Source organism: Pseudomonas sp. fls2-241-R2A-110 (assembly GCF_030209165.1).
Lineage (GTDB): Bacteria > Pseudomonadota > Gammaproteobacteria > Pseudomonadales > Pseudomonadaceae > Aquipseudomonas.
On sequence record NZ_JARVSN010000039.1, the window covers coordinates 112,734 to 168,759 of the forward strand.

Here is a 56,026-nt window from a genome sequence, read left to right on the forward strand (position 1 = left end):
CTTCGTGCTTTACCAGCGGCAACGATCTGGCAGATTTTCTCCAGCATCCACCGACTGATCTGGACAGCCCGGCGTTTCGCCTGATGCGCGTGGTCATCCACCTGCAAAAACCGTTGATCGCCGCCGTTTGCGGAGCGGCCATCGGGATTGGCACCACGTTGCTGCTGCATTGCGATCAAGTGCTGGTCACGCGAAACGCCAAGCTGCGCATGCCATTCGTCAACCTGGGTCTGTGCCCGGAGTTCGGCGCCAGCCTGCTGCTGCCACGCCTGCTCGGCCACGCCCGGGCGGCGCGCTTGCTGTTGTGGGGCGACAGCCTCGACGGTGCCGGCGCCGTTGCCTGTGGCTTGGCCAATGAACTGTTCGACGATGGGCAACAGTGCCTGGAGGCCGCGGAACACATGGCCCGGCGCCTGCTGGCGCTGCCCCGGGAATCCCTGCGCCAGACCCGGCAATTGCTCAAACAGACGTCGATGCCGGAACTGCAAGCGACCATTCGCCAAGAAAACCTGCTGTTCATCAAGCGGCTCAAGAGCCCTGAAGCGCAGGCAGCATTGAACGCCATACTTAATCGAAGTACAGATAAGAAATCACTCACAGGACAGCCGTCATGAACACCCCGGAAGTATTTGTTGTCAGCGCCGCACGCACCGCCATCGGCTCCTTTGGTGGCGCACTCAAGGATGTGCCCCTGGCCGATCTGGCGACCACGGCCGTCAAGGCCGCCTTGCAACGCTCCGGCGTCGACCCGGCGCAGGTTGGCCATCTGGTGATGGGCAACGTGATCCCGACCGAAACCCGCGATGCCTACATCTCCCGAGTGGCGGCGATGAACGCCGGCCTGCCCAAGGAGACCCCCGCTTACAACGTCAACCGCCTCTGCGGTTCCGGCCTGCAAGCGATCATCAGCGCAGCCCAGACCTTGTTGCTGGGCGATGCCGAAATCGCCATCGGCGCCGGTGCCGAATCCATGAGTCGCGGCCCGTACCTGATGCCGTCGGCCCGTTGGGGCGCGCGCATGGGCAACGTCCAGGCCATCGATTACATGCTGGGCATCCTGCATGACCCGTTCCAGGCCATCCACATGGGCATCACCGCCGAGAACGTCGCCGAGCGCAACGGCATCACCCGCGAGATGCAGGACGCCCTGGCCCTGGAAGATCAAAAACGTGCCGCGTTCGCGATTGCCAATGGCTATTTCAGCGAGCAAATCGCGGCGGTCGAAATCCGCGGTCGCAAGGAAACCACCCTGTTCAACGTCGACGAGCATCCGCGTGCCACCTCCCTGGAACAGCTGGCGCAAATGAAGCCGGCGTTCAAGAAAGACGGTTCGGTCACGGCGGGTAACGCCTCAGGCCTGAACGACGGCGCCGCTGCGCTGGTCATGGCCACCGGCACGGCGGTTCAGGTCAATAACCTGCGTCCACTGGCTCGTTTGGTCAGCTATGCCCACGCCGGTGTCGAGCCGGAATTGATGGGCCTCGGCCCGATTCCCGCCACGCGCCTGGCGCTCAAACGCGCTGGCCTGACGGTGGCTGATCTGGACGTGATCGAAGCCAACATCGCCTTCGCCGCCCAGGCCTGTGCGGTCAGCCAGGAACTGGATCTGGACCCGGCCAAGGTCAACCCGAACGGTTCGGGCATTGCCCTGGGCCACCCGGTCGGCGCGACAGGCGCTATCATCGCCACCAAAGCCATCCACGAACTGCATCGCATCAACGGCCGTTATGCGCTGGTGACCATGTGCATCGGCGGTGGCCAGGGGATCGCGGCGATTTTCGAACGGGTTTAAGCGTCATCGCGATGTCCGGCGCAACGCCGGGCATCGCCCTCGCTTGATGATTTTCTAGGTTTGCCGCAGGCGTGCTGTTCCCGCCAACAACAGAGCAGACGCGCCGCAGAGCATCAAGGTTTCGCCTAACGCCTGCCCCCAGGCGACAAACATCAGCCCACCCCCGATCAACAGGTAATACAGCAAACCCAACAACGCACCGGCCGTTCCCAATCGGTCACCATAGTTGGCCAGTGCCGAGCCCAGAATGTTCGGGATCGCCATGCCGAACGCCAACACCACCAGCATCATCGGCAACACGAACAAAGCGCTTTCTTCCAGTAGCCACACACCACTGGCGCCCGACAACATCACCGCTCCTGCCAGCTGAACAAGCTGTGAGCCGCTCAAGCCGCGACGCAGCAATCGCTTGTTGAGCCAGGCGCCGAGTCCTGAACCCAGGGCCAGGATCACGCCGCTGTAGCCGAACCCTTGCGCACTCAAGTCCAGTCGCTGGAACATGAACGGGCCGAGACTGTAGTAGCTGAACAGCGCGATATTGAACACCGCCACCAGCAGCGTCGAGCGCCAGATATCGAGGTCTTGCAGCATGCGCCACAGCGTCTCGTACAGGGGCGGTGTCTTCACCTTTTGTGGGCGGGTTTCCGGCAAGGTCCGCAGGCACCACAGCCACAGCGCCGAGGACATCAGCAACAGGCATCCCAACACGCCTCGATAGCCGAACGCGTGCACCAGGCTCGCCCCGGCGAACAAGCCGATTGCCGGGCTGGCCGCCAGCGCGATGCCCATTATTGAAAACACTTGCGCCAGTTCTGCGCCCTCGAAGCGGTCGCGCAACAGGGTTTGCGTCACCACCGAACCTACCGCTGCACCAAACGCAGCCAATGCCTGGGCCATCAGCAAGGCATCGAAACTGCAAGCAGTTAACGCCAGCACTGAGGCCCCTGCGTACAGCGCAAGACCTGCGAGCATCGAGGGTCGACGCCCGATCCGGTCACACAACCGGCCCCAAACCACCACGCCGAACGCAAAGGCCAGGAAATACACCGACAGGGTTTGCGCAGCTTGTGGCGCACCCACGGCAAAGACTTCGCCGATATCCGCCAGTGCCGGGCTGTAAAGGGTTTGGGCGATCTGCGGGAACATCAGCAAGGCGATTGCCAATATCAACAGGCTTTTGGAATTCATCACGACTTCACTCATCAAGAAAAACTGTCGAGCAGCTTAAGGAGTCGTGACTGACGTACTATCCAAGTCCTGCCAATTAATCGCGGAAATCGGACAATCCATGGCCTGGCTCGATGCCCACGCGCAATTCAATCCCGACCACTCTCCGGCACCGGTTATCGGCATTGCGGCCACCCTGGGCGATCACGATTCCGGACGGCATCGGCATGCACGCGGACAGTTGCTGTTCACCCGCCAAGGCTGCACACGCATCACCCTTGCGCAGCAGCTTTGCCTGTTGCCGCCCTCCCGCGCCGCTTGGATTCCCCCGGGAATCGAACACCGCGCCGTGATGCAGCAAAGCGTCGACTACCGCTCCATTTACCTGACACCGTTGTTGTGCGCCGGGTTGCCGCAGCAAATCTGCGTGATTGAAGTCAGCCCGTTGCTGCGGGCGGTGTTGGAGCCGATAGCACTCGCCGATTTCGACACGGATTGGCAGCAGGGAAAATGGGTCCATCTGTTAGGGCTTTGCCTGAGCGAGATTCGCGAGGCGCCCCAGCAACCGATGCTCTTGCCCCTGCCTTGGGACAAGCGCTTGGCGCCGCTGCTGGCCAGCCCCGGGCAACTGCCGCCAGAACTTCAGCTGCTGGAAAAGCAAATCGGTGCCAGCGGACGCACCATCGGGCGAATCTTCCAGCGCGAAACCGGCATGAGTTATCAGCAATGGCGCCAACAGTGGCGGCTGTTGCGGGCCATGGAATTGCTCGCCACCGGACGCAGCATCAGCTACTGCGCATTCGAAGCAGGATTTGCCAGTGACAGCGCGTTTATCGCGTTCTTCAAGGACCTCACCGGCCTCACGCCTGGCCACTGGCTCAAATAAGCACCTGACGACCGGCAGCAAAAACCAATTGCCACAAAATATTACCTGCGTCATATTACATACGTAATAAACACCCGATCTCCACAGGTAATCCCCCATGACCAGCATGCCCAGCCTCGAATCCGACCTTGCTGTCCCGGTGAGCCCAGCCAAGCCTCCCCTGCTCAAGCGCCTGATCCTGTTGACTGCCGCCCTCGCTGCTTTGGTGTTTGCCGGGCTGTATGCGACTCACTGGTGGACTGCCGGGCGTTTTATCGAGGAGACCGACGATGCCTATATCGGTGGCGACGTGACGGTGATCGGGACGAAAGTCGCCGGGTATATCGAGGAAGTGCTGGTCACTGACAACCAGAAGGTCAAGGCCGGCGATGTGCTGATCCGCCTCGATTCGCGCGACTACCGCGCCAATCTGGCCAAGGCCGAAGGCGCGGTGGCTGCCGAAGAAGCGCTGCTGGCCAACCTCGACGCCACTGAACAACTGCAACAGGCCGTGATCGGTCAGGCTCGCGCCGGTATAGATGCCGCCGGAGCCGAAACCGCCCGTTCCCGGGATGACGATGCGCGCTACAAAAAACTGGTCGGCAGCAATGCGGTTTCGGTGGAAAGCGCTCAACGCGCCAGCGCCACCTTCAAAACCGCGCAGGCGCTCAGTGCCCGGGCTCAGGCGGAGCTGTTGGCCGCGCAGCGTCAGCTCAATGTGATTGAAACCCAGAAACAGCAAGCGCGCGCCGCGCTGGTGCAGGCCCGGGCCGAACGTGATCTGGCGCAGTTGAACGTCGGATACACCGAACTCAAGGCCCCAGTGGACGGCGTGATCGGCAATCGCCGGGCGCGGGTCGGCGCGTATGCGCAGGCCGGTTCACAGTTGCTGTCGGTGGTGCCGTCCAGCGGCCTGTGGGTCGATGCCAACTTCAAGGAAGATCAACTGGCGCGCATGACCCCGGGCCAACGGGTAATCATTCATGCCGACGTGCTTTCAGGGCAGCAATTCCACGGTCATCTGGACAGCCTCGCGCCGGCCAGTGGCTCTCAATTCAGCGTGCTACCGCCTGAAAATGCCACGGGCAACTTCACTAAAATCGTGCAGCGAGTGCCGGTCAGAATCATCCTCGATCCAGCGGATGGCGTGCTGGGCCACCTGCGTCCGGGGCTGTCGGTGACCGCCGAGGTGGACACCCGCGAAGAGCCGAAAACTTCTGCCGTGGCCAGCGCACCATGAGCCGCGCCCTCGCCGCCCCCGCGCAACCGTTCAATGCCGCCAGCATGGCGACAGCGACCAAGGTCTTTGCCTTCGCCACGATGTGCATCGGCATGTTCATTGCGCTGCTGGACATCCAGATCGTCTCCGCCTCGTTGCGCGACATCGGCGGTGGTCTCTCGGCCGGCACCGACGAAACGGCGTGGGTGCAGACCAGCTACCTGATCGCTGAAATCATCGTGATTCCATTGTCGGGCTGGCTGTCGCGAGTGTTCTCCACACGCTGGCTGTTCTGCGCTTCGGCAGTGGGTTTCACCTTGGCCAGCCTGCTTTGCGGCGCGGCCTGGAACATCCAGAGCATGATCGCCTTCCGCGCCCTGCAAGGCTTTCTCGGTGGCTCGATGATCCCGCTGGTGTTCACCACCGCGTTCTTTTTCTTCACCGGCAAACAACGGGTGATTGCCGCCGCGACCATCGGCGCGGTGGCCTCATTGGCTCCGACCCTGGGGCCGGTGATCGGTGGCTGGATCACCGACATTTCGTCCTGGCACTGGCTGTTCTACATCAATTTGGTGCCGGGAATTTTTGTCGCGGTGGCGGTGCCGATGCTGGTGAAAATCGACCAGCCGGAACTCTCGCTGCTCAAGGGCGCTGACTACCTGAGCATGCTGTTCATGGCGCTGTTTCTCGGTTGCCTGGAATACACCCTCGAAGAAGGCCCGCGCTGGAACTGGTTCAGCGACAGCACGATTCTGACCACTGCATGGATCAGCGGCATCGCGGGACTGGCGTTCATTGGCCGGACCTTGCAGGTGGCCAATCCAATCGTCGATTTGCGCGCCCTGAAGGACCGCAACTTCGCGCTCGGCTGTTTCTTCTCGTTCGTCACCGGGATTGGCCTGTTCGCCACCATTTACCTCACCCCATTGTTTCTCGGCCGGGTGCGTGGCTACAGCGCGCTGGACATTGGCCTGGCGGTTTTCTCCACCGGGGTGTTCCAGATCATGGCGATTCCGTTGTACGCCTTTCTGGCCAACCGCATCGATCTGCGCTGGATCATGATGACCGGCCTTGGCCTGTTCGCGTTGTCGATGTGGGATTTCAGCCCGATCACCCATGACTGGGGGGCCAGAGAATTGATGCTGCCGCAAGCCTTTCGCGGGATTGCCCAGCAACTGGCGGTGCCACCCGCTGTGACGCTGACCCTGGGTGGGCTGGCGCCGTCGCGGCTCAAACATGCTTCGGGGTTGTTCAACCTAATGCGCAACCTGGGGGGAGCGATTGGCATTGCAGCCTGCGCGACCATCCTCAACGACCGCACCAACCTGCACTTCACTCGGTTGGCGGAGCACCTGAACAGCACCAACGAAGCGCTGAATCAGTGGCTGTCCCAGGTCGGCAACAACTTCGCCAACCTGGGCCAGAGCGGTGATACCGCCGTCACCGCCAGCCTGCATCAGCTATGGTTGCTGACCTACCGCGAAGCACAGACGCAAACCTATGGCGATGCGTTTTTGATGATCATGGTCTGCTTCATCATCGCCACGGCGATGGTGCCCTTGATGCGCAAGGTGCAACCACCGGCCGCGCCGTCAGCAGACGCTCATTGATCAGGCTTGAGGCATTTTGCGGAAACCAACGGCCAGACGGTTCCAGGCGTTGATGGTGGTGATGGCCACGGTCAGGTCGACCATTTCCTTTGGGCTGAACTCCGATACGGCCAGTTCATAGTCCTCATCCGGCGCATGGGTCTGGCTCAGCAGGGTCAGGGACTCAGTCCAGGCCAGGGCCGCACGTTCACGCGGGGTGAAAAAAGGCGTTTCACGCCAGGCCGACAGTGTGTACAGACGGCGTTCTTCTTCACCGCCCTTGCGGGCATCGGCGCTGTGCATATCGAGGCAGAACGCGCAGCCGTTGATTTGCGAGGTACGCAGCTTGACCAGTTCGATCAGGGTCTTTTCCAGCGGCAGTTTCGATACCGCGGTTTCCAGTGCGATCATTGCTTTGAGCGCGTCTGGGGAAGCGGTGTAGAAATCGATACGAGGTTTCATGGTGGACTCCAATGACAAGTGGGGGTGGAGCTACGTTAATCCCGCAGGCGCCACTCACAAATAGCCAATATTCCAGAAGACGAGGAGGCCATTGTCGGAGCGAACCGCGCGAGGGCCATTCACCACCGAACCCTAGGCCCTATTGCGTAACCACTGCAAAAACCCCTTCTTCTGCACCACCGCAGGCGTTTCCTGCGTCAAGCTTTGCGCCTTGTTCAAACGGAATTCCAGCAACGCCTTCATTGCTTCGTTGATGTCATGCCGCGCGTCCAGGCACGGCTTGAGGTAATCCTTCTCGATCCGGTACAGGCTGCAAGCTGTCTTGGCGCTGAAATCTGCTGGCATCGCCGTGTCCGACAAAATCCCGCCCTCGCCGATCACCTCGCCCGGCCCCATCCGCCCGGATTCGAACTTGACCCCGTTACGGCTCAGCTGCACCGAGACCACGCCGGATTCGATGATGAACAGGTGATCGCTGACCTCCCCCGCCGGCAGGATCATTTCACCGGCGCGGAAGGTTTGCCGTGTCATGTTCTGACTGAACGTTTCTTTCTCTTCCAGGCGCAGGGTCGAGAAAATGCTCGAGCTGTCCAGCAACGCACGTGGCCGCGAAAGGTCGGAAGGCACGTTGGTTTCGACGGTCGACAACAGGCTGACACCGGACGCCTGCAAGTGTCGGTAGGCCAGATCGAACAACAGATTGCGGACCATGCGTTTCTGATCCATGGAGACCACGAAGCCGCTGATTTCATATTCCACGCCGCTGGCACTCGAGCTTTTCAATGCGACACAGGGTGCCGGTTTGTTCAGCAGATAACGGCACCCTTGCATCGCACGCTCCAGCGCGTCGATCACCGTATGCGGGCGCGCATGCGGGCTCAGTTGCAGGCTGATCGAGACGCCGAAGATATCGCTGGGCCGGCTGAAATTGATGATCTTGGCCTTGGCCGCCAACGAGTTGGGAATCACCGCCATGCTGCCCTGTGAGGTTTGCAGGCGCGTGGCGCGCCAGTCGATATCGATGACCCGGCCCTCGGTGCCGTCGATGGAGATCCAGTCATCGAGTTGATAGGGTTTGGTGGTGTTGAGGACGATCCCGGAGAACACGTCGCTGAGGGTGCTTTGCAACGCCAGGCCGACGACGATCGCCAAGGCGCCGGAGGTGGCGAGCACGCCCTTGACCGGCAGTTCGAGCACGTAGGCCAGGGCGGCAATGACGGCAATCAGGAAGATCACCGCACCGAGCAAGTCTTGCAGCAAGCGTCCGGTGTGCCCGACCCGTTGCATCATCAAGGCGCCGATCAGCACCGTCAGCGTGCGCGCGCCGAACAGCCACCAACCGATCTGCAAACCGGTGGCTGCCAGGTGCAGCGGCACGTTGTCGGCCCACGGTGCCGGCTCCAGCGGGTTCAAGCCTTCGTTGAACAGCAGGAGACTGAACAACGAGAAAATCACCAGCCGTACGACCAGCTTCCAATTACTGCCACTGGCTGTGATCAAGCGCCACAACCCCAGATCGATCACGATCAGGACCAGGGCGCAAATCAACGGGTGGTCGGTAAGCAATGACAGCATCGAACAACTCCAGCCATGTACGGATGGGCACAGTGTAGGAGCAATTGCGGATCTGATAACACCACAAAAAACTGTGGGAGCGAGCCTGCTCGCGATGGCGGCAGGACAGCCACCGATTAAGTGACTGTCAGACCGCTATCGCGAGCAGGCTCGCTCCCACAGGGGATACCTGTCGTCGGCAGTTATTGGCTATTGGTCAGGGTCTTGTAGCGGGTCATCAGATTGCGGTACTCCTGGACCAAATCAACCGCTCATCCGACCGAACCGCCCCGACTGAAAGTCGGCAAACGCCTGGTGGATTTCCTGCTCGCTGTTCATCACAAACGGGCCGTGACCAACGATGGGTTCGTCAATCGGCTCGCCGCTGAGCAGCAACACCACAGCATCGTCGTTGGCTTCCAGACTCAGCTGATGGCCGTCACGTTCGAACAACGCCAGTTGCCCTTCGCGCGCCAGCTCCTGGCCGTTGACCTGAACCGTGCCACGCAACACTACAAGTGCCGTGTTACGACCTTCATGCAGATCGAGGGTCAACAACTTGCCGCCGTTGAGGCGCAGGTCCCAGAGATCGACCGGGGTAAAGGTGCGCGCCGGGCCGGTATGACCGTCGAACTCGCCAGCGATCAAGCGCAGGCTGCCGGCGTTGTCCTTGAGAGGAAGGCTCGGAATGTCGCCATCGAGAATCGTCTGGTAACCGGCATCGGCCATCTTGTCCTTGGCCGGCAAGTTGACCCACAGCTGGACCATTTCCAGCGTTCCGCCGCGCCTGGCGAATTCTTGGGAGTGGAATTCCTCGTGAATAATCCCCGACGCGGCGGTCATCCATTGCACATCGCCCGGACCAATCTTGCCGCCGCTGCCGGTTGAATCGCGGTGTTCCAGCTCGCCTTTGTAGACGATGGTCACGGTTTCAAAACCTCGGTGCGGGTGCTGGCCGACGCCACGGCGCTCGGTGGTCGGGGTGAATTCAGCGGGAGCTGCATGATCGAGCAGCAAGAACGGGCTGATGTGTTGGCCCAGGTTGTCGTAGGAAAACAGCGTGCGAACCGGGAAGCCGTCGCCGACCCAATGGGTCCGTGGGCTGGTGTAGATACCGATGATGTTTTTCATCCTGCCTCCAAATTCGTTGTTTGACGCAATGGACACAGCTTAAAACCGAACCCTTTAACGCACTAGACAGCAAAAATCGGCTTAAGCGTTCTATCTGGAGAACGATGGCGCTAGACCAGACACCTCCTATCACCCGAGACACCCAGCGATTCATGACTTGCGGTCAACAGTGCTTTGCCCATTCAGCGGTTTTTCCCGGGGCGGCAGCCGGGGATACTCCTGCCCATTCCCACTGCAACCCCTGGAGTCATTGATGTCTATTCCCGCATTCGGTCTTGGTACCTTTCGCTTGCAAGGCCAGGTGGTCATCGATTCGGTGAGCACCGGCCTGGCGCTGGGCTACCGGGTCATCGACACCGCGCAAATCTACGAGAACGAAGCTGAAGTCGGCGAGGCCATCACCGCCAGTGGCATCCCTCGGGAAGAGTTGTTTATCACCAGCAAGATCTGGGTCGCCAACTTTGCCAAGGATCGACTGATCGACAGCCTCAAGGAAAGCCTGCGCAAACTGCAAACCGACTACCTGGACCTGACGCTGATCCACTGGCCGTCCCCGGAAGATCAAGTGCCGGTCGAAGAATTCATGGGCGCCTTGCTCGAAGCCAAACGACTGGGTCTGACCCGTCAGATTGGCGTGTCCAACTTCACCGTTGACCTGATGAAACAGGCCATCGCCGCTGTCGGTGCCGACAACATCGCCACCAACCAGATCGAATTGCACCCGTACCTGCAAAACCGCAAGGTCGTCGAATTTGCGCAGAGCCAGGGCATTCAGATCACCTCGTACATGACCCTGGCCTATGGCGAAGTGCTCAAAGACCCGGTCATTCAGCAGATTGCCGAGCGTCTTCAGGCCACCCCGGCCCAAGTCACGCTGGCCTGGGCCATGCAACTGGGTTATGCGGTGATTCCGTCTTCGACCCAGCGCGCCAACCTGCAAAGCAATCTGCAAGCCTGCAGCCTGACGTTGAGCGAGGCCGACATGGCGTTGATCGCAGGTCTTGATCGCGGCCAGCGATTGACCAGCCCCAAAGGCATCGCGCCGCACTGGGATTAAGCGTCAGCCCTGCTCAAGGCTCTGATCGAGACGTTGCATGGCGTGCTGCAATTGATCGACGGCTTCGTCGATCAGCGCTGCGCTGGCCAAGGCGCAGGCATGCTCCAGTTGCTCGCAACTTTCGATCAGATGCCGGGCGCCGACGATGCGCGCACCACCTTTGATACGGTGCGCGAGGTCTTTCAACGCCGGTAGATTATCGTTTGCTTGCGCCTGTAGCAGGTTCTCGCGGTCCTCGCGGTTGGACTCCGCCAGTTTGCGTAACAATCGATCAATCTGCGTGCGATCACCACCGACGTAGGGTTCCAGCCCGCTCAAGTCGATCTGCGACGCTGGGGGGCATGCGCTCGTGGTCTCGACAAACCGCTCAGCCAGCCACCTGTCCAAGTCCGCCAGCCGGATCGGCTTGAACAGGCAGTCGTCCATCCCCGCTTCAAGGCAACGGACTTTTTCTTCAGGTTGCGCATTGGCGGTGAAGCCCAGAATCAGTGTGCGCGGCACGCCTTGAGCACGTTCTTCATCACGGATCGCGCCGGTCAATTCATAACCGCTCAAATACGGCATATTGCAGTCTGTGATGACCACATCAAAGGCGTGGGTTAGCCACAGCCCGAGTGCCTGTTCCCCGTCCTTGGCCTCCATCACGCGATGCCCGAGATAAACGAGCTGGCTGGAAAGCAATTGCCGATTGGCCGGGTAATCGTCCACCACCAGCATCGTCAGCAGACGTGTGTATTTTAGTGTTGCGCGATCCTCCGATTCGCCGGCCGGCAACGGTTTCAAGTCGACCGGCGACAAACTGATCTCGACCTCCGACCCCCGACCCACGACGCTACGCAGCGTCAGTCGCCCGCCCATCATTTCGCACAGCGTGCGACTGATGACCAGCCCCAGCCCCGAACCTTTGCAACCCGACGGTTGATGGCTGCCAACCTGAACGAAGGGACTGAACAAGCGCTGTTGATCAGCGTTGCTGATGCCAATGCCGCTGTCTCTAATGCGCATGTCGACCGTCAGATGGCCGGACAAACCAGGCACCACCCGCAGCGTCAGACTCACCTCGCCTTCACGGGTAAACTTGATCGCGTTGCTCAACAGGTTGGACAGCACCTGTTTGAAGCGCGTTGGATCGATCAGCACATCACGGTCACTGGCAGGGTCCAGATCGACCCGCCATAGCAGATTTTTCTCCCTGGCCAGCCCTTCGAACACCCGGCACAACGACGTCACCAATGCGTGAAGATTGACCCGCTCGGGCGTCAGGGACAAATGCCCGGATTCGATGCGTGCGATGTCGAGGATATCGCCGATCAACGCCAGCAGCTGCTGTGCTGCGGTCGACGCGACATCAATGGAAAAACGGTCGACTACGCCCTCTTGCGCGTGCTTATCGGCCATTTCAAGCATGCCGAGCAGGGCATTCATCGGCGTGCGGATTTCATGGCTCATGGTCGCCAGGAAAGTGGTTTTCGCCCGATTGGCATCGTCTGCCGCGTCCTTGGCTTCCTGCAATTGCTGCAACCACTGTTGTCGCTGACGGATCTGCCGACGCTGCCAGGCGATCCATCCCAGCGCCAGCAGCAACGCAGCCCCTGCCGCAGCAAACGCCTGCAAAATACGTTGGCGATGACGCAGCCAATAACTGTCCTCGACCACCACATCATTGCTCCAGCGGGCCACCAGCGTGTCCATTTCCTCGGGAGAAATGCTCAGCAATGCCTTGTTCAGAATCGACTGCAACTCCCGTGCATCCGGGCCGGTGGCCAGGCTGATGCGCGCCGGTTCGTCGCCCACGGTACTGCCGATACGTAAACGTCCCTGGTAATACCGGGAAATCAGGTAACGGGTGATGAACAACGAACTGAGCGCGGCGTCGGCCTGGCCTTTATTGACCAGATCCAGGCCCTCGGCCGGGCTTTGCACATCCACCATCCGCACGCCGGGCACACGGGCCTGAATGAAGGCACGCATCGGATGACTGTGATAAATCGCCAGGCGCTTGCCGCTCAGATCGTCAGGCGTTCTGGGGCTACCCGGTGTGACAGCACTCACCAGCGTGTACGGATTGGTTAAATAAGACCGGGTGAAGTGCAGTTCGGCGACGCCTTCGGTCGTGGGGATGATGGCGGGCAAGACGTCGATCTCGCCGGTCCTGAGTCGCCGGACCTGCTGGTCCAGGGATTGGCCGCGCAGCACGTTGAAATTCAAACCGCTGCGCTGGCTGATCAGTGTCAGCAATTGCGCGGTCAATCCGCTGAATCGCCCCTCGGTATCGTAGAACGTCAACGGCGCAAAGTTTTCGGCCACGCCCACGTTCACGGTCGGGTGCCGATCCAGCCAACGCTGCTCACTCTCACTCAGACTCACTCGTTGCTGACCCAAGACCTTCGCCTGGCCGGCACTCCAGCGTTGTTCGATGAGCGAGCGCTGATCCATCGGGATCGCCGCCAGTGCCTTGTCGATGATGCCCTTGAGCGCCAGGTTGTCCCGCGCCAGTGCGAAGCCGAACGGATTGGCGTCAAGGCCGGACGGTGCCACCAGGTGTATGTAATTGAGGTAGTTGTTGTTGATCAGGTAATTGGCGCTGATAAGGTCGCCGAGATAGACGTCATCCTGCCCATACGCCACCGCCCCGAGCGCATCGAGCGCCGACGAATACCGGTGCAGGCCCGCCTCGGGGTAGAACGATTCAACGGTTTGCGCCTGCAGATAGTCATCGGCCATGGCAATGCGTTTACCCGCCAGGTCCTCGGGCAGGTGCTCGTCGAGCCGGGTGACCAGCATCGGCTGATCTTCTGCGTAGGCGCTGGACAGGATCAGGTCGGGGTCGGCCGCTTCGAAGTTGTTCGAGGTACCGAGCAGATCCAGCTCGCCGTCTTTGAGCGCCTCCATGGCCGCTTCACGCGTGACATAGCGCAGCACCTCGATTTGCACGTTCAGCAATTGTGCTACCAGCACGGCGTAATCAGCGGTGATGCCTTCGAGCTCATCGTGATTGCGTGTCACCTCGAACGGCGGGTAGTCCGGCCCGGTTACCCCGAGGCGCAAGACTCGCTTGTCACGCAGCCATTGCCGGTCATTTTCATCCAGCTTGACCTGGTAGCCCTCTGCGCTCGAACGCCCCAGCAAGTGCAATTGCTTGGGCTCCTCGGCGATGGTGGCCGACGCTGGGGGCACGAGGCAAAACATCAGAAACAGCAGCAGGAAACGCACGGTCAGCGCACTCAGATCAAGTGATTGCGTATGGCGAAGTCGCGCAGATGCACCGCCGAGTTCAGCCGCAGTTTTTCGATCAGACGGGTCTTGTAGGTGCTGACGGTCTTGTGGCTCAAGTGCATGAGTTCAGCAATTTCCTTGTTTTTAACCCCCCGGGCCAGGTATTGCAGGATGGTCAACTCTCGGTTGGAAAGATTGTCGATCATCTGTCTTTCGCTGTGTTGCACCGTATCCAGCGACCCGGCGGACAGCTGCGTGAAATAGGTATACCCAGAAATAACTGCTTGCACGGCTTTGTGCAATTGACCCAAGTTGTTGGTCTTGGAGACATACGCCAAGGCCCCGGCGCGCATGCAGCGTTCTTGAAAGAACAACGGATCCAGGGAGGTGAATACCAGCACCACACACTTCCATTGGTTGCCTTTGATTCGCTCCAACACATCCAGCCCGTTCCCGCCGGGCATGACCAGATCCAGAATGACCAGATCGACCGTATGCTCACGCAATATCGACAACGCCTCGCCAACGCTGGCCGCTTCATGAATCCGCTTGAAACCTTCCTGCTCGAGTACAAGCATCACTGCAGCGCGAACCACAGGATGATCGTCGGCAATCAGCACTGACTTCATGGCAACTCCCTGTGCAAAGACTCGACGAATGCCCGCCGGACAAAGACGTGGCAGACGCTACGGCTGCGCCAAGACTCTTGCATGGGCGAAAGCAGGAATCTACCTGTAAGAAATGACAGTGGCGACGAACGGTAATAGCGAATCAACCGGCAGTCTGCGCAGATCGCACGCTCAGCCAAGGGTATTGGTCTTCGCTCAGCGGTGGATCGATCATCGTCATCAGCCGCTGGATGCACGTCAAATCAGGCAGAGGTGCGTGGCTGACCTGAACCCTTTGCGTTCCAACCGCCGGGGTCGGCGGCAACTGCGCCCGCTGACCGTCGAAAATCAGTGCGTTGCGCACTTGCCGGTTATCGAGGAAGTAGCCGAGCACATCCAGTTCGCCGCAGACCAGCGAGGCATTGACGACCACCAGATCGAACGGTTCGCAACCGTACTCGACCAGGCACAACATGGGCGCAAGGCCCTGCACGGGCGCCACCCGGTAATAGCCGAGTAGGTTGAACAGCCGCTCGATTTTCATCCGGTGGAAATGCTGCTCGTCGGCGATCAGGATACGCAGCGCTTTGTTCGGCATCGTAGCCTCCCTGGATATGGCGGATGTTGGAGGCGCAGGAGGCTACGGGAGATGCACGAAGGTTTCTGTAGGACTTTTCCTAAAAGTCCGTGGCCACCGCCGTTACTGCCAACCGAACCGACGAATGTAGAACCCCTTCACGGCCTGGGTCAGCCCCATGTAAGCCAGCAGAATCACCGGCAGGAACACAAAGTACAGCGACGGCAGTGCCTGCAGTTTGAAGTAATGCGCCAGCGGTCCCATCGGCAGGAAAATGCCCACAGCCATAATGACCCCGGTCATCACCAGCAGCGGCGTGGCTGCGCGGCTTTGCAGGAACGGGATTTTCGGCGTGCGGATCATGTGCACGATCAACGTCTGGGTCAGCAACCCGACCACGAACCAGCCGGACTGGAACAGGGTCTGGTGATCCGGGGTGTTGGCGTCGAACACGTACCACATCAAGGCAAACGTGGTGATGTCGAAGATCGAACTGATCGGGCCGAAAAACAGCATGAAGCGCCCAACGTCCGCCGGCTGCCAGCGTTGTGGTTGTTTGAGCATTTCGTCGTCGACGTTATCGAACGGGATGGCGATTTGCGAAATATCGTAGAGCAGGTTTTGCACCAGCAGGTGCATCGGCAGCATTGGCAGGAACGGAATGAACGCGCTGGCCACCAGCACCGAGAACACGTTGCCGAAGTTGGAACTGGCGGTCATCTTGATGTACTTGAGCATGTTGGCGAACGTGCGGCGCCCTTCCAGCACGCCCTCCTCCAGCACCATCAGGCTCTTTTCCAGCAGGATGATGTCCGCCGCTTCCTTGGCGATGTCCACGGCACTGTCCACCGAAATACCGATATCGGCGGTGCGCAGGGCCGGGGCGTCATTGATGCCGTCGCCCATGAAACCGACCACATGACCGTTGCCTTTGAGCAGGCGCACGATGCGCTCCTTGTGTGAAGGCGTGAGTTTGGCGAAGACGTTGGTGGTCTCGACCGCCACCGCCAACTGCGCGTCGCTCATGCGCTCGATGTCATTGCCCATCAGCAGGCCTTGTTGCTCCAGGCCGACTTCGCGGCAGATCTTGGCGGTCACCAGTTCGTTGTCGCCGGTCAGCACTTTGACCGCCACGCCGTGAGCCGCCAGGGCCTTGAGCGCAGGCGCGGTGCTTTCTTTGGGCGGATCAAGGAACGCCACGTAACCAATCAGCGTCAGTGCCTGTTCATCCGCCAGACTGTAGGTATCCCCGCCTTCGATCATCGACCGCGCGGCCACGGCCACCACCCGCAAGCCTTCGGCGTTGAACGCCGCAGTAACCTGACGAATGCGCGCCAGCAGTTCATCGGTCAGTGCTTCGTCGGCTTCGCCATGGCGCACCCGGGTGCACACCGCCAACACTTCTTCCACCGCTCCTTTGCAAATCAGCAGGTGCGGTTGATCACGCTCGGCAACCACCACTGACATGCGCCGGCGGGTGAAGTCGAACGGAATTTCATCGACCTTGCGAAAGGCGGTGCCGACTTTCAGCTCACGGTGGATTTCCACGTGTTCGAGCACCGCCACGTCCAGCAGGTTTTTCAGGCCGGTCTGGTAGTAGCTGTTGAGGTAAGCCATTTCCAGCACGTCATCGGAGTCGTTGCCCCAGACGTCGACGTTGCGCGCCAGAAAGATCTTGTCCTGGGTCAGGGTACCGGTCTTGTCGGTGCACAGCACGTCCATGGCACCGAAGTTCTGGATCGCGTCGAGGCGTTTGACGATGACCTTTTTGCGCGACAGGAACACCGCGCCCTTGGCCAGGGTCGAGGTCACGATCATCGGCAGCATTTCCGGGGTCAGGCCCACGGCAATCGACAGCGCGAACAGCAGCGCCTGGGTCCAGTCACCCTTGGTGAAACCGTTGATGAACAGCACCAGCGGCGCCATGACGAACATGAAGCGAATCAGCAGCCAGCTGACTTTGTTGACCCCGGTCTGGAATGAAGTCGGTGCGCGATCCGTGGCGCCGACCCGTTGGGCCAGGGCGCCGAAATAGGTGTTGTTACCGGTGGTCAGAATCACCGCGATGGCCGTGCCGGACACCACGTTGGTGCCCATGAACAGAATGTTGTCCAGGTCCAGAGGATTGTGCGTATCGCCGTTCTGCTGGTGGCGGAATTTTTCCACCGGCATCGATTCACCGGTCATCGCCGCCTGGCTGACGAACAGGTCCTTGGCGCTGAGCACCCGGCAATCGGCAGGAATCATGTCGCCGGCCGACAAGACGATCAGATCCCCCGGGACCAATTGCTTGATCGGCACTTCGCTGCGCAACGCATCCCCGCGCAGCACCGTGGCGGTGTTGCTGACCATCGCCTTGAGGGCGTCGGCGGCCTGGTTGGATTTGGTTTCCTGCCAGAAGCGCAGCAAGGTCGAGAGCACCACCATCGAGAAAATCACGACGGCGGCTTTCATGTCCTCGGTCAGCCAGGAGATGACCGCCAGCAAGGTCAGCAGCAGGTTGAACGGGTTTTTGTAGCAGTGCCAAAAATGGGTCCACCACGGCAGCGGTTGCTCGTGCTCGACCTCGTTGAGGCCAAACTGCTCGCGCAGGGTGTCGGCTTCGAGTTCGCTCAGGCCGTCGGTGTGGCTACCGAGGTTGTTCAGCAGTTGACCGGTGTCGCTGTTGGCGGCGCTGACCAGGGTTTGCGCGAGCGTCGGCGGCACTTCGCGGCTGACAGGGAGGTCGGTGAAGCTTTCCAGCAGCGCCAGGCGACGGAAGTGCCGGGCAATGTGGCGGGTGCGCAAGAATCCGGCGAAGAATTCTTTGAGCAGGGTCAGGTTCATGGCAGTTCCCCCAGGGTCGGCCAGGAAACCGTCGAGCAGGCGTGTCAAGTCGCTGCGATGTCGACGGCAAAGTCGAACACCACACACGGTTCAGCATCGAAGAGAGGGGCATCGGGACGCAGGTCAGGACTGACTGCGATCGGGAGGCCGCTGCTCGCTATCAGGCGAGACAACGGCACACAGGTGGCGCGTTATCTTGCCGGGAAGGTGCCGGTTATCAAAACCGGCCGACTACTGTCACTCGAACAAGTACCCACTGTGGGTCTCCGTAATGGATGAAAACGCGCGAAGCTTACGCCCCGATTTCCACAGAGTAAACGATGCCAAGGCGCCGGATTGGGGAATTGAAGGGTTCTTCAGGAAGGGTTCAGGATAGAGGTCAGATCGCCCCCTTGAGCCGCTGCGTCGCCAGCGACTGTAGATCCTGTGCTGCGCAGAATAACCAACTGACGAAACTTTCATGGTTCGACGTGAACTCTCGACATCACCCGCCAGTCAGCTAAATAAGCCCTCACTTCAAGGCGCCAACGCTGATGCAGATTTCCCTCAAGCAACAAGTCGCCCTGGTGACCGGTGCCAGTTCCGGCATCGGCGCAGGGTGCGCCAAGGCCCTGGCCGATGCCGGTGCTGCGGTGGTGCTCAATTACAACTCCGAGGCTGAACCCGCCGAAGAACTGGCCCGGCAGATCATCGCTGAAGGCGGTCGGGCGATTGCCATTGGCGCTGATGTTTCAAAAGAACAAGAGGTCGAACGCTTGTTCGCACACACCCTCGAAGCCTTCGGTTCGCTGGACATTCTGGTGGCCAATTCGGGTATGCAAAAAGATGCACCTGCCGTGGAGATGAGCCTCGCCGACTGGAACCAGGTGATCGGCGTCAACCTCACCGGACAGTTCCTCTGCGCCCGCGCCGCCCTGCGCATTTTCAACCGCCAGGGTGTTCGTGAAGGCGTGTCCCGGGCCGCCGGTAAAATCATCCATATGAGCTCGGTGCACCAACGCATTCCCTGGGCTGGACATGTCAACTACGCAGCCTCCAAGGGCGGTGTCGACATGCTGATGCAAACGCTCGCCCAGGAAGTCAGCCACCAGCGCATCCGCATCAACGGCATCGCGCCGGGGGCGATTCGCACCGCAATCAATCGCGCCGCCACCGAAGGCGCGGCTGAGCAGGAGTTGCTCAAACTTATCCCTTATGGCCGGGTTGGTGATGTCGAGGATGTCGCCAATGCGGTGGTTTTCCTCGCTTCCGATGCCTCCGACTACATCGTCGGTACCACGCTGTTCATCGACGGCGGCATGAGCCTCTATCCGGAGTTTCGCGGCAATGGCTGATCATCATCCCGAACGACAAAGCGCCATCGACGCCCACGGCATCATCGGCGACATGCGCAGCGCAGCACTGGTCAATGACCGGGGCAGCGTGGATTTTTTCTGCTGGCCGGAGTTCGACAGTCCGTCGATTTTCTGCTCGTTGCTGGACACGCCTGAGGCCGGGATTTTTCAGTTGTCACCGGACTTGCCTGATGCGCGTCGCGAGCAGATTTACCTGCCCGATACCAACGTGTTGCAAACCCGCTGGCTCAGCGAGCGCGCCGTGGTCGAAATCACCGACCTGCTCCCCATCGGCGATAGCGAAGATGATCTGCCGCTGCTGATGCGCCGTGTTCGTGTGGTCAGCGGCCAGGCAACGTTTCGCATGCGCTGCGCGGTGCGTCATGACTACGCCCGCGCCAACACCCGCACCCGTCTTGATGAACAGGACGTGATCTTCGAGGCCGACGGCCAGCCGTCCATGCGGCTCGCCTCGGATCAGCTTGTGCAGATTGACGGCAACGCGGCGGTGGCCGAGTTCACCCTTAAACAAGACCAGTGCGCCGAGTTCCTGCTCGGCGGACTCGATGATCCGCGCTTCAAGGAAGGCTCCGCCGCGCTGTGCATGGAGCGCACAATGAAATTCTGGCGCGACTGGACCGGCAAATCCAGCTACCGCGGCCGCTGGCGAGAAATGGTCAACCGCTCGGCCTTGGCACTGAAGCTGCTGACCTCACGCAAACACGGCGCAATCCTCGCCGCCGCCACATTCGGCTTGCCGGAATCCCCAGGCGGCGAACGCAACTGGGACTACCGCTACACCTGGATCCGCGACGCCTCGTTCACCGTCTACGCCTTCATGCGCCTGGGTTATGTCGACGAGGCCAATGCCTACATGAGTTGGTTGCGCGGGCGGGTCAGTGATTGCCACGGCAATTCCATGAAACTCAACATCCTCTATGCCATCGACGGCCGCCAGGAACTGCCGGAAACCGAACTGTCGCACCTGTCCGGCCATGGCGGCGCGACGCCGGTGCGGATCGGCAACCAGGCTTACGATCAGGTCCAGCTCGATATCTTCGGCGAGCTGATGGACGCGGTGTACCTGGTCAACAAATACGGCGACGCCATCTCCCATGAGGGCTGGAAACACGCGGTGGAAGTTGTGGATCAGGTCTGCGAAACCTGGCAGCAACAGGACGTGGGCATCTGGGAAATGCGCGGCGAGCAGCATCATTTTCTGCATTCGCGACTGATGTGCTGGGTTGCTCTGGACCGGGCCATTCGCCTCGCTTCGAAGCGCTCGCTGCCCGCCCCGTTCGCCCGCTGGGACCAGACCCGCCAGGCCATCTACGCCGACATCTGGGAAAACTTCTGGAACGAAGAACGCGGGCATTTCGTCCAGCACATCGGCGGCACCGCGCTGGATGGCTCGATGTTGCTGATGCCGCTGGTGCGCTTCGTCAGCGCCAAGGATCCGCGCTGGCTCGCCACCCTCGATGCGATTGAAAAAACCCTGGTGCGTGACGGCATGGTCTATCGCTATCGCAACGATGACAGTCAGATCGATGGCCTGGACGGCACGGAAGGCGCCTTCGCCGCGTGTTCATTCTGGTACGTCGAATGCCTGGCCCGGGCGGGTCGCGTGGAAAAGGCGCATCTGGAGTTCGAACAGCTGCTGAGGTACGCCAACCCGCTGGGCTTGTATGCCGAAGAGTTCGACAGCCAGGCGCGTCATCTGGGAAATACGCCGCAAGCGTTGACGCATCTGGCATTGATCAGTGCGGCGTGTTTTCTTGATCGGAAATTGAGTGGGGAGAAAAATTACTGGCAGCCTTGAGAAGGCGTCGCCCCTATCGCGAGCAGGCTCGCTCCCACAGTGGATTTGTGTCACGCCATAGATCCAATGTGGGAGCGAGCCTGCTCGCGATAGGGCCATCAGCCTCAACACAAGACTGACTGAACGCCTCATCTGCAACCGACAGAGCCTGTCGGAAACTTCCCGTTTCAGAGTGCCGTTTGTAGGACCACTATTTGCTCGCCGCACGCTTAAACGCGGCCAGACTGAATAAACACGCCTCACCATGAGGCGTGCAGGCCATTTCCCTACATTGACTAAACAACCATTGCTGTTTACCTGTCCGACACTTGGTTCCTACACCCAAAAATACCTTGTTGCCAGCTGTAACAACCCCACCTACCATCGACGCTCAACGGGTACAGCGGAGCTGTCCAACAAAACCCGAATTCAAGGAACCAGAATGACTCAACGCATCCACCGCCCCATCGACTCTCCCCTGCGGTCAGGTCTGAACCGCGATGAATTGTGGGAAGACCACGACAAAGGCCTGATCAAATGCTGGGAAATCGGCCGCCAACGTGCCGCCCGATTCCCCGAACTCGCCCAACGCTGCCTTGTCGGCGAGCTGCCGGTACTGGGTTGGAAAGGTGGCGTCAGCCGCAGCCTGAAGAAACTTGAAAAATACGGATCCCTCAAATACCTCGCCCAGTGGCAGGGTTTGCGCGGAGAAGATCTGGATGTTGATCTGGATAAAGAGCGGGCGCTGACCTGTTCACGGACCAGGATGGTGGTGACGTTTACACCGGACCGGTCGAAATACTTCAATCAAGTGGCGGAAGTCTAAGTCCGTCGCTTTCGTAAGCTAATCAGCGAATAGCAACTTAACCCCCCATTATCAACTCAACACAACTACCGACTTCGAGTTATCAATGACCTCCATTTCAACAGACCTAGAATCCGTCACATCGCCTACACCCACGACAGCCAGACAGTACTTTAATACAACACTTCAATCATTTCTCTCAGAAGACACACGCAAGACTTATTACGCCATCAGCCTACTATCGGGACTGATGATTTTCTTCATCTATTTCTCCCACATCAATTACACCCCAAAAATATCAATTACAGACTCGGTCATGTTGATCTTTTCCGCTTTAGTCATTGGAGTGGGGTTTTCGCTGATATTAGCGGGGCTTTTTATTCTCCCAGCGTTGATATGGAAAGAGATGCTGGGTGACTCAATCACAGGGGAAAGAAAACAGCGCTTCAAATACCTCGCCATTCGGCAGGGCGTTCTACCGTTGGCGCTACTAATCCTGGCACTTTGCATGACGCTTTACCCGAAGCACTTTCAATGGTTTGCCATGGGCTTGGCTTTTTCAGTTCTATTATGGTTTTTTTCGCTTATTGGTGATGAGAAAATTGGGCGTCATATATTGGCATTTATCTGCAATGGATTTGTACTTAGCATCTGCACCTTCATGTTAATCAATATTGCGATGCATGGCGTAGAGGATATAAAGAACGCTGAAGAGCGTGAAATGATGACACGTTTTTATCTATTTTCGGCGCTGACAATGACAGTGCTATATAACTTATTTGTCGCCTCTTTCGAAGACTTCGGATTGAAAGAAGCCAGTGTCGGTGCCGGACTATTACTGGCCAGCATATTCCTGAGCACACAAAGCATTGCAACCATCCCCAAAGGCGTCATGCATATACTTGGACAAGGTAGCTTTCGTGCCAACGAGATCATATTGAATGGAGAGATTTGTGACTATTTCAAATCAAAAAACCCTTCAAAAACAGAACAGCTTTCCACGCAAACGTGTTCATTGAAAGAACCTTGGATACTTTGGAAAGGTGACGACGTCATCATGATAAAGATCCAAAGAACCAAATACCCCATTGATAGAAAGGATATAAAAATATTTTCCTATGATGTCTTTCCGAACGAATGATGTCCCGAAAGCAATGATGAGCTAATGTTTACGGCAGTCACTCTGTGGAGCCTGCCGTGAACGAACTGTTTAACTCTAAACATATTATTCAGACGTTAACGCTGCAAATTGCTTACGAAGCACATGGCTCTACGTCCGGCGAGCCCGTGATCCTTCTCCACGGCTTCCCCTACTCCCCACGAGCCTACGACGAAATCGCCCCCGCCCTCGCCGCCGAGGGTTACCGCGTAATCGTCCCGTATTTGCGCGGTTACGGCCCGACCCGTTTCAACAGCCCCGATACTCTGCGCTCCGGTCAGCAAGCCGCGCTCGCCCAGGATTTGCTCGACCTGATGGACGCGCTCACCATCCCTCAGGCCGCCCTGTGCGGTTACGACTGGGGCGGTCGGGTGGCGTGCATTGTGGCCGCGTTGTGGCCGCAGCGAGTTCGTTGCCTGGTGACCGGCGACGGTTACAACCTCTAGGACATCCCGAATTCGGTGCGGCCGCTGGACCCGGCATCCGAGCATCGCCCCTGGTATCAGTACTATTTCCACACCCCGCGCGGGGTCGAAGGCCTGACGAACAATCGTCGTGACTTGTGTGAACTGCTCTGGAAGTTGTGGTCACCCACTTGGGCCAAAGGCCCCGGGTTATATCCGCTGAGCGCCCCGGCCTTCGACAATCCGGACTTTGTCGACGTGGTGATTCACTCCTATCGCCATCGATTCATGTACGTGCCCGGCGACCCGGCGCTGGAATGGATGGAAGAGGCATTGACCCGACAACCGGCCATCAGCGTACCAACGATCTCACTGTGTGGCGCCGACGATGGCGTTGGCCCAGCGCCGGAAATAGACGAAGACGCCGAGCATTTCACCGGGCGCTACGAGCGAAGAGTGCTGGCAGGCGTGGGACATAACATCCCCGAAGAAGCACCTGAAGCGATGCTCAAGGCATTACTGGATCTGCTGAAGGGCTGACGGAAAACCGTTCGCGATAGGCTTGTGGCGTTACGCCCATCCCCCGCAGAAAGCTACGGCGCAACGTTTCTTCGCTGCCGAATCCGCACTGTACGGCAATGCGTTTGATCGGCACGCCGGTGTCGCTGAGTAACCGGCGCGCCGTCTCGACCCGGATCAGTTCAATGGCCCGGGCCGGGGTCTGGCCTGTGTCAGCGCGATAGTGACGCACGAAACTGCGTTCGCTCATGCCCGCCTGCAGCGCCAGGGTCGGAATGCCGAGGTCTTTGGTCAGGTTTTCGCTGATCCAGGCGTGCAGCTCGTCGAACCGGCTGCCTTCCTTTTGCAGGGACAAGGTCACGCTGAACTGCGACTGGCCACCCGGCCGCTTGAGAAAAACCACCAATTGTCGCGCGACTTCCAAGGCCATCGTGCGGCCCAGGTCTGCTTCGACCATCGCCAACGCCAGGTCGATGCCCGCGGTGACCCCGGCCGAGGTCCACACCGGACCGTCGTTGATAAAGATGGGATTGGGTTCGACCCGCAGTTGCGGATGCTTCTGCGCCAACTGCTCGCAGCGGGTCCAGTGGGTGACGACACGCCGACCGTCGAGCCAGCCACTCGCCGCCAGCAAAAAGGCCCCGGTGCAGACTGACGAAACCCGCCGACAAGCCTTCGCGTGTTCTCGCACCCACGCTACCAACGGTGCGTCTTCCGCTGCGGCATACACGCCCCAGCCGCCCGCGATGATCAAAGTATCGCTGCCTTGCTCGGGCAACGGTTCGGCCAGCAGCGCCAATCCCGCCGACGACATCACCGCCCCGCCGCCACTGGCAATCACTGTCGGTGCATAGGGCGGCGGCACACCGTGCTGGCGGGCGATGTCGTTGGCCGAGGCGAACACCTGCAACGGCCCGGTGACATCCAGCAATTGCACATTGGCGAACGCGAGCACATGAATGGTTTTCGGCATGATTGGCGTAATTCGTGGGGTGATTGGCGTATGCGCCAGATCCTACGAGCCTAAAGTGAAGTCGTCCACCCCACTTCATGAGAAAAACGCCATGACGTTGCAGATCGGTTTTCTGTTGTTTCCACAGGTTCAACAACTGGACCTCACAGGCCCTTACGACGTGCTGGCCTCACTGCCGGACGTGAAGGTGCATCTGATCTGGAAGGACCTGGTGCCGGTCACCGCGAGCACGGGGCTGGTGCTGAAACCGACCACGACCTTCGACGATTGCCCGGCGCTGGATGTGATCTGCATCCCCGGTGGCAGCGGCGTCGGACCGTTGATGGAAGATCAGCAGACGCTGGCCTTTATCAAGGCCCAGGCCGCGAATGCACGGTACGTCACGTCGGTTTGCACCGGGGCGCTGGTGCTCGGTGCGGCAGGTCTGCTCAAGGGTAAACGCGCGACCACTCACTGGGCTTATCACGAACTGTTGGCACCGTTGGGGGCGATCCCGGTGATGGATCGGGTGGTGCGCGATGGCAACCTGCTGACCGGCGGCGGGATTACCGCTGGGATCGACTTTGCCCTGACCCTGGCAGCCGAATTGTTCGATAAAGACACGGCCGAACTGGTGCAGTTGCAACTGGAATACGCGCCGGCACCACCGTTCCAGTCAGGCAGCCCTGACACAGCGCCGCCGGGTGTCCTGGCGGAAGCGCAACGGCGTGCGGCACCGTCGCTCCAGCAACGGACGCAGATTACCGAACGAGCAGCGGCCAGGCTGTAGGTCGTACTTTTTCACAGGCGAAAAAAAACCCGCCTAGGCGGGTTTCTCAAGACCATTTTCGACATCCTGTCGGCAGCCATCCTGGCCAATGGTCGATCATCCGTGATCCTGAGCACTCCCTGTGCTTCAGTTGATGGATCCAGATTAACGGCATCGATGAAGTATAAAAAGACGACATACCCGTTAGCGGGTGTAAGCGTTTGACCACTGACGTCAAAAACCTGCGTGCCTTTGCCTGTCGAAGGAGGCAGTTCCAGGAGACCGCAGTTTTCAGCAGACGAAAAAAAACCCGCCGAAGCGGGTTTTCCCAAGACCATATCGACTCCCTGTCGGCAGCGAATCCTTGCTAATGGTCGATCATCCATGATCCTGGAGCACTTCCTGTGCTTCAGTTGATGAGGCTAGATTACGCTTCGGATCCAATGTGCAATAGACGACATAGCTACCATCGCGTGTAAGACATTCGCTATAGCCACCCTTCCGTAAACCCTTAGACGGCTAAGGTATCCAGCCTTCAAACCCCGGTTTCTGCGGTTTGTAGCTGACTTTGCGCTGTCAGGCGAACATCAGGCCATTGCCACCGCCGTCACTCTTCCTGACGCTCGCGGGCCTTGGTGCTGGTCTTGAGAAATTCTTCGATATTGTTCATCTGCTCATCCCAACCACGGCTGTCCATGCGGAACGCCTTGAGCCTGCGTGATTGCGGGATGTGGTCGAAACCGGACTCGGTAACCTTCAGCAAGGTGCCGTCATCCATGTCTTCGAGCTCGAATTTCACCAAGGTCGTGGGTTCCTGGGAGTAATCGACCTCCGGCTCCACCGCATAGGGGTGCCAGCGAAAGGAAAACACCCGCTCGGGCTCGACCCGTTCCACTAACACATTCCACAGCAAGTGCTCATAGCCGGGGTACGTGATCTGCCCCTGGGTCCATTCACCGGCGACAAAACGCTTGCCCTCCAGCGAAACGCCAAACCACTGCCCAAAGGCTTCGGCATTGGCCACCACGCGCCACACCTTCGAACGCGGCACTTTGAGCAAAATCTTCCTTTCAATGCGATCTGATGCAGGGTTCATAAGCCACCTCCTGTACTGAACAGTAGGCCTGTAAGACCACAAGACCAACCTTAAAGTTGTATCAACGGGGAGTTGTTATCAAGTGTGCCTGTAATATTCGGCCGCATTTGCGCTGCTAAGTTCTGGCGTGGAACGTTGGTCAATCAATGAAACTGCTAACGTGCACAGCGCCGTCATTCATACAAACGAGATTCACTGGACAGGACCCACGCGATGAAAAGCCTGCATGGCAGCTGTTTATGCAAAGCCATCGAGTACGAACTCGACAACCTCGACATGCCCATCAGCCACTGCCACTGCCAAACCTGCCGTAAAGCACACGCAGCGGCATTTGCATCGACAGCCGGGGTGATGCGCGAACACTTTCGCTGGATCAAGGGCCAGCCTCTGCTGAACAGCTATGAATCCTCACCGGGCAAGCTGCGGCATTTCTGTTCGGTCTGCGGCTCACACTTGATGGCGGAGCGCCTGGCCCAGCCTCACGTCATCATTCGTGTGGCCACGCTGGATGATGATCCGGGCATGACGCCTCAAGCCCATATCTGGACCTCACATGACGTGCCGTGGCTTGAACATCAATCGATTCAAAAATACCCCGAATGGCAGGTGTAGATTCCCGGATATTCCAGGGCGCTACAATGCGCCGAACCTCCCATGTCACAGCGAGCCTACCCCATGCACCCACGCTTCCTTCTGGCGCTGACGCCATTGCTGCTGCTCAGCACCGTCACCCATGCCGCAGACTGCGACAACGCCACTGACCAGGCCACGATGAACCAGTGTGCGGCGCAGCAGAACAAGGCGGCTGACAAGGAGTTGAATGCGCTTTACCAGCAGATTACCAACCGTTTGAAGAGCACTCCGGACAGCAAGAAGCTGTTGGTCAGCGCGCAGCGTTCGTGGGTTGCGTTTCGGGATGCCGAGTGCACGTTCTCGAGCGCTGGGGTCGAGGGCGGGAGTGCTTATCCGCTGATCTACAGCAACTGCGTCACTGAGCTGACCAAGGCGCGGGTGCAGACTTTCAGGAATTACTTGAAATGTCAGGAGGGGGATTTGAGCTGCCCGGTGCCGGGGGCTTGATGCTCCAAAGACCTACGGGACCTATCGTCGGATCGCCGCCCGGACCAGGCTCGCGCCCACATTTAACCGGTAAACATCGGTCGATGTGGGAGCGAGCCAACTCGCGATGGCGTCAGTTCAAGCGTCGCAGTTACCGGACAAATATCTGCGCCGTGGTAATCGCCATATCCCCGCCCGGCATCTTGATGCTGCCGATCTGCTTCAGGCTGTCGGCATCAAAGATCGCCACGTCATTGAACGTCCCCGCCAGGTAGATCTTGCTGCCGTCCTTGTTGAAGGAAATGCAGTAGTAGGAATGATCCAGCGTCGCGGACTGCAGCATTTTCTTCTCCTTGATGTCGTACTTGGCCAGACGGTTGAGCACGCCGTACATCAGGTTCGGGTCCTTGGGTGAACGCATGCCGCTGAAATAGATTTCCGTCAGGGGACCGAAGTCGGTGGTTTCGGTCTTGCCGGTTTTCAGGTCAATGCTGAACAGCCCGTACAGGTACTCGGCGGTCAGTGGATCCTGCTTCTTGTCCTTGAATTTTGCGGTGGTGTAGAGCAGCGAGAAGTCATGGCGGTAAGTTTGCTGGTTCCACACATAGAGCACGTCCGGCGCGGCGTAGTTCGCACGTTTCCAGTGACGGCTGGGGATCAGCACGTCGAACTTGCCGGTTTTCACGTCAACCTTGTAGACATCCGCCCCGGCCACGTACAGCGTACCGTCGTCACCGCTTTGCATGATGGTCAGTTGCCGCGGCGCCGGGAAGCTGCGCACGGGTTTGGCGTCCATGCCGGCGTCGGTGGCGTACACGTCGAGCCGCGGCTGCTGCACCTCATAGCGGTCATTGAGCATCAACGTCGGGTTGGCAATGGTGAACAGTTCCTTGCCGTCATGGCTGAGGGTGAAGGCGAACATCGACCGCGCCTTCTCCCCCGGTTTCTGCGTGATGCTGGCGTGGAACACCTGCTTGCAACTGTCCAGTTCGACGCCGTAGACATCGGCGTAGTGGTTGTTCAACACGTAAGCGGTCTTGCGGTCCGGCGACAACTGGATGGTGCCGGGCCCGAAGGCGTCCGGCATCTTGCAGGTCTTGAACACGGTGTCGGTCGCCAGATCGATGACGTGCAGGTTGTTCGGGTAATTGGTGGTCAACATGTACTCGTGACCATCTTGTAGCGCAGTGTTTTCATCGGCCAGAACGTTGAACGAACAGACGCTCAGGACGGCAAATGCGGCCAGGCCGCAGGCTTTGATGCGATGCATGCTGGAATCCTTCTTCTCTGTCCGATCACTTGTCTTTTGGAAAGACAGTCCCGAGGTTGCGCCAGTTTTCGTTGGACGCCTGGGCATCCTTGTTCCAGTCCGGGTAGGTGCTCATCATGTCCGGCACCTGGGCCGGCCACCAGCACGGATCGGAGCAGCCATACAGGTCGGCTTCCATCGGCTGGCAGAGCGACGACACACCGCCAAAGGCATCGATCTCCCAACCCGGGTCGGTGGTCGAGGCGCAGCCGGCGACGGAACTCATCGCCACCACTTCTTCAATGCGGTTTTCGGCCGCGGCCTCATCGAGTTTCAGCGCTTTATTATTGATTGCCTTGAGATGTTTCATATCAGTGAGCCTTGCGCGGAGTGATGTAGCTGCTGATAAACGCAGGGTTGTGGGCCATGATCCGGGTGTAGACCTCGATGCCGAAGTCGACCCAGTCACGCATCAGTTCGCAGTAGTGATAGGTCGGATGGGTCGGATCGCCGTAACGGGCGTAGCTCTCGTGGTAGCAGCCGCCGGAGCAGAGATTGCGGATCTGGCAGTCTTCGCAGCCGGTGTTGGTGCGGTCCAGGCGTTGGGACAGGAAGTCGTTCAACTCCACTTGCTTCACGGCGGTGTGGACGTTGCCGAAGGTCGGCAGGCTCGATCCGGTGAAGCGGTGACAGAGGTTCAGTTCGCCCTTGTAATCCACCGCCAGCATCTTCAGGCCCGCGCCGCACGGCAGGGCTTTTTTATGGCCTTCGTGGATGTCGGTGATCAACTGGTGCAGGTTGGAGAAACCGATGTTGCGGTGCTCCAGCGCCGCCTCCAGATAACGCCGGCCGAGCTTCTTCATGTTGGCGAATACCTCGATCAGCTCGTCGCTGGACAGGTTGAAGGTGCTGATGTCGCCGGAGGTCACCGGGGCGAACCCGACTTCGGCAAAACCCAGTTCGTTGAACAGGTGATCCCAAATGGTTTCGACGTCAGTGACGCCAGTGGTCAGGGTCACCCGCGCGCCCACCGGGCGGCTGTTGTAGCGCGACAGCAACATCTCGGCCTTGCGCCGCACCACGTCATACGTGCCCTGCCCGCCCACGGTGATGCGGTTGCGGTCGTGCACGGTTTTTGGTCCGTCGATACTGACGGACAAACCGAAGCGGTGAGCGTTGAGGTAGTCCACGGTCTCTTCGGTGAGCAGCGTGGCGTTGGTGGTCATGACGAACTCGACGAACTTGCCCGCCTCACGGAAACGCTTCTCGCAATAGTCGACCATGTATTCGATCAGCTTGCGATTGCTCAGCGGTTCGCCACCGAAGAACACCACGGTGAAACGCTCTTCGTCCGGCGACTCGCGCAGCAGCATTTCCACCGAGGCGACCGCTGTTTCGATGTCCATTTTCTTGCCGGCCGACGGCTTGTCGAGGTCTTCCTTGTAGCAGTAGGTGCAGCTCAAATTGCAGCCGGTGTTGACGTTGAGCACCACGGTATTGATCGCGGTACGCTCGACCCGTTTGGTGCCGATGTCCGGCGTCAGCGGCGAGCCGTCGCTGACCAGCTCCAGGGACATCAATTCGCGCAGGGTCTCGGTGATTTCCTCACCGTTGAACCGTGAAGCCAAACGCTGGATCAGGTCCTCCGACGTACAGCCGGGACCGCGCAAGGTGTCGATGATGGTGCCCGTCAGCTCATCGCTGGCGAACAGCGAACTGCTGGGGATGTGAAACAGCATGCGGTCGGCGTCGACGTGCACTTCGTGCAGATTTCGCTCGACCAGATTCAAAATAGCGCCCATTGCAACCTCCTGTGCAAACCCCGTTTTGACGGGGCCTGCGGTCATTCCGAAAAGTGTCTGAAACCTTTTTTTGAATCAGCCAACTCATGGAATGGGTGGATTGTTCCAGCGTTGCACGGTGACGATCATGTGGCCTTCGCCGGTCAGGGATTTCCCTGCATCGTCGACGGCGGCAATCACCTTGAGGTTGCCGGCATTGTTGGTGGACATTTTGCGTTGTGGGTTCGGCCCGGCATCACCCGGAGTGAACACGCCGCTGTCAGCCTGCATGGTGCCGGCGAACTTGACGTCTTCGTCTTCCTTGGCACGATCGTCGAAGGCCTCGACCTTCCATTGCGCCGGGAACACCCCGATGCGATACGGTTTGCCATCAGCGCCCTTGCCCCAGGCTTCCGCATCAAAACGGCCCTGGACTTTCGGCGTCGAACCACCGCCCTCGCCGATTCGCGCGACCGAGAACGCAGGCACCACTTTGACTTCTGCGATTGAGTTGTAGACCGACAGGGTCGGGCCCTTCAGGGTGCCGACGGTGACCGCACGCAGACCCGGCTGGGCATTGGCCGCAGCCTTGAGTTTGACCCTGATCCGCTGCGGACTCTGCTCGACGACTTCGACCACTTCCACACCTTTGCCGAAGTTCGGTTTGCCGGTGAGACCGCTGCCGACTAGCGTGACTTCAGTTTCGGCACCCGCCTTGAGATAACCCGGTTGCACCGCCAGCAAACGACTGCTGCCCTGCTTGGCGGCGACGAAGTCCAGACCGCGCTCATCATGCTCGGCTTCGAACATCCGACCTTGCATGGCATTGCCCTGGGCGGCGAACACCTGGCGCATGGTTACGCCATCGATGGTCACGTTGCCGCGCCATTCGTAGCCGGTGTAGAGGATCGCGCTGCCCTCGCCATTGAACGGGCTGCCGTCGGCGTATTGGCCTTTGACGCTGACCTTGAACGTGTCACTGCCATCGGCCGTGACGCTCATCACGCCGGACAGTTCACCTTTGCCCGGCAAGTGGCCGCTGAAGCTCCAGTCACCCACCAGTGCGGCGCTTTTCGGCGCGCTGCTCAGCCATTTTTTCCAGGCCGGATTGTCCAGCGGATAACGCTTGGCCAGCAGCGGCACCATGTCCTTGCGGGCAATGTCGAACCAGTCACGGTCCCGGGCCAGTGCCTGGTATTCGAGGGACGGCCATTGACCGAGGTGGAAGTTCACCAGACGCTCCCATTCCTGGGCCGGACGCCGTTGCAGGGCTACCCGCGCACCGGAGTGGCAGCGGCCGCACATCTGGCTGGTCTGGTCGTCGAATTTCTCGACGGTATTGAGTCGACGTTCCAGCGCATAACGCACGCCGTCCGTCTCGCTGGGCGCCAGGCCTTGGGTGTCGGCCAGGTATTTGACCAGGGTTCGGCGGTCGTCATCGCTGATCTGCAAACCGTGCATGGTCTGCATCCGGGCGATGCTCATCAGCCAGCCTTCCGGGCTCTTGCGCTGGTGGCTGATGCGGCTCAGGGCGTTATCAGCTTCGGGGGTGTGACAGCCCTGACAGGTTTCCTTGAGGATGGTCTGGGCGTCACGGGCGGCCAGGCTGTAAGGCGAATGCAGCGCTACACAAGCGGCCACGGCCAGCAGACTGGCACTCAGGCCTGATCGGAGTCTTCTCTTCATCAACGTCGAACCTCGCACGGTGCTTTCTTATTTTTGTGGCTTATCGTTTTTTTTGGTTTCTACCGTCGGCGGCGCACCGCTGACGGAGGCAAGAGAAACGTCTGCGATGAGCAATACACGGAGCGTGCCAGCTTGCCGATACCCTTTTAAATCAAGCTGTTAGATAAAGATGAGGGTCATGATTGGCGTCCAGGCGAGATCGCTCGCGTCTAATATCGCGACACTTGTTTCAGTCTGAGACAAAGCATAGTTGCCCTGACCGGAACAGTTCATCGGTCGGCGATTGACGGCCATCCCCTGCGGGAGCGAAATGGGTATTCACCGATTGCCAATCAGGGGATAAAAAAATGGCAAGCATCACTGTCCTGGCGGGGGACTTTCTGCAGGGTGATGGAGAGTACAGAGAGGGCGTTTTCACCCTCAGGACATCGCTTCACCCGTGGCCCGGCATCACCCTCCCGCTCTCAGCGTTCAAGTGTGTAGAAGTGGCCAACGAGGATTCGATCAACAACATCAAGGATGCCATCGGTTTCGGCGTGGCGGGCGCGATGTTGCTCGGCCCTATCGGCGCAATTGCCGGTTTCATGTTGGCGGGCAAGGAGACCGAAGTGACGTTCCTGGCAACGCTCAAGGACGGCCGAAAACTCCTGGCCGCCGTAGATGGCAACACATTCGAAGAATTTTCTCGCAAGATCCCGGCCTGAACTGTCAGCACGCGCCGCACCACTTGAGTGGTGCGGCGTGACGGCGGTTCAGCTGAAGAACGTTGGCTGAATGCCTTTGTGGGCTTCTATTTCGTGCCGCATATCCGCCACCAGCGAGGCGATTGCGTGAGGACTGTCCAGTGTCCACAAGGGCACGTGGGTCGCCACCAGATCCACTTTTCCCGTTACGCAGTCGCAAACCCGTATGGTCAGGGACTGGTCTGCCTCCATGCTGCACGTGCAGACGGCGGGCAGCATTTTTTGTTCGATGATGCTTTGAATTTCCAGGGCTGAAAGGAACATCACTACCTCCCTCACACCAGATGTGTGGCCGGATGAACGGTCCGTCGCGTCATCCACCGAGCCAGAAAATTCTAGTCCCCAATAGTCAGTGTCTCAAGGTCGCGACAGGTTGCTCGTCGTCTCATCGTTGTCGCAATTTGCAACAACCCGCCAGCGGCCGCCTTTACCCTTGAATGCCCCCGAACCCCGCCGACCAAGGGCGGGGCTGCGTTTCCTGGCACTTGGCACAGCCATTGCGAAAGCCCGGTTCTCACGAATAACAAGAGGCCTCGCCATGACGCTCCCTTATCTGCTTCCCGCTACTTCGGCATTCATCCAGCGCGCCCCGCGCATGCTTATCGGCGGTGACTGGGTCGAAGCCGCCGACGGCCAGACCATGCCCCTGCACAACCCGGCCACCGGTGAAGTGCTGTGCGTGGTGCCACGGGCCACGCCGGAGGATGTCGACCGCGCGGTGCTTGCCGCTCGTCAGGCTTTTGATGATTCGGCCTGGACCCGCACTCGCCCCCGCGAGCGGCAAAACCTGTTGTGGAAACTCGCCGACCTGATGGAACGCGACGCCGAGCTGCTGGCGCAACTGGAATGCCTGAACAACGGCAAAAGCGCAGCGGTGGCCCAAGTGATGGATGTGCAACTGTCCATCGACTTCCTGCGCTACATGGCGGGTTGGGCGACCAAGATCGAAGGTTCCAGTGTTGAAGTGTCGTTGCCGCTAATGCCCAACGATCAGTTCCACAGCTTCATTCGCCGTGAAGCGGTGGGCGTGGTCGGCGCCATCGTCGCCTGGAACTTCCCACTGCTGCTGGCCTGCTGGAAACTCGGCCCGGCCCTGGCCACCGGTTGCACAGTGGTGCTCAAACCCGCCGACGAAACGCCGCTGACTGCCTTGAAACTCGCTGAGCTGGTGCTGGAAGCCGGCTACCCCGAAGGCGTGTTCAACGTGGTCACTGGCACCGGCATTACCGCAGGGTCCGCGCTGACCCACAATCCACTTGTGGACAAGCTGACCTTCACCGGCTCCACCGCCGTGGGCAAGCAGATCGGCAAGATCGCCATGGACTCCATGACCCGCGTCACCCTGGAGCTGGGCGGCAAATCGCCGACCATCGTCATGGCCGACGCCGACCTGAAATCCGCCGCAGCCGGTGCCGCCAGCGCGATTTTCTTCAATCAGGGCCAGGTGTGCTGCGCAGGGTCGCGTCTGTATGTACAGCGCAAGCATTTCGACAATGTGGTGGCGGACATCGCCGACATTGCCAACGCCATGAAGCTTGGCAATGGCCTGGACCCGAGCGTCGAGATGGGCCCGCTGATCTCCGCGCGCCAGCAGGAAAGGGTTTACGGCTATATCGAAAAGGGTCGGGAAAGTGGTGCGACCATCGCTTGCGGCGGCGAGCAATTCGGTCCGGGGTTTTTCGTCAAGCCGACAGTGATTGTCGACGTCGACCAGAAGCATTCGCTGGTGCAGGAAGAGATCTTCGGCCCAGTGCTGGTGGCGATTCCGTTTGATGACGAAGCCGATGCCTTGCGCATGGCCAATGACAGCCCTTATGGACTGGGGGCAAGCATTTGGTCCAATGACCTGGCGGCGGTGCACCGGATGATTCCACGGATCAAGTCGGGCTCGGTGTGGGTCAATTGCCACAGCGCCCTGGACCCGGCGCTGCCGTTTGGCGGCTACAAAATGTCTGGGGTCGGGCGCGAGATGGGGTATGCGGCGATTGAGCATTACACCGAGTTGAAGTCGGTGTTGATCAAACTGTAATACACAGATCGTTCCCACGCTCTGCGTGGGAATGCATCCCGTGACGCTCCGCGTCACATCTCGAAGCGGAACGCGGAGCGTCCCTGGCGGCATTCCCACGCAGAGCGTGGGAACGATCAGCCTGTGTCAGGGCTTGAACCCCTGAGACAACAACCAACTGCGCACCATCCTGCCCTGCTCCACCGTCAACCCGGCCAACGCCTGTTCGGCCGGCTCGGATTGTAAGCGCCGCACCACCGGCGCCAGTTCAACCCCTTGCACATGCCAGATGCCCAACGGTTGATCTGCCGTGATCACCACGTCGGTTTCATCGACATAACCGTCCTTCAACACCGGCGCCCGCTCGATTCTCAGCGCCTGAAAATCCGGCTCGGCGTGCGCCGGTTCAGCATCCGGCCACTGCCGACGGGCCTTCCAGAACGGTTGCTCCAGCCAGCGCTGCTCATCGGCATAAAAATCCCGCCCGATCCGCGCAAAACGCCAAAACAACTGTTCCACTCGCGCCTGATGAAACCGCTGCGCCAGTGCGGCTCGCTCAGGTTTACGCAACAATGTGTTGATCACGGTCGGCGCCTGCAATGCCGAGGACAGCGACTGGAAAATGCCGTTGCCCGACAGCGGGTCCACCGCCATCGCCGCATCGCCGACCCGAATCCAGTTATCGCCACACACCTGCGGGCACAGGATCGCCGTGCTGCTGCGCGCGTGCAGTTGGAGATCGACTTCGGGCGCCAGACCGAAAAACTCACGCGCCAGTGCCGAGCCATGACGCCGTTGGCGGCAGTAATCGAGCAATTGCGCCTTGCCCGGCAATCGGGCACTGGCGACGTCCACGGTCCACTGCCAATAACACTGACCGTCAGCCCGTCGCGCCATCCAGGCCCAGCCGTCCTCAAGGCTTTCCACGGCACTGGCGGTGCTGCCCGGCGTACCTTGCCAGCGATTGAGCAGGCTGACCGTCTCCGGTCCGCGCAGGCCTTTGCCAAGTGCAGGCGCCTGACGTCCACGGGCCTCCACCAGAAAATCCGCCAGCAACGCTTCGCGCCCTTCCATCTCGATGCGATGCCCCGTCGCCAAGGCCTGAACACTCAGCACCCGACCCTCAATGAGTTCAACGCCTGCCCGTCGCAGATCCTCGCGCAGGCCTTGGTCGAAGCGTGGGCGATCCACCAGAAATTCAACGTTCTGCGCATGCTGCTGGCCGTTCCACGCGACCTGCCGCTGGGACGGTAACGTCGCGTCCGCCAGCGCCTGATGCAGACCCGCGCCGCGCAAGGCCTCCAGCACCCGCACCGAAACGCCTTCGAGCGCCGCGAACCGGCGCCACTCGCTGACCAGCGTCACCGAATAACCCAGCGTTTGCAAACCCAGGGCAACTGCAGCCCCTGCCGGCCCCGCGCCAAGAATCACAATCATGGCCCGAAGCGCCGTTCGGGGCCGCGATACCGAGCGTGCTCGCGCAACCACTCGATGACATGCTGGTTATTCGCGTCGGGGTGCGCCGCCAGAAAACCCGCAATATGCCCGCTCAACGCCGCACACCCGAGGCTGGCACCCGACTGCCCCGGATACGTGCCGTGCACGCACGCGGCGAAATCGGCCTGAGCGCTATTGAGCCACGACCATTCATGCTCGGCGCAACGCGCATCGCCAGTGACCCGCAGCACTTGTGGATAATTTGCCGGAAACACGCCCTCGCCCTGCGCCGGGCTGGAAGCGCACAGCAAAATGCCTCGGGAAACGGCCGCCGCGCAGGCTTCACGGAGCAGGCTTCGATCCTGTCGCAACCCCAGGCTCAGATTGATCAGCCGCACCTCTTGAGCCACGAGCCAGTCGATGGCCGTGGCGATCTGCAAGGCACTGGTGACGCCACGCTGGTCGAACACCTGCCCCACACAAAAGACTGCCGAAGGCGCCCGTCGGCTGATGGCCTCGATCACCGCGCTGCCGTGGCCCAGCGGATCGTCGCGCAAGTCGCTTTCGGCCAATCCATCGTCAAGCAATGAGAACCGCCGTCCAGCGATGACCTGCACCCGTTGCGCCGCCGAATGGCCGCTGTCGACGATGCCAATCCTCAGCTCAGGCTTCATGCAGCACCGTTTTTGAAGTGAGCACGCCGTCGAGCAACTCAAAGCGCAAATCGGCATCGGCCAGAGTTGAAGGGCGATGGCTGATCAGGATCCGTGTACGCCCGGCAAACAAGCGGTCGATGGCCTCGATGACTTCGCGCTCGGTGGCTTCATCCACCGCTGAGGTCGCTTCGTCCAGCACCAGAATCAGCGGATCCTGCAGCAACGCCCGAGCAATGGCGATGCGCTGTTTCTGCCCGCCGGACAACTGCTGGCCGCGCTCGCCCAACGGGCTGTCGAGGCCTTCGGGCAAGGATTCGATCAGACTGTCTAGCTGCGCCAGTCGCGCGACTTCGGCAATGGCTTCACGACTGGCGTCTGGCACGGCATAAGCAAGGTTGTCGGCGAGGCTGCCGCGAAACAACACGATGTCCTGACTGACCACGGCAATCCGCCGACGCAACTGGAACAGGTCCAGTTCTCGTAGATCCACGTCACCGAGCAACACCCGGCCGGACTGCGGATCATGGTGGCGTTGCAGCAGATCGATCAGGGTTGATTTACCGACCCCGGAGCCGCCGCTCAGGGCGACTTTCAAGCCGTAGGGAATTCGCGCTTCGATGCCACGCAACGTCGTCGGGCGACCGGGATGGCTGAAGTGCACATCGTCGAAACGCAGTTCACCCGAGGCCGGCATCGGCTTGGGTTCGACGGGTGTGAGCACAGTCGGCTCTTCGCCACGCAACTCCATCACGCGACCGAGGCTGACGGTCATCCGCTGAATCGCGACGTACAGTCCAAGCAAGCTCTGAACCGGCCCGACCGCCATCCCCAAATACGTGGAAAACGCGATCAGGGCACCCAGTTGCCAAGTCCCCTGCACCACCCAATAACCGCCGATCAAAAACGCACAGGCCCGAGACAACGAGGTCAGCGTGCCCGGCACGGCCTGGGTGAAAAACTCGGTGACTTGCAGGCGCAACAACTGGCTCATGTAGCCTTGGCCGAGCGTCTCCAGCCGTCGCGATTCACGCTGTTGCTGGCCGGCGGACTGGATGAACTTCATCACCGGCAAGGTCTCGACCATGAACGAGGACATGTCCGCCGAGCGCTCGCGCAACTGCCGCACATCGCGCTCGACCTTGCGCCGCATCCAGCGCAGCCAGAGCACGTCGAGTGGAATCAGCACCAACGCCAGCAGCGAGAGTTTCCAGGACAGGGTCAACAGCATCGCCACCGCGCAAACCAGACCGATCACGCTCGACACCGCCGAGAACAGCGAATCGACGGCAAAGCGCTGGATCTCCGCGACGTCGCCATCCAGGCGCGACATCAAATCACCAATGCGCCGCTGCCCGTAGAAACTCGGCGAGAGGGTTTGCAGATGCCGGTAAAGGTCGTCGCGCAGGGCGAACAGTATCCGCCCGGACAACCGAGTGTGCAGGTAACGATTGATCCCCGACAGCGCCGTACCCAGCAGCCCGGCGACAATCATCAACCCGGCAATCAGCACCAGCATCGCAAAGTTACGCGCCAACAAACCATCGTCGATCAGCAGTTTGGTCAACCACGGTTGCACCAGCACCAGCAACGAAGCGCAGACCGACAACCCCAGCAGCCCGGCAATCGCCAGGCGATGCGGTCGCACAAAGCTGTAGAGCCAGCGCAATGCCGATTGCAGGGCTTCGGGGTTCTGGCTGTCGATCAGCCGCACGATCAGGCGCTGCATCACGAGCGCAACTGTTTGAGCTTGCGATACAGGGTCGCGCGACTGATGCCCAAGGCGTCGGCGGCGGCCGAGACGTTGCCCTGATGGCTGTCCAGGGACTGGCGAATCAACTCCAGTTCGTTTTCGCGAATGCTCCCCGACGATGACCGTTCGGTCGCGGACAATTCGTCGAGCATGCTGTCGGGCAGGTGGTCGAGGGTCAGCACCGTCTCCCCCGGCTCGCGCATGGCCAGCGCGGTGCGCAAGACCATTTCCAGTTGGCGGATGTTGCCTGGCCAGTGATAACCACCAAGCAAGCGGTTCAAGTCGTCATGCAGGACGACGTTCGGTGCGTCGAGTTTGGCCAGCAGTCGCGTGACCAGGCCACTGAAGTCCTCACGCTCACGCAAGGCCGGGAGCATCACGCTGATGCCGTTGACCCGGTAGAACAGGTCTTCGCGAAAGTGTTTTTCTTCCACCAGGCGCTTGAGGTCGCGGTGGGTGGCGCAGATCAGCGCGACGTCGATGTCTTGTTCTTCGCCAGCGCCTAGCGGTGCCACTTTGCGGTCCTGCAATACCCGCAACAGGCGTGCCTGCAAAGCCAGCGGCATGTCGCCGATTTCGTCGAGGAACAAGGTGCCGCCGTGGGCCTGTTGCAGCCGGCCGATCATCCCGCCCCGGCGCGATCCGGTGAACGCGCCTTCGCGGTAGCCGAACAGCTCCGACTCGATCAAGCCTTCGGGAATCGCCGCGCAGTTCACCGCGACGAAAGGTTTGTCGCAGCGGCTGCCGGCCATGTGCAAGGCTCGGGCAATTACTTCTTTACCGGTACCGGTTTCACCCAACAGCAACACCGGCAGCTCATTGGCCAGGCCTTGGCGGGCCATGCGCAAAGCGCGGGCATAGCGCACATTGCTGCCGGCCAGGGCTTCGAGATCCGGTGGCGGCTTGACGGTTTTGGCCGTGCTGCGCGGCGGTGTGCTGACGTTGATCGAGCGCTGCGGCGCACGCAGGGCTTTGTAGAAGAATTCACCTTTGGCAGTCTGCAAACTGCCGACGCCACCCTGATGCAGCCGCGACAGCAGTTGCAAGCCGTCGACGCCCAGAAACTCTTCGCAACGCCGCCCCACCAGCGCCGAACGCTCGGCATGCAGCAACTGACAGGCCTGGGCGCTGACCGCGAGGATCTGCCCGCCAAGGCTCACCGCCAACAGGCCCTGCCAAGGGGATTCGAGGTATTGCCGACGACTGTGGAAGGCCAGGACGATTTCGTTTGGATAGCTGGCGTTGAACACGCGGCTTTCGATCTGGCTGACGGCCATGGACAACAACGCGGTGCTGTCATGAACGCGGCCGAGCGGGCCTTCGCGGGTCAGGTCGAGCACGCCAAGGATGTCGCCTTGGGGGCAATAAATAGGCACCGAGGTGCAGGAAAAATCGGTCAGGCGATCAAGGTAGTGTTCGCCGCAATCAATCATCGTCGGCCGCGATTCGACCAGCGCGGTGCCCAGGGCGTTGGTGCCGCGAGCCGCTTCGCTCCAGCAGGCGCCAAGGGTGATGTCTTGCAGGCCGCTGCCCTTGAGGCGATCGGCGCGACCTTCGACGGCGAGAATGGTGGCGTCGGAATTGGCGAGGATGATCAGGCCTTCCTTGCCTTGACGTTCGGCCAGGTAATCAATTGCCGGCAATGCCGCATCGATCAGCAAGCGATTGCTCGCCAGCAGCACGTCGAGGCTGGCGCCCGATTCCAGCGCCAGCTCGTACTTGCCATTGAAATGCACGCCATGGCTGAGACTGCGCCGCCATGAGGCATCGATTTCCGCGCGCAACACGCCATCGGGGACTTCGCCCTCCAGATGGAGCTTTTCCCGGGCCAGCCGGGCTTCGCGGTGCAGCTTGGGTGGAGTTGTTTTTATTAGCGTCATCAAAGCGCTCCGGATCGGTCCGCCCTGCGCTTTTTTAAGTTCAGCGCCCTGCCGCAATCTTTACGTTAACGTAAGGGCGATGGCAAGTGCCTTACAGCGTTTGAGGTTCATCCGCGGGGACCGCGTTATCGTTCATCGCGAGCAGGCTCGCTCCCACAGGGGGCGGTGGTGAACACAAATCCTAGGTTCACTCGGTCCATTGTGGGAGTGAGCCTGCTCGCGATAGCGATCTAGCCGGCAACATCAGATTCAGATCTTCCAAGCCTCGGAGCTCACAAAAAACGCCCGCGCATTGTCTTCAAGACTCTCCAGGTGATACCCGCCTTCCTGCACAATCAAACACGGCAAGCCCAGGCCACGAATCCGCTCGCCCAGCAGCGCAAACCCTTCGCGCGTCACCGCCACTTTGCTTTGCGGGTCCAGTTCGAAAATGTCGAAGCCCAGGGACAGCACCAGCGCCTGGGCACCGAAATCTTTCACCGCCGCCAACGCGACTTCAAGTTGACCCAGAAAATCCGCTTCACTGGCGCCATGCGCCATCGGCAAGTTGAGATTAAAGCCCTCCCCTGCACCAGCGCCACGCTCATCGGCAAACCCGGCAACCCCCGGATAAAAATTGGTCGGATCGCCATGCACCGAGACATAAAGCACGTCATCCCGGTCGTAGAAAATCTCCTGAATCCCTTGTCCGTGGTGCATGTCCGTGTCGAGCACCGCGACCCGCTCAAACCCACCGCGCAAAACCTGCGCCGCCACCGCGGCGTTATTCACATAACAAAAACCACCGGCCGCCTCGGCTCGGGCGTGATGACCCGGCGGACGGCAAACGGCGTAAGCCGCCGGCTCGCCATCAAGCAATGCCTGAGCGCCAGCAATCGCGCTCTGCGCCGACCAATAGGCCGAGCGCCAGGTCTGCTCGCCCACCGGGCAACTGCCGTCGGCCAGATAACGGGCCGCTTGAGCGAGAATCCCGCGCAAGGCGTTGGGCTCGCGGACGAAGATGTTCGACATCACCTCATCGCCCCAGTCCTCGGGAACCTCTTTCCAGCGCTGATGCGCTTCTTGCAGGAATGTCAGGTACGGCGCGCCGTGGACTGCCAACAATGGATCGAGCCCGGCATCGGCGGGCTGCTCAACCTCGAAGCCCAATGAATGCGCCGCCTGCACCAATCGCTGAGCGCGTTCAGGCACTTCCTGCGGCGTGCGCATCTGCCCACGGGAGTAGTAGCTGCGAGGATGGTGAAGCAATTGTTCGGGGTGGAAAAAACTGCGCATGGGGTGAGTACCTGTCAGTTAGTCATAGATCTTCAATCAGGGCACATTCAACTGTGGGTGCGAGCTTGCTCGCGATGGCGTCAGCACATTGAACATTGATGGCGACTGATACACCGCTATCGCGAGCAAGCTCGCTCCCACAGGGGTCGTGTTTATTCAGCTTTACCGGCGCGGGACAGCACGGCGTTGAGCAACACATCAGTGCCCTGACGCACGTCTTCGGGCAGCACGTCTTCGGCTTCGTTATGGCTCAAGCCGCCGACGCACGGGATAAACACCATCGCCGTCGGGCAGTAGCGCGCCAGATGAATTGCATCATGCCCGGCGCCGCTGACAATCGATTGCTGAGCGTAGCCCAACGCATCCACCGCCTGCTGCACAGCCGCCACGCAATCGGCATCGAACGGTGTTGCCGGGCTGATCCAGTGAGGGGTGATGGTCAGGTTCAAACCGCGACCATCGGCAATCGCCTGCAGCCGCGCGCGCACTTGCTGCTCCATCGCCTCGATCGCTTCATCGCGGTGGTGACGCAGGTCGACGGTGAAGTCCACCCGTCCCGGAATGGTGTTGCGCGAGGACTTGTTGATGCTCAATTCGCCGACGGTGGTCAGGCCTTCGGGCGCAAAATCAGCGGCCAGGCCCTCGATGGCCTGGATCATTCGCGCCACGCCATAGAGGGCGTCCTTGCGCAGCGGCATCGGTGTGGTGCCCGCGTGGGCGGCCATGCCTTCGACGCGCACATCAAGCCAGCGAATCGCCTGGCCGCCCGTGACCACACCGATGCTTTTAGCGTTGTCTTCAAGGATCGGACCTTGTTCGATGTGCGCTTCAAAATACGCGTCCACCGCGCCGCCCAAAGGACGTTCGCCAGCGTAACCAGTGCGTTGAAGCGCCTCGGCGACGCTGATGCCGTCGATGTCACGCACCGCCAGCGCCGCGTCCAGTTGCATGATCCCGGTGAACACCGCCGAGCCGAACATCGCCGGGGTGAAGCGCGCACCTTCTTCGTTGGTCCACACCGCCACTTCCAGCGGTTTGCGGGTCTGGATGCCGAGGTCGTTGAGGCAGCGGACCACTTCCAGGCCGGCGAGCACGCCATAGACGCCATCGAAGCGGCCGCCCTCGGGTTGGGTGTCGAGGTGGCTGCCCATCATCACTGGCGCGGCGGCGGGATCGGTGCCTTCACGACGGGCGAACAGGTTGCCGATGGGGTCCACGCTCAGGGTCATGCCGGCTTCGCGGCACCAGTGGGAAAACAATTCGCGACCGGCCTTGTCCTCATCGCTCAAGGCCAGACGGCAACTGCCGCCACGGGCCGTGGCGCCGATTTCGGCCATGGCCATCAGGCTTGCCCACAGGCGCTCACCATTGATTTTCAACATACGTTACTCCTGGAAAACGGGGGATTAAGCGCTGGCCAATTCGATGCGTTCAGCGCTGGCATGACGACGGGCAAGGGACAAGACGCAGATCAGCGATGTGGCGGCGATCAAGCTGTAGAACACCGCCATCGGCCACCATTGGCCGGCGAATTTGTGCGCCAGCAATGTGCCGATCAGTGGCGTCAGGCCACCGGCCACTGCACCGCAAATCTGATAGGCCAACGAGATGGCGGTGTAGCGCACGCGGGTCTCAAACATGCCGCTGACGTAACCGGCGATCACCGCGTAGAACGACGCCATGCACACCACCGCCAATGCGATGCCAAGGATAATCAGCGGCGCCTGGGCCGAGCTGACCAGCACGAACATCGGGTATGGCGAGGCCATCGCGAGCAACGACATCAGGCACAGGAAACGCGTCGCGCCGATCTTCTCGGCAACCCACGCCGCCAGTGGCTGAATGCAGAACTGAATGATCGCCACCACAAACAGGCACTCGAGGATCAGCGAACGCGGCAACTCCAGTTGCTGGGTGGTGTACGCAATCATGAAGGTGTTGGTGAAATACACCCCGGCGATCCCCAGCGTGTTGGCGCCGATGCACAACAGCAGGGGGCGCCATGCGGTACGCAGCACTTCCATGACCGGCGCTTGTTCCTTACGTGTGCTTTTACTGGCGAGTTCGCGGCTGGCGAGGAATTCCGGGGATTCATTCACGCCCAGGCGAATTGCCAGGCCCACGATCAGCAACAGTGAGCTGGCGAGGAACGGCAGGCGCCAGCCCCAGCTCATCAAATCGGCTTCCGGCAAACGAGTGACGGCGCTGAAGGCCAGCAGCGACAGGATCAAACCCGCCGGACTGCCCAACTGTGCAAACGAGGCGAAGAAATTGCGTCGACCTTTCGGCGCATGCTCGCCGGCCATCAATACCGCCCCGCCCCACTCACCACCGACCGCGATGCCTTGGACGATGCGCAACAGAATCAGCAACACGGGGGCCGCAACACCGATTTGCGCGTAGGTCGGCAGCAAGCCGATGCACACGGTCACTACGCCCATCATCAACAAGGTGATGATCAGCGACTTCTTGCGCCCGATACGGTCGCCGATATGGCCGAAGATGATCCCGCCCAAAGGCCGTGCAAAGAAGCCCACGGCGAAGGTGCCGAACGCGGCCATGGTGCTGAACAGCTTGTCATCGGAGGGGAAAAACAACGCGCCGAATACCAACGCGGCGGCGGTGGCGTAAATGTAAAAGTCGTACCACTCGATCATGGTGCCGATGAAGGCAGCGGCGGCCGCACGGCGCGGCTGGGAAGAAGCTTGGGGCTTCATGGGTCGGGCTCCTTTGATTGTTTTTTTGGCAGGAGAGAAAGGGCAAATCCGAGGCACTCTGACGGCGCCTCTCTGGGGGTGATTTATCGTCCCGGGGCTATGATTAGTCAATTTTCTATTTATTATGCGCAGTATTACGCCAGCTTATAATCGAGAGCCGCCATGGCCGAACGTGAAATACAACGCCTGCTCAATGACCGCCTGGACTGGAACCTGCTGCGCACTTTTAGGGTGATCGGACAGGAGCTGAGCATCAGCCGCGCCGCCGCCCGCCTGCACCTGACGCAACCGGCAGTCAGCCAAGCGTTGAAGCGGCTGGAAGAACAACTGGGTCGGCAACTGATCGCCCGGCGCGGACCACGGTTTGCCCTCACCGAAGTCGGCGAGCAGATCTTCGAACTGGCCGGGGAAATCTACGGGCAGATGTCGCAAGTCAGCAGCGTGCTGGAGCAACCGGCAGACGAAGTGATCGGTAAGGTGCGACTGCTGATCATCAGTCGGATCTATTCCGAGCGTTTCGATGACTTCCTCGCCGACTTCCATCGCCAGCACCCACGGGTGGATCTGGAGGTCGATGTGATGCGCAGTTCCGACATCGTCAGCGCCTTGCAGGAGAAGACCGCGACCCTCGGTTTGAGCCTCAACCGCCGGCCACAACCGCGCCTCGAACAACGACTGTTCCTGCGTCAACGCTATGCGTTTTTCTGCGGCAAGCACCATGCACTGTTCGGCCAACAGAACGTCGCCGAAGGGGATTTGCAGCGGGAGAATTTCGTCAGTTTCACCAGCGATCAGATCGGCGGCATGCTCTCGCCGCTGACGATTTTCCGCGATCAGCAGGGTTTCAGCGGACGGATTGTGGCGTCATCGCCGAGCCTGGAAGAAGTCCGGCGACTGGTGATCGCCGGCTTCGGTATCGGCTGTTTGCCCGAGCACGTGGTGGCAGCGGACGTCGACGCCGGATTGCTCTGGCGCCTGCCGCCCCACGAAGGGATTGCCGATGTCGACATTCATCTGTTGTGGAACCGCGAGCAGCGCATGAGCCGCGCGGAGACGTTGTTTATCGAGAGCCTGCAAGCGTGCCTGACGGCCTAAATCGTTAAAACCTGTGCAACCGGCTCGCCGCCCTTCAGGCGTTCCAGCAAACGCGGTTCGGCACGATCCGACGCCAAGGCTCGATCGATGACGGTGGCCGCTGTTGGCCAATCGAGAAACAACACGCCGTTATCGTCCGCCAGCACCAGATCTCCGGGATTGACCGTAACGCCTGCGCAGTGGATCGGTTGATTGATCTGGCTGTCGCCGCGCCCATGCAGTTTGGTGGTCAACAGGCTGGTGCCGCGAGCGAACACCGGTAGCCCGGCTTCGCGCAGTTCCAGCAGGTCAGTGACCGCGCCGTCGACCACAATGCCCACGGCGCCGGCACAACTCGCGGCGCAACTGGTCACCGCGCCGACCGGGGCGTGTTGCCAGTCGCCATCGGTGTCGATCACCAGCACATCACCGGGTTTGATCAGCGCCAAGGCCTGGTTGACGGCGATGGCGTCAGCGCCGACCAGTTTGAGCGTGAGTGCGCGGCCGACCACTTTCACGTTGGGCACCATGGCCCGCAGTTGCAAATCGGCGAAACCTTGCTCCAGGAAATGCCCGAGGGTCGGAAAGCTCACGGCTTTGAGTTGCTCGATCAGCATCGACTCATCCATTGTGCGGCTCCTTTGTTATCAATTCGGCAACACAATCGATCTCCAGCGACACACCCCACAACGCCACGCACACCGTCGTGCGAGCCGGCGGCGCATGGCCGAGGAATTCGCGATACACCGCGTTGAACGGCTCCAGTTGCGCCGGATCGGTGAGGTAGGCGTTGACTTTGATCACGTGGCTGAAATCGGAGCCGGCTTCAATCAGGATCGCTTCCAGGTTGCGTAAGGTTTGGCGCACTTGCTCAGTGAACTCAGCGGGTTGCTCATCAAGATTGGCCTGAGCCGGAATCTGCCCGGCGGTGAATACCAGATGACCGCTGACTACCGCTTGGGAGTAAGGACCGACGGGGCCGATAAAGCCCGGGGCGGATTGAATTCTGCGCATGCTGTTTTGCTCCGTTCAGGCTGCAGCCGATTTGAAGGGTTTGTTTTGCGGATCAGCCGGGACGACCTGCGGAATTTCGCTGATGTCGCGCTTGAAGGTTTCGGTCAGCAGTAACAGCGCCAGTAAGGAAATCAACGCCGCGCCGATCATGTACCAGGCCACTGAAGAACCTTTGCCGGTCGCCGCCAGTAATGCGGTGGTGACAATCGGTGTCGCTGCGCTACCCAGCAAACCGGACAACATGTAGCTGATCGACAACCCCGAATAGCGCACCCGGGTGCCGAACAACTCCGCGAGGAAGGTCGCAATCGGTCCGTAGTTGGCGGCGAACGCGGTCATCAACAGCAAGTAACCGAAGATCACCAGGGGAAGCTCTTTGGTGTCCATCAACCAGAACATCGGAAACGCCACCAGTGCTTCGGCAATGATGCCGGCGACGATGATCGGCTTGCGCCCGAAGCGATCCGACAGCGCACCAAACACCGGCAACATGACGATGCACCATGCGCAGGACAACAACACCACACCGAGCATCGTGCTGCGGCTGAAACCGAGGTTTTGCGTGCCGTACGTCAGGCCGAACGCAACGATGATGTTGAACGAAGCCCCGGTCGACATCGTGGCGATACCGCCAAGCACCACTTGTTTCCAGTACTTGCGAAAGACTTCCGCCAGGGGCATTTTCACCTGTACCTCGGCTTCCTTGACCTTGTTGAACGCCGGGGTTTCGGCGATGTTCAGGCGGATGTACAAACCGACTGCGATCAGCAGCACGCTGGCCAGGAACGGAATCCGCCAGCCCCAGGCCAACAAGTCTTCCGGGGACAGGTAAGCGGCGATCAACAAGAAGGCCAGGTTGGCGATCATGGTGCCGGCCGGCACACCGATCTGCACCCAGGAACCGTACAGACCGCGCTTGTTGGCCGGTGCATGTTCCACCGCCATCAACACCGCCCCACCCCACTCGCCGCCGAGCGCCAAGCCTTGAATCACCCTGAGCAATAACAACAGGATCGGCGCCCAGATGCCGATAGCCGCGTAGTTGGGCAACAGGCCGATGGCGAACGTCGCGGCGCCCATGGTGAGCAGCGAAATCAACAGCATCGACTTGCGTCCCAGCTTGTCACCGAAGTGCCCGAACAAGGCTGCGCCGACGATGCGCGCCAGATACGCCGACGCAAACGTGCCGAACGCCAGCAACGTGCCGATCAACGGCACGAAATCCGGGAAGAACACTTTGTTGAATACCAGCGCCGAAGCAGTGGCGAAAACAAACAAGTCGTACCATTCCACCGTGGTGCCGATGACACTGGCCACGGCGACTTTTTTCATGCTGATTGCCACTTCCGGCGGTGCGCCGGACTTTTCTGCGGACGATAGATCGCTCATCACTGACTCCAGGAATTTATTTAATTGTTTTGACTGGCAGTAAATCGTTTGAGAGTGAGGGATTGTTGTTATGTCTCGCCCAACTAGTGGGCGAGTTAGTTAGTGTTAATAACCCAGTGTCCGGTCCGCGCAATTCAATAGCGGCTCATCGGCGTTTAATCGGCGAAAGTTCTCCGCCACTTGCTCGGCGATACAGTCATGGGAAGCGGCCGAAGCCATGTGTGGCGTGATCGTGACGCCGGGCATTGTCCAAAGGCGATGATCGGCCGGCAGCGGTTCCTGTTCGAAGACATCCAGCAAGGCACCTCGCAGTTTTCCGGTGTGCAGGGCCTGTTCAAGATCGTCGATGTTCAGATGACCGCCGCGCCCGCAATTGACCAGGGCGGCGCCATTGGCCAAGTGATCGAAGGTTGCATGGCCGAGGATGCCGCGGGTTTGGCTGGTCAACGGCAGCAAGTTGATCAGCAGCTCAACGCCGTCGAGAAACGGGTTCAGTTGTTCGGCACCGGCGAAGCTCTGGACACCGTTCAGATCCTTGCGACGGCGCGCCCAACCGCGGACGTCGTAACCGGCGCCGACCAGGTCCTGGGCAATCGCGCTGCCCAATGATCCAAGGCCCATGACCCCGACCTTGAACTGCCCTGCCGCACGTTGCAGTGGACGCTCCCAGTGCAATTGTCGTTGTTGCGCCAATACTTGATCGAAGCCTCGGTGATAGTGAATCACCGCCCAGCGCACGTACTCGGTCATGCCCTGGCGGTGCCCGGGGTCGACCACCCGACAGACCGGCAGGTCCGGGCAGGAAGGATCGTGCTCCAGGTGATCGATACCGGCGGCCACCGAGTGAATGATCTGCAGGTTCGGCAATGCTGCCAGGCTGCCCGGCAATGGAAACCAGCACGCGGCGATTTGCGCATTCCTGGCCAGCGGATCATCGGCCAGGACGGCCTTGAGTTGCGGCGCACTGCGGGCAAAGGCTGCCTGCAGTTGCTTGAGCAACAGGTTGTCACGGGACAGTAAAACCACGGTGTTCATGACAGATAGGACTCGCGCTGGGATTCGATCAGGGTCAGTGCGGCCTCCCAGGCCAGGTCGATGATGTTGTCCTGTTCATCACGGTCAAACTGTTCAGCGGTGTGTGCACAGACTTCCGGCGATGGGTAGTGCAGCGCCGAACCACCGGCCAGCGCCGCGACCTGGGCCTGACAGGCACGCTCCAGAAAATGAATTTCCTGGAACGCCTGGGCTACGCCCGAACCGCCGACGAGCAAGCCGTGATTGCGCAGGATCATCGCCCGATGCGGCCCGAGATCGGCGATCAAACGTTCGCGCTCATCCAGCGACAGGGCGATACCTTCGTAGGTGTGATAGGCCAATTTGCCGTAAAACTTCAGCGCGTGCTGACTGATCGGCAACAAGCCATGTTGCTGCGCCGCGACGGCCATCCCGGCAGCCGTATGCGTATGGATCACGCAGTTCAAATCGGGACGCGCCATGTGGATCGCCGAGTGAATGACGAACCCGGCCGCGTTGACCCGGTGACCTGCGTATTCGGGATCGACATTGCGCCCGTCCTGATCGATGCGCACCAGGTCCGAGGCGCGCATGCGGTCAAAGATCACCCCGTAGCGATTGATCAGAAAATGATGTTCAGGCCCCGGAATGCGCAGGGTGATATGGGTGTCGATCAGGTCGGTCATGCGAAAGTGCGCGACCAGCCGATACAGCGCCGCCAGTTCGCAACGGGCTTGCCATTCAACCGAATCGATGTGTGCAGGTTTACTCACGAATACACCTCTTTAGCAGCGTGGGTGACGACCGGGTTGGCGCGCAGGCGGGCCAGGCCGCAAACACCGATCAGGGACAGGGCCGATAGCAAGGTGAAGAACACCGCCAGCGGCAACCATTGTCCGGAAAACTTGCTCGCCAGCAGCGTGCCGATCAGCGGCGTGGTGCCACCGGCCAATGCGCAACTGAGTTGGTAGGCAATCGAGATGCCCGAGTAGCGCAAATGCACCGGGAACGCCTGGGTCATGTACCCGGCAATCACCGCGTACAGCGCCGAGAGGATCACCACGGCCAACGCAATTCCGGCAGTCATCAGCACAATGTTTTGCGTGCCCACCAAGACAAACATCGGGTATGGCGTAACCATGCACAGCAGCGCGACGAGTTTGAGGAAGCGACCTTCGCCTATGCGCTCGGCCAGCAGCGCTGACAGAGGCTGGGAGAGCAACTGAATGACGGTCACCAGAAACAGGCAATCGAGAATCGTCGAGCGTGCGATGCCCTGATATTGGGTGACGTAAGTGATCATGAAGGTGTTGGTGAAAAAGAACCCGGCCGAACCGATCGTCACGGCAGCAGCGGCGAACAGGATCTGCCGCCAGCAAGTGCGAATCACGTCTTTCACCGGGTATTGGGCGGTCTCGTTATTGTCTCGGGCCTTGGCGAATTCCGGGGATTCGTGAACGCCGGAACGGATCATCAGACCGACCATCATCAACACGCCGCTGGCAAGGAACGGTAGACGCCAGCCCCACGCGAGAAAGTCCGCAGGCTCAAGCGAAGTGACCAATCGAAAAGCGATCAACGCCAACAGCAAACCCGCCGGGCTGCCGAGTTGGGCGAACGAAGCGTAGAACGTCTTGCGCTTGGCCGGCGCGTGTTCGCTGGCCATCAGCACCGCCCCGCCCCACTCGCCGCCGACGGAAATCCCCTGGATCAATCGCAGCACGATCAGGCCGACCGGCGCCCAAATACCGACGCTGGCGTAGCTTGGCAGCAAACCGATACCCGCAGTGGCCAGCCCCATCAATGCCATGGTCACCAACAGCATTTTCTTGCGACCCAACCGATCACCCAGATGACCGAAGACCATGCCGGCCATTGGCCTTGCAATGAAGCCGACCGCAAAACTGCCGAAGGCGGCCAGCGTGCTCATCACCGGGTCGCTGCTGGGAAAGAACACTTGCCCTAATACCAGCGCCGCCGCCGTGGCGTAGATGTAAAAGTCGTAGAACTCGATGGTCGTGCCAATAAAGGCTGCCGCCGCGGCTCGTCGCGGTTGAGGGGTGGTGTGCATGCAAGGACCCTGTGTATTTATAGTTTTGGGCAGGTACTGAAGGCTGAAACGGTTGCACTCTGTGGCGCTTGTGGGCTTTATCGCTTCCGTGCCAGGATTAGTCAATTTTCAAATTCTTATCTTTACTATTAGCTGTGCTACTACATGGAATTGTCATGACCTCAACTAACCCTTGGGTTGGCCGACGCTTTCTGAATGATCGCCTTGACTGGAACCTGTTGCGCACCTACCTGGTGATCGGCCAGGAAGGCAGCATGAGCCGCGCCGCCGCGCGGTTACACATCACCCAGTCGGCGGTCAGCCAAGCGCTGAAACGCCTGGAAGAACAATTGGAATGTGTGTTGATTGCCCGCAGTGGGCGGCGCTTTGATTTGACGGAAACCGGGGAAGAGGTCCTGCGCATTGCGGCGGATATCTACGGCGATATTTCACGCTTGGGCACAGTGGTGGAGAGTCGTCACGATGACGTGGTGGGCAAGATTCGCATCCTCACCGTCAGTGGCGTGCAGGCGCGGCATTACGATGAATTCCTCGCCGACTTCCATGAAACCCATCCGAAGATCGAGCTGGAAGTCGAGGTGATGGGCAGTTCGAACATCATCAGTTCGTTGCTGCAAAAAACCGCGACAATCGGTGTCGGGCTGTGCCGTTTACCGCAGCCACGGCTGGAGCAACGAGTGCTGTTTCGCGAGCGTTATGCGTATTTTTGCGGGCAGCGCCACCGGTTGTTCGGGCAGGAAAACCTGACCCTGGACCAGCTTGCCACAGAGAACTTCGTGAGCTTCACCAGCGATCAATTGGGGGGCAATCTTTCGCCTCTGACGCTGTTTCGCGACGAACAAGGTTTTACGGGCAAGATCGTTGCCTCTTCCACCAGTTTCGAAGAGATTTACCGCTTGATCTGCGCAGGGTTCGGGATTGGTTGTTTGCCGTTGCACCTGGTACGGCGGGATGTCGAGCAGGGTTTGCTTTGGCGTTTGCCACCGGAAGACGGTGTGGTGGATTTCGATATCCAGCTGCTGTGGAATCGCGAGCAGAAAATGACTCAGGCCGAAACGGTGTTCCTGGAAAGCTTCCAGCACATGCTCAGCATCCGTGAGCCTGTGCTGTGAAGCTTTGATCGCTTAGACGTGAGGATCGCTCGGCAGTTTGGCCGGCGTGGCGTACTGCGGCTTGAGATGGCCGTCCTGGTCAAGTAGCCAGGCGTCCATGATCTGCCTGACCACTGGACCGGCGACTCGACCACCAGCTTCACCGTTTTCGATCATCACCGAAATGACGATCTTAGGGTGTTCGGCCGGGGCGAAACCGACGAACAAGGCGTTGTCGCGGTTACGTTCCAGGGTTTTCGCCCGGTTGTAGCGCTCGCCTTGTTTGATCGCCACCACCTGCGCGGTCCCGCTCTTGCCGGCGATGCGGTACTGAGCGCCCAGCGCAGCCGCTCGGGCAATGCCTCGAGGGTCGTGCATGACCAACTGCATGCCGTGGTTGACCTGCTCCCAGTCACGCGGATCCTTGAGCAGGATGTTCGGCATCGGATGCTCGTCCACGGGCGCCACGCCATCCACTGTCTTGGCCAGGTGCGGCCGGTTCCAGACGCCTTTGTTGGCAATCAGCGCAGTGGCTTGGGCAAGTTGCAGCGGAGTGACTTGCATATAGCCCTGACCGATGCCGAGGATGACAGTCTCACCGGGGAACCACGGCTGTCGGCGCGTGGCACGCTTCCAGGCCTGGGACGGCATCAGGCCGGCAGACTCTTCGAACATGTCCAGCGAGACCTTCTCGCCGAGGCCGAACATCGCCATGTAATCGTGCAGGCGATCGATGCCCAGCTTGTGAGCCAGGTCGTAGAAGTAGGTGTCGTTGGAGCGCATGATCGCCGCGTCCATGTCCACCCAGCCGTCACCGCTGTGGTTCCAGTTACGGTATTTGTGATCGAAGTCCGGGAGCTGGTAGTAACCTGGATCGAAGACACGTGTCTGGGGGGTAACGACACCGGCATCGAGGCCTGCAATTGCCACTTCAGGCTTGATGGTCGAACCTGGCGCGTAGAGGCCACGCAGCACGCGGTTGAACAGCGGCCGGTCGATGGAGTCGTGCAGTGCTGCGTACTCCTTGAAGCTGATGCCGGTCACGAACATGTTTGGATCGAAACTTGGCTTGCTGACCATGGCCAATACTTCGCCGGTCGACGGATCGAGCGCGACCACAGAACCGCGACGATCCCCCAAGGCGTCCTCGGCCGCTTCCTGAAGTTTGACGTCCAGGCTAAGCACGATGTTTTTGCCAGGGATCGGATCGGTGTGCTTGAGCACTCGCAGTACGCGGCCCTGGGCGTTGGTTTCAACCTCTTCGTAGCCGACGTGACCGTGCAGCTCTGACTCGTAGAACTTTTCGATACCGGTTTTACCGATGGACTGGGTGCCACGGTATTCAACGTTATCGAGGGTCTTGGATTCTTTTTCGTTGATGCGACCGACATAGCCGATCGAATGGGCGAAGTGCGCGCCCATCGGGTAATGGCGGACGAATTGTGGCTCGACATCGATCCCCGGCAAACGGAACTCGTTGACCGCGAGCACCGCGATTTGCTGTTCACTGAGTTCGTAGAACAGGGTGACCGGCACGAATGGGTGACGTGCCTGCTTCATGGCTTTATCGAACAGTGTCCGGTCTTCTGCTGGAAGCTGCAGGAGGCTGACCACTTCATCCAGCTCTTCTTTGACATCGGCAGCACGTTCGCGGGTGATAGTCAGGTTGAAGCTGGGACGGTTGTCTGCAAGGACAACACCGTTGCGGTCAAAGATCAGCCCTCGCGTAGGGGTGATTGGCAGTACATGGACACGGTTGTTTTCAGAGATAGTGGAGTGATAGTCGAACTCGACCACCTGCAACACATACATGCGCACCACGAGTGCGCAGGATATGGCGACGACGAACAAGGCGCAGGCGATCAACCGTTTGTTGACCAGACTCTTCTCTTTTTCATGGTCCTTGATGGGTATGGGTTCAGGCATTTCTGTAGCAACTCTATGACGATAAAAAGGGGCGCCGATCCGTGGGCCTGAAATCAGTCCGTTAAAAAAACGAGCTGCACCATACCAAAAACCATGCGGTCACTTTAGTGCGATTTCCTATAAGGGTTGTCCTTCACAGGCCAAAACGACAGTCGGTGCTCCGCAGACTCGTGCGTTCTGTCCAAGACTGATATTCCGATTCATGCATTTTTCTTGCTGATCCGCCTATGGATACTGGGTGCATGTCATTCCATTTCTGTTTTGGGAGTCTTTTCATGCATCCACGCTTTCAACGATTACTTGGCTCAAACGGATTTTCCATAGGGCTTGAACTCCCGCTTGATAATGATTGGTCCAGTGACGGGCAGCGGCGTCGAATAGCTGAGGATCGGCCGTTCGGTGTTCCCGATTTAAAACAGCACGCCACGATGGCTCGCCTGGCAGACAAAGCAGGTTTCCGGGCCCTATGGGTGCGCGATGTGCCGATTTACGACCCTGACTTTGGCGACGCAGCACAAGTCTTCGAGACCTTTTCCTACCTTGGGTATCTCGCCGGTATTACAGAACACATCATGCTGGGTACCGCGGCGGTGGTGCTGCCATTGCGTCAGCCTTGGCTAACCCTTAAAGCCGCAAACAGTGTTGATGAGTTGAGTGATGGACGTTTGCTATTGGGAGTCGCCAGTGGTGACCGACCGATGGAGTACCCGTTGTTTGGAGTGGATTACGCTCAGCGAGGAGAGGTCTTTCGCGACACGGTTGAATTGATACGCAGCCAGGGTGAAGGTCGTTTGCCTGAGGGAGCTCGACTGCTTCCAGAGCGCAAACATTCTGCGCCGTTACTGGTGGCAGGCCTGGGTCAGCAATCACCCGCCTGGATCGGTGAACATATGGATGGCTGGCTTGCCTACCCTGGCACGCCCGATGAGCATCGTCGGCGAGTGGGGCTGTGGCGGGAAGTCGGGGGCGATAAACCTTATATCAGCTTCGTACATCTGGACCTGGCAGCGAATCCTCATGCCCCCATGCGGCGCGTGCGCTTCGGTGGGAGCTGTGGACGGTTAGCCCTGATCGATGAGCTTCAGGCATTGCGCGAAGCCGGTGTGCAACACGTTGGCTTGCACTTGCGCCGTAGCGAGCGCCCTGTGGCAGATGTGATTGAAGAGATCGCAGAGCACGTTCTGCCGAAGTTTCTTTAAGTGGCAGGGGATGCATGGGCAGCCTCAGCTGCCCTTCCCTTCGCAGTACTTTTCTGCGGGCAAAACAAAACCCCTACCTGCATACGCAGATAGGGGTTTCGGAATTTA

General features: G+C 59.8%; 47 protein-coding genes and 1 pseudogene (1 of these 48 running past the window's edge). 19 read left to right on the forward strand and 29 right to left on the reverse strand.

Annotated elements, in window-relative coordinates; genetic code table 11:
* On the forward strand, window positions 1–614 hold the 3' portion of the coding sequence (locus tag QRN31_RS28775; RefSeq protein WP_285436112.1) for an enoyl-CoA hydratase. The gene continues 169 nt to the left of window position 1, outside the view; 614 of the gene's 783 nt are visible here — the last part of the coding sequence; the start codon falls outside the window, past its left edge; the stop codon is at window positions 612–614.
* Window positions 611–1,792, forward strand: coding sequence for an acetyl-CoA C-acyltransferase family protein (locus QRN31_RS28780; protein ID WP_285436114.1), 1,182 nt, complete (start codon window positions 611–613; stop codon window positions 1,790–1,792). The genes QRN31_RS28775 and QRN31_RS28780 overlap by 4 nt, the downstream gene beginning before the upstream one ends.
* A 54-nt stretch (window positions 1,793–1,846) precedes the next feature.
* On the opposite strand, the gene QRN31_RS28785 is transcribed toward QRN31_RS28780, so the two are convergent.
* Window positions 1,847–2,980, reverse strand: coding sequence for an MFS transporter (locus QRN31_RS28785; RefSeq protein WP_285436187.1), 1,134 nt, complete (start codon window positions 2,978–2,980; stop codon window positions 1,847–1,849).
* A gap of 100 nt (window positions 2,981–3,080) precedes the next feature.
* On the opposite strand from QRN31_RS28785, the gene QRN31_RS28790 reads away from it, so the two are divergent.
* The 3 genes from QRN31_RS28790 (at window position 3,081) to QRN31_RS28800 (ending at window position 6,653) form a co-directional block, all read left to right on the forward strand.
* Window positions 3,081–3,845: an AraC family transcriptional regulator gene (locus QRN31_RS28790; protein ID WP_285436188.1), complete on the forward strand. Its 765-nt coding sequence runs from the start codon at window positions 3,081–3,083 to the stop codon at window positions 3,843–3,845.
* 97 nt (window positions 3,846–3,942) lie between these two features.
* Entirely contained in the window at window positions 3,943–5,064 is a 1,122-nt protein-coding gene (locus tag QRN31_RS28795; protein WP_285436116.1) for an HlyD family secretion protein, read from the forward strand.
* The gene (locus QRN31_RS28800) at window positions 5,061–6,653 is read left to right on the forward strand and encodes a DHA2 family efflux MFS transporter permease subunit (protein ID WP_285436117.1); all 1,593 of its coding nucleotides are present in this window, start codon (window positions 5,061–5,063) and stop codon (window positions 6,651–6,653) included. The genes QRN31_RS28795 and QRN31_RS28800 overlap by 4 nt, the downstream gene beginning before the upstream one ends.
* Here QRN31_RS28800 and QRN31_RS28805 read toward each other — a convergent pair whose 3' ends face one another.
* From QRN31_RS28805 to QRN31_RS28815, 3 genes are all read right to left on the reverse strand, one after another.
* A complete protein-coding gene (locus tag QRN31_RS28805) occupies window positions 6,654–7,094 on the reverse strand; it encodes a carboxymuconolactone decarboxylase family protein (RefSeq protein WP_090186164.1) in 441 nt (146 codons plus the stop codon).
* A gap of 132 nt (window positions 7,095–7,226) precedes the next feature.
* Window positions 7,227–8,669 carry a mechanosensitive ion channel domain-containing protein gene (locus QRN31_RS28810; protein ID WP_285436119.1) on the reverse strand — a complete coding sequence of 481 codons (1,443 nt, stop codon included), beginning with the start codon at window positions 8,667–8,669 and terminating at the stop codon, window positions 7,227–7,229.
* Window positions 8,670–8,912: 243 nt separating this feature from the next.
* Entirely contained in the window at window positions 8,913–9,779 is an 867-nt protein-coding gene (locus tag QRN31_RS28815; protein ID WP_285436120.1) for a pirin family protein, read from the reverse strand.
* Window positions 9,780–10,032: 253 nt separating this feature from the next.
* On the opposite strand from QRN31_RS28815, the gene dkgB reads away from it, so the two are divergent.
* A complete protein-coding gene (gene dkgB / locus QRN31_RS28820; RefSeq protein WP_285436122.1) occupies window positions 10,033–10,836 on the forward strand; it encodes a 2,5-didehydrogluconate reductase DkgB in 804 nt (267 codons plus the stop codon).
* Between the two features lie 3 nt (window positions 10,837–10,839).
* Here the strand turns inward: dkgB and QRN31_RS28825 are convergent, their stop codons facing one another.
* From QRN31_RS28825 to mgtA, 4 genes are all read right to left on the reverse strand, one after another.
* Window positions 10,840–14,025 (reverse strand): transporter substrate-binding domain-containing protein, encoded by a 3,186-nt coding sequence (locus QRN31_RS28825; protein ID WP_285436189.1) that lies wholly within the window; start codon window positions 14,023–14,025, stop codon window positions 10,840–10,842.
* Window positions 14,026–14,060: 35 nt separating this feature from the next.
* The gene (locus QRN31_RS28830; protein WP_285436124.1) at window positions 14,061–14,681 is read right to left on the reverse strand and encodes a response regulator transcription factor; all 621 of its coding nucleotides are present in this window, start codon (window positions 14,679–14,681) and stop codon (window positions 14,061–14,063) included.
* A gap of 142 nt (window positions 14,682–14,823) precedes the next feature.
* A complete protein-coding gene (locus QRN31_RS28835; RefSeq protein ID WP_285436126.1) occupies window positions 14,824–15,258 on the reverse strand; it encodes a response regulator in 435 nt (144 codons plus the stop codon).
* Window positions 15,259–15,360: 102 nt separating this feature from the next.
* Window positions 15,361–18,063: a magnesium-translocating P-type ATPase gene (gene mgtA / locus QRN31_RS28840; RefSeq protein ID WP_285436128.1), complete on the reverse strand. Its 2,703-nt coding sequence runs from the start codon at window positions 18,061–18,063 to the stop codon at window positions 15,361–15,363.
* A 533-nt stretch (window positions 18,064–18,596) separates the two neighbouring features.
* On the opposite strand from mgtA, the gene QRN31_RS28845 reads away from it, so the two are divergent.
* The 5 genes and pseudogenes from QRN31_RS28845 (at window position 18,597) to QRN31_RS28865 (ending at window position 24,103) form a co-directional block, all read left to right on the forward strand.
* Window positions 18,597–19,397 (forward strand): glucose 1-dehydrogenase, encoded by an 801-nt coding sequence (locus QRN31_RS28845; RefSeq protein WP_285436130.1) that lies wholly within the window; start codon window positions 18,597–18,599, stop codon window positions 19,395–19,397.
* The gene (locus QRN31_RS28850; protein ID WP_285436132.1) at window positions 19,390–21,216 is read left to right on the forward strand and encodes a glycoside hydrolase family 15 protein; all 1,827 of its coding nucleotides are present in this window, start codon (window positions 19,390–19,392) and stop codon (window positions 21,214–21,216) included. The genes QRN31_RS28845 and QRN31_RS28850 overlap by 8 nt, the downstream gene beginning before the upstream one ends.
* Before the next feature lie 421 nt (window positions 21,217–21,637).
* Complete coding sequence (locus QRN31_RS28855) at window positions 21,638–22,021, forward strand: hypothetical protein (RefSeq protein WP_285436134.1); 384 nt, start codon at window positions 21,638–21,640, stop codon at window positions 22,019–22,021.
* Window positions 22,022–22,106: 85 nt separating this feature from the next.
* Window positions 22,107–23,141, forward strand: a complete 1,035-nt coding sequence (locus tag QRN31_RS28860; protein WP_285436136.1) for a hypothetical protein — start codon at window positions 22,107–22,109, stop codon at window positions 23,139–23,141.
* A 65-nt stretch (window positions 23,142–23,206) separates the two neighbouring features.
* Window positions 23,207–24,103, forward strand: a pseudogene (locus QRN31_RS28865) (alpha/beta fold hydrolase).
* On the opposite strand, the gene QRN31_RS28870 reads toward QRN31_RS28865, so the two are convergent.
* Window positions 24,072–25,055 (reverse strand): GlxA family transcriptional regulator, encoded by a 984-nt coding sequence (locus QRN31_RS28870; protein ID WP_285436137.1) that lies wholly within the window; start codon window positions 25,053–25,055, stop codon window positions 24,072–24,074. The pseudogene QRN31_RS28865 and the gene QRN31_RS28870 sit on opposite strands and share 32 nt — an antisense overlap.
* Window positions 25,056–25,146: 91 nt before the next feature.
* Here QRN31_RS28870 and inhA point away from each other — a divergent pair, with 91 nt between their 5' ends.
* On the forward strand, window positions 25,147–25,824 hold the full coding sequence (gene inhA / locus QRN31_RS28875) for an isonitrile hydratase (protein ID WP_285436139.1): 678 nt from the start codon (window positions 25,147–25,149) through the stop codon (window positions 25,822–25,824).
* Between the two features lie 586 nt (window positions 25,825–26,410).
* Here inhA and QRN31_RS28880 read toward each other — a convergent pair.
* Window positions 26,411–26,899 (reverse strand): SRPBCC family protein, encoded by a 489-nt coding sequence (locus QRN31_RS28880; protein ID WP_285436141.1) that lies wholly within the window; start codon window positions 26,897–26,899, stop codon window positions 26,411–26,413.
* A 213-nt stretch (window positions 26,900–27,112) separates the two neighbouring features.
* Between QRN31_RS28880 and QRN31_RS28885 the strand changes: the two genes are divergently transcribed.
* Both QRN31_RS28885 and QRN31_RS28890 read left to right on the forward strand, forming a co-directional pair.
* The gene (locus QRN31_RS28885; protein WP_285436143.1) at window positions 27,113–27,511 is read left to right on the forward strand and encodes a GFA family protein; all 399 of its coding nucleotides are present in this window, start codon (window positions 27,113–27,115) and stop codon (window positions 27,509–27,511) included.
* Between the two features lie 63 nt (window positions 27,512–27,574).
* Window positions 27,575–27,979, forward strand: coding sequence for a lysozyme inhibitor LprI family protein (locus tag QRN31_RS28890; RefSeq protein WP_285436145.1), 405 nt, complete (start codon window positions 27,575–27,577; stop codon window positions 27,977–27,979).
* Window positions 27,980–28,109: 130 nt separating this feature from the next.
* On the opposite strand, the gene peaD is transcribed toward QRN31_RS28890, so the two are convergent.
* The 4 genes from peaD to peaA form a co-directional block, all read right to left on the reverse strand.
* The gene (gene peaD, locus QRN31_RS28895) at window positions 28,110–29,228 is read right to left on the reverse strand and encodes a quinohemoprotein amine dehydrogenase subunit beta (RefSeq protein ID WP_285436147.1); all 1,119 of its coding nucleotides are present in this window, start codon (window positions 29,226–29,228) and stop codon (window positions 28,110–28,112) included.
* Between the two features lie 25 nt (window positions 29,229–29,253).
* On the reverse strand, window positions 29,254–29,577 hold the full coding sequence (gene qhpC / locus QRN31_RS28900; RefSeq protein ID WP_008145336.1) for a quinohemoprotein amine dehydrogenase subunit gamma: 324 nt from the start codon (window positions 29,575–29,577) through the stop codon (window positions 29,254–29,256).
* A 1-nt stretch (window position 29,578) separates the two neighbouring features.
* A complete protein-coding gene (peaB, locus tag QRN31_RS28905) occupies window positions 29,579–31,009 on the reverse strand; it encodes a quinohemoprotein amine dehydrogenase maturation protein (protein WP_285436151.1) in 1,431 nt (476 codons plus the stop codon).
* 84 nt (window positions 31,010–31,093) lie between these two features.
* Window positions 31,094–32,674, reverse strand: a complete 1,581-nt coding sequence (peaA, locus tag QRN31_RS28910; protein ID WP_285436152.1) for a quinohemoprotein amine dehydrogenase subunit alpha — start codon at window positions 32,672–32,674, stop codon at window positions 31,094–31,096.
* Window positions 32,675–33,021: 347 nt separating this feature from the next.
* Between peaA and QRN31_RS28915 the strand changes: the two genes are divergently transcribed.
* A complete protein-coding gene (locus QRN31_RS28915; RefSeq protein ID WP_285436153.1) occupies window positions 33,022–33,378 on the forward strand; it encodes a hypothetical protein in 357 nt (118 codons plus the stop codon).
* Window positions 33,379–33,426: 48 nt separating this feature from the next.
* On the opposite strand, the gene QRN31_RS28920 is transcribed toward QRN31_RS28915, so the two are convergent.
* Window positions 33,427–33,681, reverse strand: coding sequence for a DUF1652 domain-containing protein (locus QRN31_RS28920; RefSeq protein ID WP_285436155.1), 255 nt, complete (start codon window positions 33,679–33,681; stop codon window positions 33,427–33,429).
* Between the two features lie 274 nt (window positions 33,682–33,955).
* Between QRN31_RS28920 and QRN31_RS28925 the strand changes: the two genes are divergently transcribed.
* On the forward strand, window positions 33,956–35,446 hold the full coding sequence (locus tag QRN31_RS28925) for an aldehyde dehydrogenase family protein (RefSeq protein WP_226300029.1): 1,491 nt from the start codon (window positions 33,956–33,958) through the stop codon (window positions 35,444–35,446).
* Between the two features lie 126 nt (window positions 35,447–35,572).
* Here QRN31_RS28925 and qhpG read toward each other — a convergent pair whose 3' ends face one another.
* The 7 genes from qhpG to QRN31_RS28965 all read right to left on the reverse strand — a co-directional run bounded on the left by qhpG (window position 35,573) and on the right by QRN31_RS28965 (window position 45,140).
* Window positions 35,573–36,862, reverse strand: a complete 1,290-nt coding sequence (gene qhpG / locus QRN31_RS28930; protein WP_285436157.1) for a flavin-dependent monooxygenase QhpG — start codon at window positions 36,860–36,862, stop codon at window positions 35,573–35,575.
* Complete coding sequence (gene qhpE, locus QRN31_RS28935) at window positions 36,859–37,536, reverse strand: subtilisin-like serine protease QhpE (protein ID WP_285436159.1); 678 nt, start codon at window positions 37,534–37,536, stop codon at window positions 36,859–36,861. The genes qhpG and qhpE overlap by 4 nt, the downstream gene beginning before the upstream one ends.
* Window positions 37,526–39,244 carry an ABC transporter ATP-binding protein gene (locus QRN31_RS28940; RefSeq protein WP_285436161.1) on the reverse strand — a complete coding sequence of 573 codons (1,719 nt, stop codon included), beginning with the start codon at window positions 39,242–39,244 and terminating at the stop codon, window positions 37,526–37,528. The genes qhpE and QRN31_RS28940 overlap by 11 nt, the downstream gene beginning before the upstream one ends.
* Entirely contained in the window at window positions 39,244–41,148 is a 1,905-nt protein-coding gene (locus tag QRN31_RS28945; RefSeq protein ID WP_285436162.1) for a sigma-54-dependent Fis family transcriptional regulator, read from the reverse strand. Before QRN31_RS28945 ends, QRN31_RS28940 begins: the two co-directional genes overlap by 1 nt.
* Before the next feature lie 249 nt (window positions 41,149–41,397).
* Window positions 41,398–42,423: a histone deacetylase family protein gene (locus QRN31_RS28950; protein WP_285436164.1), complete on the reverse strand. Its 1,026-nt coding sequence runs from the start codon at window positions 42,421–42,423 to the stop codon at window positions 41,398–41,400.
* A 152-nt stretch (window positions 42,424–42,575) separates the two neighbouring features.
* Entirely contained in the window at window positions 42,576–43,805 is a 1,230-nt protein-coding gene (locus QRN31_RS28960; RefSeq protein ID WP_285436165.1) for a Zn-dependent hydrolase, read from the reverse strand.
* Between the two features lie 24 nt (window positions 43,806–43,829).
* Window positions 43,830–45,140 carry an MFS transporter gene (locus QRN31_RS28965; RefSeq protein ID WP_285436167.1) on the reverse strand — a complete coding sequence of 437 codons (1,311 nt, stop codon included), beginning with the start codon at window positions 45,138–45,140 and terminating at the stop codon, window positions 43,830–43,832.
* A gap of 162 nt (window positions 45,141–45,302) precedes the next feature.
* Here QRN31_RS28965 and QRN31_RS28970 point away from each other — a divergent pair, with 162 nt between their 5' ends.
* Window positions 45,303–46,235, forward strand: a complete 933-nt coding sequence (locus tag QRN31_RS28970) for a LysR family transcriptional regulator (RefSeq protein ID WP_285436169.1) — start codon at window positions 45,303–45,305, stop codon at window positions 46,233–46,235.
* Here QRN31_RS28970 and QRN31_RS28975 read toward each other — a convergent pair.
* The 6 genes from QRN31_RS28975 to QRN31_RS29000 form a co-directional block, all read right to left on the reverse strand.
* The gene (locus QRN31_RS28975) at window positions 46,232–46,843 is read right to left on the reverse strand and encodes an RraA family protein (RefSeq protein WP_285436171.1); all 612 of its coding nucleotides are present in this window, start codon (window positions 46,841–46,843) and stop codon (window positions 46,232–46,234) included. The genes QRN31_RS28970 and QRN31_RS28975 overlap by 4 nt on opposite strands.
* Window positions 46,836–47,228 carry a RidA family protein gene (locus QRN31_RS28980; protein WP_285436173.1) on the reverse strand — a complete coding sequence of 131 codons (393 nt, stop codon included), beginning with the start codon at window positions 47,226–47,228 and terminating at the stop codon, window positions 46,836–46,838. Before QRN31_RS28980 ends, QRN31_RS28975 begins: the two co-directional genes overlap by 8 nt.
* A gap of 15 nt (window positions 47,229–47,243) precedes the next feature.
* Complete coding sequence (locus QRN31_RS28985; RefSeq protein ID WP_285436174.1) at window positions 47,244–48,617, reverse strand: MFS transporter; 1,374 nt, start codon at window positions 48,615–48,617, stop codon at window positions 47,244–47,246.
* A gap of 105 nt (window positions 48,618–48,722) precedes the next feature.
* Window positions 48,723–49,652, reverse strand: a complete 930-nt coding sequence (locus QRN31_RS28990) for a 2-hydroxyacid dehydrogenase (RefSeq protein WP_285436177.1) — start codon at window positions 49,650–49,652, stop codon at window positions 48,723–48,725.
* On the reverse strand, window positions 49,649–50,404 hold the full coding sequence (locus tag QRN31_RS28995) for a class II aldolase/adducin family protein (RefSeq protein WP_285436178.1): 756 nt from the start codon (window positions 50,402–50,404) through the stop codon (window positions 49,649–49,651). Before QRN31_RS28995 ends, QRN31_RS28990 begins: the two co-directional genes overlap by 4 nt.
* The gene (locus QRN31_RS29000) at window positions 50,401–51,702 is read right to left on the reverse strand and encodes an MFS transporter (protein WP_285436180.1); all 1,302 of its coding nucleotides are present in this window, start codon (window positions 51,700–51,702) and stop codon (window positions 50,401–50,403) included. The genes QRN31_RS28995 and QRN31_RS29000 overlap by 4 nt, the downstream gene beginning before the upstream one ends.
* A gap of 155 nt (window positions 51,703–51,857) precedes the next feature.
* On the opposite strand from QRN31_RS29000, the gene QRN31_RS29005 reads away from it, so the two are divergent.
* Window positions 51,858–52,814 (forward strand): LysR family transcriptional regulator, encoded by a 957-nt coding sequence (locus QRN31_RS29005; protein ID WP_285436181.1) that lies wholly within the window; start codon window positions 51,858–51,860, stop codon window positions 52,812–52,814.
* A gap of 12 nt (window positions 52,815–52,826) precedes the next feature.
* Here the strand turns inward: QRN31_RS29005 and mrdA are convergent, their stop codons facing one another.
* A complete protein-coding gene (mrdA, locus tag QRN31_RS29010; RefSeq protein WP_285436182.1) occupies window positions 52,827–54,719 on the reverse strand; it encodes a penicillin-binding protein 2 in 1,893 nt (630 codons plus the stop codon).
* 275 nt (window positions 54,720–54,994) lie between these two features.
* Here mrdA and QRN31_RS29015 point away from each other — a divergent pair, with 275 nt between their 5' ends.
* Window positions 54,995–55,918, forward strand: coding sequence for a TIGR03571 family LLM class oxidoreductase (locus QRN31_RS29015; RefSeq protein ID WP_350310400.1), 924 nt, complete (start codon window positions 54,995–54,997; stop codon window positions 55,916–55,918).
* Window positions 55,919–56,026: the final 108 nt, after the last annotated feature.

What these genes read in the sequence shown, in the direction of transcription:
- QRN31_RS28980 (WP_285436173.1), bottom strand. Translation starts at nt 47,228, where the DNA reads ATGCGCAGAATTCAATCCGCCCCGGGCTTTATCGGCCCCGTCGGTCCT.
- QRN31_RS28890 (WP_285436145.1), top strand. Translation starts at nt 27,575, where the DNA reads ATGCACCCACGCTTCCTTCTGGCGCTGACGCCATTGCTGCTGCTCAGC.
- inhA (WP_285436139.1), top strand. Translation starts at nt 25,147, where the DNA reads ATGACGTTGCAGATCGGTTTTCTGTTGTTTCCACAGGTTCAACAACTG.
- peaA (WP_285436152.1), bottom strand. Translation starts at nt 32,674, where the DNA reads ATGAAGAGAAGACTCCGATCAGGCCTGAGTGCCAGTCTGCTGGCCGTG.
- mrdA (WP_285436182.1), bottom strand. Translation starts at nt 54,719, where the DNA reads ATGCCTGAACCCATACCCATCAAGGACCATGAAAAAGAGAAGAGTCTG.
- QRN31_RS28915 (WP_285436153.1), top strand. Translation starts at nt 33,022, where the DNA reads ATGGCAAGCATCACTGTCCTGGCGGGGGACTTTCTGCAGGGTGATGGA.
- QRN31_RS28785 (WP_285436187.1), bottom strand. Translation starts at nt 2,980, where the DNA reads ATGAATTCCAAAAGCCTGTTGATATTGGCAATCGCCTTGCTGATGTTC.
- QRN31_RS28945 (WP_285436162.1), bottom strand. Translation starts at nt 41,148, where the DNA reads ATGACGCTAATAAAAACAACTCCACCCAAGCTGCACCGCGAAGCCCGG.
- QRN31_RS28795 (WP_285436116.1), top strand. Translation starts at nt 3,943, where the DNA reads ATGACCAGCATGCCCAGCCTCGAATCCGACCTTGCTGTCCCGGTGAGC.
- QRN31_RS28985 (WP_285436174.1), bottom strand. Translation starts at nt 48,617, where the DNA reads ATGAGCGATCTATCGTCCGCAGAAAAGTCCGGCGCACCGCCGGAAGTG.
- dkgB (WP_285436122.1), top strand. Translation starts at nt 10,033, where the DNA reads ATGTCTATTCCCGCATTCGGTCTTGGTACCTTTCGCTTGCAAGGCCAG.
- peaB (WP_285436151.1), bottom strand. Translation starts at nt 31,009, where the DNA reads ATGGGCGCTATTTTGAATCTGGTCGAGCGAAATCTGCACGAAGTGCAC.
- QRN31_RS28950 (WP_285436164.1), bottom strand. Translation starts at nt 42,423, where the DNA reads ATGCGCAGTTTTTTCCACCCCGAACAATTGCTTCACCATCCTCGCAGC.
- QRN31_RS28880 (WP_285436141.1), bottom strand. Translation starts at nt 26,899, where the DNA reads ATGAACCCTGCATCAGATCGCATTGAAAGGAAGATTTTGCTCAAAGTG.
- QRN31_RS28990 (WP_285436177.1), bottom strand. Translation starts at nt 49,652, where the DNA reads ATGAACACCGTGGTTTTACTGTCCCGTGACAACCTGTTGCTCAAGCAA.
- QRN31_RS28800 (WP_285436117.1), top strand. Translation starts at nt 5,061, where the DNA reads ATGAGCCGCGCCCTCGCCGCCCCCGCGCAACCGTTCAATGCCGCCAGC.
- QRN31_RS28825 (WP_285436189.1), bottom strand. Translation starts at nt 14,025, where the DNA reads ATGTTTTGCCTCGTGCCCCCAGCGTCGGCCACCATCGCCGAGGAGCCC.
- mgtA (WP_285436128.1), bottom strand. Translation starts at nt 18,063, where the DNA reads ATGAACCTGACCCTGCTCAAAGAATTCTTCGCCGGATTCTTGCGCACC.
- QRN31_RS28860 (WP_285436136.1), top strand. Translation starts at nt 22,107, where the DNA reads ATGACCTCCATTTCAACAGACCTAGAATCCGTCACATCGCCTACACCC.
- qhpE (WP_285436159.1), bottom strand. Translation starts at nt 37,536, where the DNA reads ATGAAGCCTGAGCTGAGGATTGGCATCGTCGACAGCGGCCATTCGGCG.
- QRN31_RS28925 (WP_226300029.1), top strand. Translation starts at nt 33,956, where the DNA reads ATGACGCTCCCTTATCTGCTTCCCGCTACTTCGGCATTCATCCAGCGC.
- QRN31_RS29015 (WP_350310400.1), top strand. Translation starts at nt 54,995, where the DNA reads ATGCATCCACGCTTTCAACGATTACTTGGCTCAAACGGATTTTCCATA.
- QRN31_RS28855 (WP_285436134.1), top strand. Translation starts at nt 21,638, where the DNA reads ATGACTCAACGCATCCACCGCCCCATCGACTCTCCCCTGCGGTCAGGT.
- QRN31_RS28850 (WP_285436132.1), top strand. Translation starts at nt 19,390, where the DNA reads ATGGCTGATCATCATCCCGAACGACAAAGCGCCATCGACGCCCACGGC.
- QRN31_RS28870 (WP_285436137.1), bottom strand. Translation starts at nt 25,055, where the DNA reads ATGCCGAAAACCATTCATGTGCTCGCGTTCGCCAATGTGCAATTGCTG.
- QRN31_RS28835 (WP_285436126.1), bottom strand. Translation starts at nt 15,258, where the DNA reads ATGCCGAACAAAGCGCTGCGTATCCTGATCGCCGACGAGCAGCATTTC.
- QRN31_RS29000 (WP_285436180.1), bottom strand. Translation starts at nt 51,702, where the DNA reads ATGCACACCACCCCTCAACCGCGACGAGCCGCGGCGGCAGCCTTTATT.
- QRN31_RS28810 (WP_285436119.1), bottom strand. Translation starts at nt 8,669, where the DNA reads ATGCTGTCATTGCTTACCGACCACCCGTTGATTTGCGCCCTGGTCCTG.
- QRN31_RS28790 (WP_285436188.1), top strand. Translation starts at nt 3,081, where the DNA reads ATGGCCTGGCTCGATGCCCACGCGCAATTCAATCCCGACCACTCTCCG.
- QRN31_RS28885 (WP_285436143.1), top strand. Translation starts at nt 27,113, where the DNA reads ATGAAAAGCCTGCATGGCAGCTGTTTATGCAAAGCCATCGAGTACGAA.
- QRN31_RS29005 (WP_285436181.1), top strand. Translation starts at nt 51,858, where the DNA reads ATGACCTCAACTAACCCTTGGGTTGGCCGACGCTTTCTGAATGATCGC.
- peaD (WP_285436147.1), bottom strand. Translation starts at nt 29,228, where the DNA reads ATGCATCGCATCAAAGCCTGCGGCCTGGCCGCATTTGCCGTCCTGAGC.
- qhpG (WP_285436157.1), bottom strand. Translation starts at nt 36,862, where the DNA reads ATGATTGTGATTCTTGGCGCGGGGCCGGCAGGGGCTGCAGTTGCCCTG.
- QRN31_RS28845 (WP_285436130.1), top strand. Translation starts at nt 18,597, where the DNA reads ATGCAGATTTCCCTCAAGCAACAAGTCGCCCTGGTGACCGGTGCCAGT.
- QRN31_RS28815 (WP_285436120.1), bottom strand. Translation starts at nt 9,779, where the DNA reads ATGAAAAACATCATCGGTATCTACACCAGCCCACGGACCCATTGGGTC.
- QRN31_RS28970 (WP_285436169.1), top strand. Translation starts at nt 45,303, where the DNA reads ATGGCCGAACGTGAAATACAACGCCTGCTCAATGACCGCCTGGACTGG.
- QRN31_RS28940 (WP_285436161.1), bottom strand. Translation starts at nt 39,244, where the DNA reads ATGCAGCGCCTGATCGTGCGGCTGATCGACAGCCAGAACCCCGAAGCC.
- QRN31_RS28965 (WP_285436167.1), bottom strand. Translation starts at nt 45,140, where the DNA reads ATGAAGCCCCAAGCTTCTTCCCAGCCGCGCCGTGCGGCCGCCGCTGCC.
- QRN31_RS28830 (WP_285436124.1), bottom strand. Translation starts at nt 14,681, where the DNA reads ATGAAGTCAGTGCTGATTGCCGACGATCATCCTGTGGTTCGCGCTGCA.
- QRN31_RS28975 (WP_285436171.1), bottom strand. Translation starts at nt 46,843, where the DNA reads ATGGATGAGTCGATGCTGATCGAGCAACTCAAAGCCGTGAGCTTTCCG.
- QRN31_RS28920 (WP_285436155.1), bottom strand. Translation starts at nt 33,681, where the DNA reads ATGTTCCTTTCAGCCCTGGAAATTCAAAGCATCATCGAACAAAAAATG.
- QRN31_RS28780 (WP_285436114.1), top strand. Translation starts at nt 611, where the DNA reads ATGAACACCCCGGAAGTATTTGTTGTCAGCGCCGCACGCACCGCCATC.
- QRN31_RS28805 (WP_090186164.1), bottom strand. Translation starts at nt 7,094, where the DNA reads ATGAAACCTCGTATCGATTTCTACACCGCTTCCCCAGACGCGCTCAAA.
- qhpC (WP_008145336.1), bottom strand. Translation starts at nt 29,577, where the DNA reads ATGAAACATCTCAAGGCAATCAATAATAAAGCGCTGAAACTCGATGAG.
- QRN31_RS28960 (WP_285436165.1), bottom strand. Translation starts at nt 43,805, where the DNA reads ATGTTGAAAATCAATGGTGAGCGCCTGTGGGCAAGCCTGATGGCCATG.